The following is a 53,306-nucleotide window of genomic DNA, read 5'->3' on the forward strand; positions in this document are numbered from 1 at the left end:
GGCGCGCGCCGCCCGCGGCGAGCACGCCGCCAACCTGGGCGCGCCGCTCTCGCACGCGCTCGCGGCCGAGCACGGCTGCCCCGCCTTCGTGGTGGACCCGGTCTCGGTGGACGAGCTCGCGCCGGTGGCGCGCTACTCCGGGCTGGCCGGCATCGAGCGGACGAGCCTCTGCCACGCGCTCAACATGCGGGCGGTGGCGCGCCGGCACGCCGCGGCCGGCGGGCGGCGCCTCGAGGAGCTGCGGCTGGTGGTGGCGCACCTCGGCACCGGCGCCTCGCTCTGCGCGCTCGAGGGCGGGCGGATGGTGGACGTCGTGAACCCGATGGACGAGGGCCCGTTCTCGGGCGACCGCGCGGGCGGGCTCCCCGCCACCGCGCTCCTCGCGCTGGCCTCCGCGCCGGGCGCCGACCTGGCCGCGCTGCGGCGGCGGCTGTTCGGCGACGGCGGGCTCTTCTCCTACCTCGGCACGCGCGACGTGCGCGAGGCGGCGGCGCGCGCCGCGGCGGGCGACGCGCGGGCCGGGGAGGTGCTGGCGGCGATGGCCTACCAGCTCGCGAAGGCGATCGGCGAGATGGCGGTGGCGCTGGCGGGCCGGGTGGACGCGGTGCTGCTCACCGGCGGCGCGGCGCGCTGCGAGCCGCTCGTCGAGGCGGTGAGGGCGCGGGCGGCCTTCGTCGCGCCGGTGATCACCTACCCGGGCGAGGACGAGCTGCGCGCGCTGGCGGAGGCGGCGCGCCGCGCGCTCACCGGGGAGGAGCCGGCGCGGCGTTACGGCTGACCGCGCGCCCCCGCTGCCACTTCACCAGCACCACCACCGCCGCCGCGACGATCGCCCCCACCAGCACGAGCAGCTCCGCCTCGTGCACGCGCTTCTTCACCTCCTCGAGGTGCGCGGCGAAGAAGTAGCCGAGCGACACCACCAGCGGCACCGAGAGCAGGGCCGAGCAGGCGTCGGCGAGCACGAAGGTGCGCGGGCGGACGCCGTGCAGCGCGGCCAGCGCGTAGGCGGCGAGCCGCAGGCCCGAGAGGTGGCGGGCGACGACGATGGTGAGGAAGGCGTGCCGGTCGAAGTGCCGGTCGAGCACCGCGCGCCGCGCCGGGGTGAGCACCCGCGCCACCGCCCGCCGCTCGAGCAGCCGCGGCCCCTGCTGGCGGGCGAGGTGGAAGAAGAACGCGTCCCCGGCGACGATCCCGACGTACGCGGCCGCCATGGCGAACGGGAGCCAGAGCGGGCCCCGGCGCGCCAGGTAGCCGGCGGTGAGCTGGACGAGCTCCTCGGGGACCGGGAAGCCGAGCCCGCCCAGCGTGAGCAGGCCGGCGATGGCGAGGTAGCCGAAGTGGGTGAGGAGCCGGAGCAGCACCGCCGGAAGGATAGGCCTGCGCGTCCGCGGCGTCGCGGGTTCGATGGAGACAACCAGCGGGCGGCGGCGACCCGGCTCGTGGCCACCGCCGCCCGCTGACCCGAACCGTGCCCGGCTCGCAACCCGGCTCGTGGCCGCGAGGGGACAGCGCGAGCGATGCCCTCCGGGTTCGCAAGACGCGGGCCAGCGGGAGATCCACAGGGGCGGCGCGGCGGTAGGCGCCGGAGGGGGGCGCGCGCCGGGCTCCACCGCAAGGAACTTCGAGGCGGAGCGGGGTCGCTTTCTAAAGGAACCTGCCAGCGTACCTCGGCGGCCGTCAGTCCCAGCGCGACAGGTCGATGCCGTAGTCGGCGATCTTCTTCAGCACGGTCGGGTAGGAGACGCCCATCCAGCGGGCGACCTGGCTGCGGTTTCCCTTCGCTCGATCGAGGAGCCCCGCCAGGTAGGCGCGCTCCATCTCCTCGAGGGTGGGCGGCTCGCCGGCCTCGGGGGGCGCGGGGGCGTCCGGGCGCGGCCGCGCCTCGTCGCGCAGCAGCACCGCCTCCGGCGAGAGGGTGTCGCCGGTCTCGAGGATGACCCCGCGCTCCACCACGTTGCGCAGCTCGCGCACGTTGCCCGGGAACGGGTAGGCGAGCAGGCGGCGCTCGGTCTCGGGCGCGAGCCCGCGGATCTCCTTGCCGGCGCGCGACGCCAGCTCCGCGAGGAAGAAGCGCGCCAGCGGCAGCACGTCCTCCGGCCGCTCGCGGAGCGGCGGGATGTGGATGTGGAACACGTCGAGCCGGTGGAAGAGGTCGAGCCTGAACCCGCCGTCCGCCACCGCCGCCTGGAGGTCGCGGTGGGTGGCCGAGACGAAGCGGACGTCCGCGCCCAGGTCGCGCGTGCCGCCGAGGCGCCGGAACACCTGCGTCTCGAGCACCTTGAGCAGCTTCGCCTGGGTGGCGAGCGGCATGTCGCCCACCTCGTCGAGGAAGACGGTGCCGCCCTCCGCCTGCTCGAGCAGGCCCGGCTTGGCGCGCTTCGCGTCGGTGAAGGCGCCGCGCTCGTGCCCGAACAGCTCCGCCTCGAGCAGGGTCTCCGGGATGGCGGCGCAGTTGAGCTCGACGAAGGGCGCCTCGCTCCGCTGCGCCGTGCGCAGGTGGAGCAGGCGCGCCACGAGCTCCTTCCCGGTGCCGCTCTCGCCCTCGATGAGCACGGTGGTGTCGGGCGAGGCGGCCACCTTCTCCGCCAGCTCGACCACCCGCCGCATCGCGGCCGACTCGCCGAGGCACAGGCCGCGCTCCACCCGCCGCCGCGCCGTGCCGGAGAAGCCGTCCGCGCGGCGCCGAAGCCGCCGCGCCTCCAGCGCCCGCTTCACGGTGAGGACGAGCGCCGGGAGCTGGATGGGCTTCGTCAGGTAGTCGAAGGCGCCGAGCTTCACCGCCTGGACGGCGTTCTCGATCTCGCCGTAGGCGGTGGCCATCACCACCAGCGGCTCGTCGCCGTGCCCGTCGGCGCGCAGCCGCTCCAGCACGGCCAGCCCGTCGGCGTCGGGGAGGTTCCGGTCGAGGACCACCACCTCGGGCCGGAGCTCGCGCGCGAGCGCCAGCCCCTCGCCGGCCGAGGCGGCGCTGCGCGCCTCGAACCCCTCGGCGGCGAGCGCGGCCTGCGCCACCACCCGGAACGTCTTCTCGTCGTCGATGACGAGGATCTTGGCGGGAGGGCTCACGGCGGGCTCCAGGTGGCGGCGGACCGCCGGGCGAGGGGGAGGGTGCGCGTGAGCGGCAGCGCGACGCGCATCACCGTGCCGCCGCCCTCGCGGTCGGCCGCCTCCAGGCGGCCGCCGTGCGCCTCGACCACCCGGCGCGCGATGGCGAGCCCGAGGCCGGTGCCGGTGCGCTTCGTCGTCACGAACGGCTCGAAGAGGCGGGCGCGCACCTCGGCCGGCAGGCCCGGGCCGCGGTCGGCCACCTCGACCACCGCCTCGCGCCCGCGCTGCGAGAGCCCGAGCTCCAGCCGCCGCTCGCGGGCCGGCGCCGCCTCGCCGAGCGGCTCGCCGAAGGCGCCCGGGCCCATCGCCTCGAGCCCGTTCCGCACCAGGTTGGAGAGGGCGCCGAGGAGCTTCTGGGCGTCCCCCCGCACCTCCACCGGGCCCGGGCCGGAGGGCAGCGCGACCGCCACCTCGGCCCTGCAGTCGTGGGCGAGATCGGCGCTGAGCGCGGCGGCCCGCCGGCACAGGTCGGCGAGGTCCACCTCGCCGAGATCGAGCCGGGGCGGGGCGGCGAAGAGCGTGAGGTCGTCGGCGACGCCCTTGAGGCGCGCCAGCTCGGAGCGCGCCTGCGCGTGCACCTCCGTCACCGCGGCGGGCGGGGCGCGCCCCTGCGCGAGCAGGTCGAGCGCCACCGACAGCCCGTTGAGCGAGTTCTTCACCTCGTGGGCGATGGCGGCGGCGGTCTTGCCCATGGCGGCGAGCTCGCCCTGGCGGCCCAGCTCCACCTCGGCGCGCTCGAGCCGCCCGATGGCGACCGCCAGCGCCGCCCCCACCACCACCGCCAGGAGGAGCGCCCCCGCCACGATGGCGATGAGCGTCCGCAGGGACTCCCACACGGCGGCCTCGAGCCGCGAGGCGGGCTCCGCCAGGCGCAGCAGGAGCGGGCGGTCGCCGAGCGGCGCCTCGGTGACGAGCCAGCGGCTCCCGTCCTGCGCCTCCACCCAGCGCTGCCCGCCGCCCGCGGCGAGGTCGGGGCGGGCGGTGCCCGCCTGCGCCACCCGGACGGGCGCGCCGGCGCGCGAGCTCTCGACGAGCAGCGCGAAGCCGCCCCGCCGGACCGCCCGCAGGACGCCCTCGCCGAACAGGTCGCGGCTCTGCGTGCTCACCTGCCCGACGATGGCCCCGCGCCCGGCGATCGGCGCCGCGACCTGCAGCGCGCCTTCCCGGTAGGCGAGCACCGTGCCCCCCTCGCCCCGCGCCTCGCCGAGGAGCTTGGCGGCGGGTCCGGAGAGCGCCGCCCCCTGCGGCTCCGCCCAGAGCACCTCGCCGCGCTCGCCGAGGATGAAGATGGCGGCCGAGAAGAGGGTGGTGTCGCGCCGCGCGATCCGCAGCACGCGCTTCTCCGGCTCCAGGTTCTGGTCGGCGAGGTCCACCTCGGCCAGCTTGGAGAGGCGCTGCATCTCGGACACGAGCCGCCCCACCTCGTCGTCGAGGAGCCGCGCCTGCAGCGAGACGAGCAGCGCCTGGCGGTCGGCCAGGGCCGCCAGCGCGGCGGCGCGGTAGCGCGTGAGGAGGAGCCCGCCGGTCGCCCCCACCGCCACCGCCGCGAAGAGCGTCAGCGCGAGGACGAGGTAGCCGGGGCGGAGGCGGGGCACGCCCCCATTGTATCGGCCTGGTCGCGAGAGGCCGAGGGTTCGTCCTCGGCGGGGCGCCCCCTCTGGACGCCCTGGCGCGGGCGCCGGGCGTAGTAAGCGGGACCTCCATGAGCGACGGCGATCTGGAGCGGCGGCCTCTCTCCCCCTGGTGGCGCCACGGCGTCATCCTGGTCATGATCTTCGGCTTCTCCGGGCTGGGGGTCGTGACCGCCCTCACCTACCGCGACGCGCCGCCCATCCCCGGGCGCGTGGTCGATCCGGCCGGGGACCTGCTCTTCACCGGCGAGGAGGTGGAGCAGGGCCAGGAGATCTTCTTCAAGCACGGCCTCATGGAGCACGGGACGCTGTGGGGCCACGGCGCCTACCTCGGGCCGGACTACACGGCCGAGTACCTGCACCGGGAGGTGGAGATCGCGCGCGACGGCGTGGCGCGGAGCCGCTACGGCCAGCCCTTCGCCGCGCTCCCGGCCGACGCGCAGCTCCTCGTGAGCGGCGCGACGCAGGCGGAGCTCAAGGCGAACCGGTACGACCCCGCGACCGGCGCGCTCGTCTTCTCGCAGGGCGAGGCGGACGCCTTCCGGCAGCTCGAGGCCTACTGGGCCGACTACTTCTCCGCTCCCAACCGGGCGCCCGGGCTGCCGGCGAAGACCATCGCCGACGCGACCGAGCTGCGGCGCCTCAACGCCTTCTTCTCCTGGGCGACCTGGGCCACGGTGACGAACCGCCCGGGCAAGGCCTACACCTACACGAACAACTGGCCGTACGACCCGGAGGCGGGCAACCACCCCTCCACCGAGGCGTACGTGTGGAGCGCGCTCAGCCTGGTGTCGCTCCTCGGCGGGCTCGGGCTCGTGCTGCTCATCTTCGGCAAGTACCACTTCCTCGGCTGGCACGGCGAGGAGGCGGACGCGCCGCCCTCGCGGCCCGCGCGCGCCGCCGTGTTGCTCACGCCGAGCCAGCGCGCGGTCGGGAAGTACCTGGCGGTGGTGGCGGTGCTCTTCCTCCTGCAGACGCTGGTGGGCGGCGGGCTCGCGCACTACCGGGTCGAGCCGTTCTCGTTCTACGGCCTCGACGCGGTCGCCCGCCTCTTCCCCTACCACCTGCTCCGCACCTTCCACCTCCAGCTCGCCATCTTCTGGATCGCGACCGCGTGGGTGGCGGGCGGGCTCTTCCTCGCGCCCTGGGCCGGCGGCGGCGAGCCGCCCCGCCAGAAGCTCGGCGTGGACGTGCTCTTCTGGGCGCTCGTGGTCGTGGTCTTCGGCAGCCTCGGCGGCGAGGTCCTGAGCCTGGGCGGGCGGCTCGACCGCCTCTGGTTCTGGCTCGGCCACCAGGGCTCCGAGTACCTCGACCTGGGCCGCTTCTGGCAGCTCCTCCTGGCGGCGGGGCTCCTCTTCTGGCTCTTCCTCATGTTCCGGGCGCTCCGGCCCGCCATCCACAAGGAGGGCAAGGGCGAGATCTCGGCCCTCTTCCTCTACGCCGCCACCGCCATCCCGGTGTTCTACCTGCCGGCGCTCTTCTACGGGCCGCGCACCAACTTCGCGATCATCGACAACTGGCGCTTCTGGATCATCCACCTCTGGGTGGAGGGCTTCTTCGAGCTCTTCGCGACCGTGCTGGTCGCGATCATGTTCCGGCACATCGGGCTCGTCAGCACCCGCACCGCCACCCGGCTCGTCTACCTCGACGCCATCCTCTTCCTGGTGGGCGGCATCATGGGCACCGGGCACCACTGGTACTTCACCGGCCAGGGCACCCTCAACATGGGCCTCGCCGCCTGCTTCTCGGCGCTCGAGGTGGTGCCCCTCACGCTCCTCACGCTCGACGCCTCCGGCTTCATCCAGCTCGGCAAGGGCACTTCCCGGCAAGCGTCGAGCGATCCCGACAACCTGGCCGCGAAGCAGAAGTGGGCCATCTACTTCTTCATCGCGGTGGGCGTCTGGAACTTCATCGGCGCCGGCATCTTCGGCTTCCTCATCAACACCCCCATCGTGAGCTACTACGAGGTCGGGACGGTGCTCACCGCCAACCACGGGCACGGCGCCATGTTCGGCGTGTTCGGCATGCTCGGCCTCGGCGTGCTGGTGTTCTGCCTGCGGGCGCTGCAGGGGGACGCCGCCTGGCGGACCACCGAGAAGTTCGTGCGCGTGGGCTACTGGGGGCTCAACGCCGGCCTCGCCCTCATGATGCTGGTGGATCTCTTCCCGGCCGGCGTGCTCCAGCTCTGGGACGTCCTCCAGCACGGCTACTGGCACGCCCGCCGGCTCGACTACGCGATGCAGGGGCTCTTCCACCGGCTGGAGTGGGCGCGCGCCGCCGGCGACACCGTGTTCCTCGTCCTGGGGGTCCTCCCCATCGCCGCCGGCACGCTGCGCGCCACGATCCTGCGGCCGCGAGGCGGCGAGGGGGCCGGGGAGACGCTGGCGCCCGGCCCGGGGTAGCGGCCTCGGCGGGGCCTCGACCGGGCCCGAGGCGGCGGCGCCGGACGGCCCGCGCCGGATTCGGTTGCGCCCGCCTGCCGCGCTGCGCAAGATTGCGCTCGCGGGTGATTGATTCTGGAGTCAACGGAGGCGTGATGGCCCTCAAGATCCTGGTGACCGCGAAGCGCGTCGAGGACCCCGAGTCGAAGATCCGCGTCCGGCCGGACGGCGCCGGGATCGTGACGGAGGGCGTGAACTACAAGGTGAATCCCTTCGACGAGATCGCGGTCGAGGAGGCGCTGCGCCTCAAGGAGAAGCACGGCGGCGAGGTGGTGGTGGCCTCGATCGGCGGCGACAAGGCGATGACCGAGATCCGCGCCGCGCTGGCCATGGGCGCCGAGCGCGGGCTGCTCGTGCGGCACGACGGGCCGCTCGACCCGGTGATCGTCTCGGCCATGCTGGCGAAGCTGGTCGAGCGCGAGAAGCCCGACCTCGTCATCCTGGGCAAGCAGTCCATCGACGACGACCAGAACCAGACCGGCCAGTACCTGGCCGAGCGGCTCGGCTGGCCACAGGCCACCTTCGCCTCCAAGCACGACAGCCTGGAGAGCGAGGCGGAGCAGAAGAAGCAGCCCGGCCTCGCCCTCGCCGCCGACGGGAAGGCGCTCGCGGTGGTGCGCGAGGTGGACGGCGGCGTCGAGACGCTGGAGGTGGTGCTGCCGGCGGTGGTGACGACCGACCTGCGCCTCAACAAGCCGCGCTTCGCCTCGCTGCCCGGGATCATGAAGGCGAAGAAGAAGGAGGTGAAGGAGCTCCCGTCGGCCGAGCTGGGCGTGGACCTCGCGCCGAAGGTGGTGATCCGCAAGCTCTCCGAGCCCCCCAAGCGGCAGGGCGGGGTGAAGGTGGCGGACGTGAACGAGCTGTGGGCGAAGCTGCACGACGAGGCGAAGGTCCTCTAGCCGCGGCGCGAACGGAGATCACGACATGGCGAACGTCCTCATCGTGGCGGAGCAGCGCGGCGGCACCCTCAAGAAGGCCACCTACGCGGCGCTCGGCGCCGGCCAGGCGCTGGCGCGCCGCACGGGCGGCAAGCTCACCGCGCTCGTGCTGGGCCAGGGCGTCGGCGCGGCGGCGAAGGAGCTCCAGGCCTACGGCGACGTGCTCGTCGCCGACGGGCCGGCGCTGGAGCACGGTGTCGCCGACGCCTGCGCCCCGGTCATCGCCGAGGCGGCGAAGCAGGTGCAGGCGACCTTCGTCGGCGCGGCCGCCACCGCCTTCGGCAAGGACGTCCTGCCGCGCGCGGCGGCGCGGCTCGGCGCGGCCACGGCGACCGAGGTGCTCGGCTTCGGCGGCGACGGCGCGCAGGTCACCTTCCGCCGGCCGATGTGGGCCGGCAACGTGCTGGCCGAGGTGGAGCTGGCGACGCCGGTGAAGGCGTTCACCGTCCGCGCCACCGAGTTCCCCGCCGCCGAGCGGGCGGCCGCGCCCGGCCAGGTCACCGCCGTCGGCGCCGGGGCCGAGACCGGCCGCACCCGCTTCGTCTCCTTCGAGGAGGTGAAGAGCGCGCGCCCCGAGCTCACCGAGGCGCGGGTGGTGGTCTCGGGCGGGCGCGGCACCAAGGGCGACTTCAAGGAGGTCGAGGCGCTCGCCGACGAGCTGGGCGCGGCGGTCGGCGCGAGCCGCGCCGCGGTGGACGCCGGCTGGGTGCCGAACGACTGGCAGGTGGGGCAGACGGGCAAGGTGGTCGCGCCCGAGCTCTACGTGGCGGCCGGCATCTCCGGCGCCATCCAGCACCTCGCCGGCATGAAGGGCTCGAAGGTGATCGTCGCCGTCAACAAGGACCCGGAGGCGCCCATCTTCCAGCTCGCCGACTACGGGCTGGTCGCCGACCTCTTCAAGGCGCTGCCGGAGCTGCGCGCGAAGGTGAAGGCGGCGAAGTGAGCGCCGCCTCGTGACGGAGCGCGACCTCGCGCCGCTCGGCGTCCACCGCATCGCCGTCCCGGTCCCGTTCCCGCAGGCGGGCGGGCCGGTCAACGTCTACCTGGTGGAGGAGCCCGGCGGCGGGCTCCTCATGTTCGACTCCGGGCTGGGCTCGCCGGAGGGGCTGGCGGCGGTGGAGGAGGGCTTCGCGCGGCTGGGGCGGCGCCTCTCCGAGGTGAGCCGGATCGTCCTCTCGCACGGCCACGTCGACCACTACGGCGCGGCGCAGACGCTCATGGAGCGCGCCGGCCGCGCCATCCCGGTCTACGCCCACCCCGCCGACCTCCCCAAGGTGTCGGCCCGCGGCCCGCGCTGGAAGGAGCTCATGCCCTTCTACGGCGCGTACCTCGCGAAGCTGGGCGCGCCGGCCGAGACCCTGGCCGCCATCGCGGCCGAGGTGGGCGGGGGGTTCAAGCTGGCGCGGCGGATCGACGAGGTGCTGCCGCTCGCGCCGGGCGAGCTCCTCCAGGGCGCGCACGTGACGCTGGAGGTGCTCCACATGCCCGGCCACACGCCCGGGCTCTGCTGCCTGTACGACCGCCGCCGCGGCCTCTTCTTCGCCGCCGACCACCTGCTGGAGAAGGTCTCGCCGAACCCCATCATCGAGCTCGGGCCCGGGGGCGAGGAGGGGCGCTTCCACCCGCTCGTCGCCTACCTCGACTCGATCCGCCGGCTGCGCGCGCTGGAGGTGGAGCTGGTGCTGCCGGGGCACGGCGCGCCGTTCCAGGACCACCGGCGCGTCATCGACGGCCTCACCGGCTTCTACGAGAAGCGGCAGGGGAAGATCCTGGCGGCGCTGGCCGGGGGGCCGCTCACCGGCTACGAGGTCACCCGGGCGCTCTTCCCCTGGGCGCGACCGGGCGACCTCTTCCTGGTGATCTCGGAGTCGATCGCGAACCTCGAGGTCCTGGAGGCGCGCGGGGCGGTCCGCCGCGAGCTCGAGGGCGGCGTCTACCGGTTCCGGCCGGCGGCCTGACCGCGGCGCGCGGCTCGTACCCGCGCGACAGCCCGGGGCCCCGCGGGGTATGAAGCGCCCGTGGCCGACCTCGCGCTCCTCCTCCTCACCGCGCTGTGGGGGACGACCTTCCTCCTCGTCAAGAACGCGCTCGTCCAGGCGTCGACGGGCGTGTTCCTGCTCCTGCGCTTCGCGCTCGCCGCCGCGGCGGTGGCGCTCGTGGCGGTCGTGCGGCGCGATCGGCCGACGCCGGGGCTCCTGCGACAGGGGGTCCTCCTCGGCCTCGTCATGTTCGCCGGCTTCGCCCTGCAGACCCTGGGGCTGCGCTCGACCACCCCGGCCCGCTCCGGCTTCCTCACCGGGCTCTCGGTCCTCATCGTCCCGTTCCTGGCGCGCTTCCTCCTCCGCCGGCCGGTGCACGCGGCCGCCTGGGCGGGCGTCGTGCTGGCGGTGCTCGGGCTCGTCTGCCTCACCCGGCCCTTCGCGGGCGACCTCTCCTCGGAGGTGCGCGCGGGCGACCTCCTCACCGCCGGGTGCGCGCTCGCCTACGCCCTCCAGATCACCTTCATCTCGGAGTGGTCGTCGCGCCACCCGCTGGCGCTCTTCACGCTGGTGCAGGTGGGCACCACGGCGGCCTTGGCGCCGCTCCTCTTCGCGCTCGAGCCGGCGCGGCTCGAGCCCACCCCCGGCCTGTGGGGGACGGTCGCCTTCACCGGCCTCGCCATGACCGCCGGCGCCTTCTTCGTCATGAACTGGGCGCAGCGCCACACCACCGCGGTGCGCGCGGCGCTCATCTTCTCGCTCGAGCCGGTGGGCGCGGCGCTCTTCTCGCACTTCGTGGGCGGCGAGCCGCTCGCCCCGCTCGACTGGACGGGCGGCGGGCTCATCGTGCTGGGGGTGGTGGCGGGCGAGGTGGGGGGCGCGCTCGAGGGGCGCGCGCGGCAGGCGCGGGCCACCCGCGCGGCGAGCCCCGCCGCGGGGGCGTGATCGCTGTCGGTGCGCCGAGGTAAGAAGGTCGCCGATGAGGCGCCTGCCGATCGAGCTCTCGCAGGGCCAGCTCCGGGTCTCCGAGAGCGGGCTCTTCCTCGACGCCCACCGCAAGGCGGCCTGCGCCTTCGTCAGCCACGCCCACGGCGACCACATCGCCCGGCACGAGCGGACCATCGCCACCGCGCCGACCGTGGCGCTCATGCGCCACCGGCTGGGGTCGAAGGTGAAGGGCGACGCGCTGTCGGTGGGGTACCGCAAGCCGTTCGGCCTCGGCGACCTCACCCTGGAGCTCTTCCCGGCCGGCCACGTGCTCGGCTCGGCGCAGCTGCGGGTGACGCGCCACGGCGTCGCGCTCGGCTACTCGGGCGACCTGTGCCTCCAGCCGACGCTCACCGCCGAGCCGGCCGAGGTGGTCGAGTGCGACGTGCTCGTGCTCGAGTCCACCTTCGGGCTGCCGCGCTACGTCTTCCCGGACAAGGGCGAGGTGCTGGCGGAGATCCGCCGCTTCGTGGACGGCGCGCTCTCGGAGGGCGCGACCCCGGTCCTGCTCGGCTACGCGCTGGGGAAGGCGCAGGAGGTCCTCAAGTTCCTGGGCGAAGCCGGGTACCGCTGCCGCGCGCACCCGGTGGTCCACGCGGTGAACCGGGTCTACGAGGCGCAGGGGGTGCCCTTGCCCAACGTCGAGCTGCTCGGGCCGGAGGGGCCGCTCGCGGGCGAGGTGGTGGTGGCGCCGCCGCACCTCGCCCGCACCTCGCCCATCCTGCGCATCAAGGACCGGCGGACGGCGGTGCTCACCGGCTGGGCCGTCGACGGCCGCCGCGGCTTCCGCGGCGCCGACGCGGCCTTCCCGCTCTCCGACCACGCCGACTTCCCCTCGCTGGTGCGCTACGCCAAGGCCACCGGCGCGGCCCGCGTCCTCACCGTCCACGGCTACGCCCGCGAGCTCGCCTCGGCCCTGCGCCAGGAGGGGATCCGCGCCGAGCCGCTGGTGGAGCGGGAGCAGCTCGAGCTGCTGTAGGGCGCTCGCGGCTCGCGGCTCGCGGCTCGCGGCTCGCGGTCGGGTCGAGGTCGAGGTCGAGGTCGAGGTCGGGGTCGCCCGCAAGCGGGAGGAGGTCGGGGAGGCGCCTGGGCTCGGGCTCTCCTCGGTTCCCAGCAGGCTCGCGCCAGCCTGCGGCTGGCACTGCGCCTGCTCTGGTAGGTCGCCCTCGCAGGTGGGGCGTGGAGCGTTCATGGCGTCGGCCCCTTCCAGTGAGTGAAAGGGGCCGACGCCATGAACGACACGCTTCGTCCGGTTGCTTCTCTCCCGCATCGGACGCGAGCGCGGCCAGCGCCGCCGAGGTGGGGCGGCTCGCCTCGCGGGTGGTGGCGCTGCTCACGCCGCTCGTGCGGTGAGCGCGCGGAGCATCCGCTTCACGCGGACCGCGAGCGCCTGGGCCCGCCGCAGGGGTTCGGGCGCCAGCGCGCCGATGGCGTGCGCGAGGTCGAGGGCGCCGACCACCTCGTGCAGCGAGCCGTTGGCGAGCGCGAAGTGCTTGCGGCGCATGGGCCCGCTGTCGCTGGGGAGCCCTTCACAGAGATTGAGAAACACGGACTTCGCGGCCCGGGTGGCCTGGTCGCGCAATTCGGGGTCCGCGATGCTCGCGGCGTGCACCAGCGCCGCAAGCTCGCGAGCAGCGACGTAAACGTCGAGGGACTGAAACGCGAGCGCCTCGACCTCGACGGCGATTGGATGCTGAGCCATTTCCGCCTCCTCACCCGAAGGGGGAGGCGGAAATGGCGCGGGTCAGCGTGAGCCGTCGAGGTCGAGGTCGAGGTCGAGGTCGGGGTCGGGTCGGGGTCGAGGTCGAGGTCGGGGTCGAGGTCGGGGTCGGGGTCGGGGTCGGGGTCGGGGTCGAGGTCGAGGTCGGGGTCGAGGTCGAACTCAATGCATTCGCGCCCCCCCTCGTACCCGCGCGCCGCCCTCCGTAGTACAACCCCCCCCGTGCTCGAGATGAAGGTCAGCGCCGACGCCGCCGGGCAGCGGCTCGACAAGTTCCTGCGCCGCGCCCTGAAGGACGTCCCGCTCAGCCACATCTTCAAGCTCCTGCGCACGCGCAAGGTCCGCGTGAACGGCGCGCGCGGGAAGGCGGAGCAGGTGCTCGCCGAGGGCGAGGTGGTGGTCGTGCGCGGCGACGAGGAGAAGCTCCTCGCGCGCGGCGAGGAGGGCCCCGCGCCGCACGGCGGGGTGAAGCCCACCTTCCGCGTGCTCTACGAGGACGAGCACCTCCTCGCGGTGGACAAGCCGTCGGGGCTGGCGGCGCACCCGGGCACCGGGATCACCGGCGCCACCCTGGTGGAGGAGGCGCGCGCCTACCTGAAGGTGCCGGCGAACCTGCCCTCGACCGAGTTCAAGCCCTCGCCGGCGCACCGGCTCGACCGCGAGACCTCGGGCGTGGTGCTGGTCGCGAAGACGCGGCGCTGCATGGCGGCGCTCACCGAGATCTTCACCTCGGGCGACGTCCGGAAGACCTACCTCACGCTCGCCAAGGGGAAGCTGCCGCGCACCGAGGGCGTCATCGACCTGCCGCTCTCCGAGCACGAGCAGACCTCGCGCTCGAAGGCGCAGCGCGGGGTGAACTTCCAGGAGGCGCTGACCCGCTACCGCGTGCTCTCGTCCATGCGCGAGGCCTCGCTCCTCAGCGTGCGCATCGAGACCGGCCGCACCCACCAGATCCGGCGCCACCTGCAGTCCACCGGCCACCCGGTGGCGGGCGACGGCCGGTACGGCGACTTCCCCTTCAACCGGCTCGCCAAGACGCGCTGGGGCCTCAAGCGGATGTTCCTCCACGCCTGGAAGCTCGAGATCCCCCACCCCATGACGGAGCGCCCGCTGCGGGTGGAGGCGCCGGTGCCGGAGGACCTCCTGGCGGTGCTGCGGAAGATGAACCTGGCGCCGCCGCCCGGCGCGGCCGCAGCGGAGCGTTGATCCGCGCGCGGAGCCGGGCCTAGATTCGTGCCCCAGATGATCCCCCCCAAGGCCCCCGCCCCGAGAGAGCAGCCGCTCGGCGCGCCCGCTCCCCCTCCGCCGCCGCCCGCGCCTCCGGCGCGCCGCCGCTCGCTGCTCGGCCGGCTGCTGGCGGGGTTCCTCGTGCTGGTGCTCCTCGCGGCGGGCGCCGCGGCGCTGGTGGGCCTCGTCGCCTACCGCCGCTTCGCGAGCGGGCTGCCCGACATCCCGTCCCTCGCCGAGTACCGCCCGCCGGTGGTGACCGAGCTCGTGTCGGCCGACGGCCAGCTCGCCGGCGAGCTGTTCGACGAGCGCCGCAAGGTGGTGCCGTACGAGCGCATCCCGAAGCGGCTGGTCGAGGCGCTCCTCGCCTCCGAGGACAAGAACTTCTTCGAGCACGGCGGCGTCGACTGGCTCGGGACCCTGCGGGCGGCGGTGAACACCTACGTCCTGCGCCACAAGGTGCAGGGCGGCTCCACCATCACCCAGCAGACGGCGAAGTCGCTGCTCGTCTCGGCGGAGGGGTTCGAGGAGGGCACGAAGCGCAACCTGCGGCGCAAGCTGCGCGAGCTCATCCTGGCGCGGCGGCTGGAGGCCGCCTTCGACAAGCGCGAGATCCTCTGGCTGTACCTGAACGGCGTCTTCCTCGGCCACCACAGCTACGGGGTGCAGGCGGCGGCGGAGAACTACTTCCGCAAGAACGTGGAGGACCTCACGCTGGCCGAGGCGGCGCTCCTGGCCGGCCTGCCGCAGGCGCCGAGCAAGTACTCTCCGTTCATGCACCCGGACGCCGCCAAGGCGCGCCGCCGCTACGTGCTCCGCCGCATGTACGAGGAGCGCATGATCTCCGCCGAGGAGCGGGTGGCGGCGGAGGAGACCGAGGTGAGGGTCTACCCGGTCGACGACGTCTTCCGCGAGACGGCGCCCTTCTACGCCGAGCAGGCGCGGCGGCTGATCGTCGGCCGGTACGGGGACCAGCGGGTGCTGCACGACGGCCTGCGGGTCGAGCTGGCGATGGACCTCGAGCGGCAGCGCGGCGCCCAGGCGGCCATGCTGGCCGGGCTCATGGAGGTCGATCACCGGCAGGGGTTCCAGGGGCCGGTGGCGCACGTCGAGGGCCAGGAGCGCGACGCGCTGCGGGCGCGGCTCGCCAAGGTGTGGCCGGCGGGCGCGCTCGAGCCGGGCGACTACGCGGTGGGGGTGGTGGGCGAGGTGGACGACCGCGCGGCGCTGGCGCGGGTGTCGGTGGGCGCGACCCAGGGCCTCCTGCCCATCGCCGGGATGCGCTGGGCGCGCCGCCCGAACCCGGAGCAGAGCTACCCGGACGCGCTCATCTCCCGCCCCTCGACCGCGCTCCACGCCGGCGACGTGGTGCTGGTGCGCCGGGTGACGCGGGAGGAGCTCGTGAAGCGCGAGCCCCCCGAGCGGCAGAAGCTGGTGCCGGACGCGGAGGTCCTGTTCGCGCTGGAGCAGGAGCCGAAGCTGCAGGGCGCGCTCGTCTCCATCGAGCCCTTCACCGGCTACGTCTCGGCCATGGTGGGCGGCTACGACTTCGACGCCTCCGAGTTCAACCGCGCGTTCCAGGCCTGCCGCCAGCCCGGCTCCGCCTTCAAGCCCATCGTCTACTCGGGCGCCATCGAGAAGCTCAACTACACCCCCGCCACGCTGCTCACCGACGCGCCGGTGGTCTACCGCGACGAGAGCGCGGGCGTGTCGTGGAAGCCGGAGAACTACGGCGGCTCGTTCAAGGGCGAGGTGACGCTGCGCGACGCGCTCGTCCACTCCATGAACCTGCCGGCGGTGAAGGTGGCGGCGGCGCTGGGCGTGGACCAGCTCGTCTCCTGGGCGGCGGCGCTCGGCCTCGAGACGCCGGTGAAGCGCGAGCTCGGCAGCGCCATCGGCTCCTCCTGCACCACGCTGTGGAGCCTCGCCAACGTCTACGCCCTCCTCGACCGCTACGGCGAGAAGCGGCCCTCCACCTTCGTGAAGCGGGTGCTCGACCGCGACGGGCGGCTGCTCGAGGACCACAGCGCCCCCACCGACCCGTGGGTGCCGCTCTCGACGCGGCTCGCCGCCGCCGCCGCGCAGGTGACGACGCCGGTGGAGCGCGTCATGGACCCCCGCTCCGCCTACATCACCGTCTCCCTCCTGCACGAGGTGGCGACGGTGGGCACCGGCGCGCAGGCGGCCAAGCTCGGCAAGCCGGCCGCCGGCAAGACCGGCACCACCAACGACTCGTTCGACACCTGGTTCATGGGGATGACGCACGACCTCTTCGCCGGGGTCTGGCTCGGCTACGACCACAACGAGATGCCGCTCGGCCGCTTCGAGACCGGCGGCCGCGCCGCGCTGCCCATCTGGCTCTCGTACATGGAGTCGTCGCTGCGCGACCGGCCGCAGCCCGACTTCCCGCAGCCGGACGGCATCGAGCTCGTCCGCATCGACCCCACCACCGGCAAGCTCGCGCCCGAGGGCGGACGCGGCGTGCTCGAGCCGTTCAAGCTCGAGGCGAAGCCGGTCGAGAACCCGCCCGACCAGCCGCGGGTCGAGGTGCAGGACCTCTTCGGCCAGTGAGCGGTGGGCGCCCTCGCCTCGGCGCTGTCCCGAGGGGAGGGGACGCCGGCGGGGGGCCGCTTCCTTGATCGCCTGGGGGCGCTCGCGTATCGTCGGCCTGGCGCCGTAAGCCCCTGAAAAGGGAGCCTTTTTCCATACACCGGCGCCCGAGGCCCGCGCGACCATGCTCCAGCTCATCGACAAGCTCGGCCTGAAGCGCGCGCTCAACATCCTGTTCGTGGCCGCGCTGGTGCTCATGGTGGCCGGGACCGGCTTCGCGGTGAACCAGGTCGTCCGCCGCGAGCTCGAGGACGGCTGGCGCCACCGCGCCGAGGACGACGCGCGCCGGATGGCGACCTGGGTGGCGGCGCCGCTCACCGCCGGCTCGGACGACCTGGTGGCGGCGGTGGTGGAGGGCGCGCTCCACGAGAGCGGCGACGCCTACCTCATCGTCGAGCGCGCCGACCGCTCGGTCGCGGCGCGGGTGGTGAAGCCAGCCTACGCCGACCGCATCCAGGCGGTGCTGGCGCTGCAGGAGCGCCACCCCGAGACGACCTCGGTCTCCGCCGACGGGGTGTACGCGCTCTTCGTGCCGGTGCGCAGCGAGGGGAAGGCGGGGCCCCGGACCGCCGCCGCCGCCGGCGCGGCCGGCCCGGTGGTGGGGTACGTGGTGTACGGGCAGGACACGGGCCGCCTCGGCGACCAGCTGGCGCGGGTGCAGCTCGTCATCCTGGCGGTGCTGCTGGCGGGCGCGCTCCTCGTCTACGCGCTCCTCTGGTGGCTCACCCAGCGGCTCGTGATGCGGCCGCTCACCGCGATGAGCCGGGTGGCGGGGCGCGTCTCCGAGTGCGACCTCGCCGCGCGCGCCGAGCAGCTCTCCGACGACGAGCTGGGGCGGCTGGCGGGATCGCTGAACCTCATCGGCGAGAACCTCACCACCACCCTCTCCCGCGTGCGCGGCGTCTCGGAGGGCGTGGGGCAGGTGATCGAGCGCATCGCCCGGACCGGCGCCCAGGTGGCGGAGGGCACCGGCACCGTCTCCGCCCGCGTGGCCGAGACCGGCGCCTCGATGGGCGAGATGATCTCGTCGCTCAAGGGCATCGCCGACAACGTGGAGGTGCTGGCGCAGTCGGCGGACGAGTCCTCCTCCTCCATCCTGGAGATGGCCGCCACCAACAACGAGGTGGCGGAGAACATCCAGGCGCTGGCCGCCAGCGTCGAGGAGACCACCGCCGCCATCGAGCAGATGACCTACTCGATCAAGGAGGTGGCGAAGAACGTCGAGGACCTCTCCGCCACCGCCGAGGAGACGAGCTCGTCCATGAACGAGATGGACGTCTCCATCAGCCAGGTCGAGTCGAACGCCAACGAGACCGCCAAGCTCTCCGAGCAGGCCATGAAGGACGCCGAGCTCGGGACCGAGTCGCTCGGCCGCACCCTGGCCGGCATCGCGCGCATCAAGGAGTCCTCGAAGGAGGCGGCGGTCGTCATCGACTCGCTGGGGAAGAAGATCGGCACCATCGGCAACATCCTCAACGTGATCGACGAGGTGGCGGAGCAGACGAACCTCCTCGCGCTCAACGCCGCCATCCTGGCCGCCCAGTCGGGCGAGCACGGCAAGGGCTTCGCGGTGGTGGCGGACGAGATCAAGGACCTGGCCGAGCGCACCGGCGCCTCCACCAAGGAGATCTCCGAGCTCATCCGCTCGGTGCAGGACGAGAGCGCCAACGCCGTCTCCGCCATGGACCGCGGCGTGAAGAACGTCGAGGAGGGCGTGCGCCTGGGGCAGGAGGCGGAGAGCGCGCTCAAGAAGATCCAGGCCTCGAGCGTGAAGTCGACGCAGATGGTGAAGGCCATCGCCCGCGCCACCATCGAGCAGGCGCGCGGCTCGAAGCAGGTGACGATGGCCATCAACCGGATCGCCGAGACGGTGCAGCAGATCGCCACCGCCACCTCGGAGCAGGCGCGCGGCTCCGAGCAGATCATGAAGAGCGCGGAGAAGATGAAGGTCATCACCAAGCACGTCGAGCGCTCCAGCCAGGAGCAGGCGCGCGGCTCGAAGCAGATCACGAAGGCCATCGAGTCGATCAGCGAGATGGTGAACCACCTCAACCGGGCCCAGAAGGACCAGACCAAGGGCTCGGAGCTGGTCATGGGGGCGGTCGACCAGATCAAGCAGGTGGCCGAGGCGCAGACCTACTCGGTGAAGGACCTCGAGGCGTCGATCATCGACCTGGCGCGGCAGGCGGACGTGCTGCGCGGCGAGGTGAAGCGCTTCAAGATGTGATCCGCGGGACCGCCGGTCAGAGCCGGAGCACCCACCGGACCCCCGCCGCCCCGCCCGCCAGCGGCGCCAGCGTCCACGACCCCTCCCGCGGGCTGCGGTGGAGCAGGAGCGGGACCGCCATCCCCAGCGCGGTGCCCACGGCGGCGGAGGCCACGACGTCGGTGAGCCAGTGCTCGTCCGCCGCCATGCGGAGGTAGCCGACGGTGGCCGCGACGCCGAAGCCGACCGCGTAGACCGCCGGCCACGCCGGGTAGCCCCGCATCCGCGCCACGGTGCCGAACGCCGCCGCCGCGGCGAAGGCGGTGGCGGCGTGCCCCGAGAAGAACGCGCGGTCGTCCTCGGGACCGGTGCGCACTCCGGTCGCCCAGGTCGCGGGCCGCCTCCGGGCGACGGCGCTCTTCGCGAGCTGGGTGGCGGCGGCGGCGAGCGCGACCGCCTCCATCGCGACGAGCACGTCCTCGGAGGCGCGGCGCAGGTCCCGCCCCGCGGAGAAGAAGTCCGCGCCGGCCAGCGAGGCCGGGAGCGCGAACTCGAGGACGTCCGAGAGGAGCGCGGCCGCGCGCCGATCCGGCCAGACCACCGCCGCGCGCACGCGGCGGTCGAGCGCGGGGGGCGTGCACCAGCGGCAGGAGCTCGGGGTGAGCTCCCCCTTCGCCAGCTCCATCGCGCCCCACAGGGCCAGCCCCGCGCCGGTCACGGCGGCGGTGACCGGCACGTCGACCGCGAGCGGCGGCGCCTCCTCGGGCCAGGCGGGGAAGGCAGCGGCGACCAGCGCCGCGGCGACCGGAGCGCGCAGCACGAGCCCCACCTCACGCCGCCGCGATCAGAACCGCTCCTTGCGCCGCAGCCCGCCCGTCCGCGCGATGATGCCGGAGAGCTCGACCAGGTCCTGCCACTCGGCCGGCGAGAGCGGCACCACCGACAGCCGCCCCTGGCGGAGCAGCGCCGAGCCGGCGAAGGCGGGCTCGAGCTTGAGCGCCTCGAGCGGCACCGGCGCCGGCAGCGGCTCGGCGGCGCGCAGATCCACGCACACGAGCGGCTCGCCGCGGGCGCCGGGGTCGGGGTAGGCCGGCTTCACCACCTCGGCGACGCCGACCGCGCGGCGCTCGCCGGAGTGGTAGATGACGGCCCGATCCCCCGGCTGCATCGCCCGGAGGCTGGCCTGGGCCTGCGCGTTGCGGACGCCCGACCAGGCGGTCGTCCCCTCGCGCACGAGGTCCTCGAACGCGTAGTCGTCCGGCTCGGTCTTGAGCAGCCAGTAGGCCACCAGAGCACGTTACGGGTGCGCCGGAACGGACGCAACGTCAGAGGGGGGGCGCCCGCCGGCACAAAGGCGGGCCGGCGCGTGTTATATCCAGCGCATGTTCGGCCTCGGCATGGGCGAAGTCGTCATCATCCTGGTGCTCGCCCTCATCCTGCTCGGACCCCAGAAGCTCCCCGACGCCGCCAAGCAGCTCGGGAAGGGCCTGCGCGAGTTCCGCAAGGCGACCGACGACCTGAAGCAGCAGTTCGAGACCGAGCTCTACGCCGCCGACCCGACCAAGCCCCCCAAGCCCACGCTGGTGGAGCCGCCGCGGCCGCCGGCGGAGGGTGAGGCGCCGCCCGCGGTGCCGGCGGGCGGGGTCCCGGCCCAGGCGCAGGGTGAGGTCCCGGCCGCGACTGCCCAGAACGTGCCCGGCCTCGAGCTGGCCCTGGCCGAGCCGAAGCCGGCCGCACCCGCCCCGGCCGCGCCCCCGGTCGAGGCCGCCGCCCCGGTGGCGGAGGCCGCGCCGAAGGCGTCATGACCGAGCCCGCCACGAAGTCGCTCCCGCCGCCCGAGAAGCCGGCGGAGCCGGAGAGCGAGGTCAGGCTGAGCTTCTTCGAGCACCTGCAGGAGCTGCGCAAGCGGCTCATCCGGGCGCTGCTCGGCGTCGCCGTCGGCATGGCGCTCGTCGGCTCCTTCTGCGAGCGCATCTTCCGCTGGGTGATGCAGCCGGTGCTGAAGTCGCTGCCCGAGGGGCAGCAGTACCTGCACTACACGGGCTACATCGAGCCCTTCATGGTGTACCTGAAGGTGGCGCTCTACGGCGGCATCTTCGCGGCGGCGCCGTACGTCCTGTACCAGTTCTGGCAGTTCATCGCGCCCGGCCTCTACAAGAAGGAGCGGAAGATCGTCTTCCCGTTCCTCGCCTCGGCCACGCTCCTGTTCTACGGCGGCGCCGCCTTCTGCTACTTCCTCGTCATGCCGTACGCCTTCCCCGCGCTGGCGGCGATCGCGGGCGAGGACATGAAGCCCATCCTCACCATGACCGAGCAGCTCTCGCTGGTGCTCGCCATGCTGCTCGGCTTCGGCATCATCTTCGAGGTCCCGGTCATCATCGCGTTCCTGTCGATGATCGGGCTCGTCTCGGCCGACTTCCTCGCCAAGTACCGGCGCCACGCCATCGTGGCGAACGTGACCCTGGCCGCGATCATCACCCCCACCGGCGACCCGTTCAACCTGGCGCTCATGGCGGTGCCGATGATCCTCTTCTACGAGATCGGGATCGTGCTGGCGCGCATCCTCGGGAAGAAGAAGAGCGCCGCCGACGTCGCGGACGACGCGATGGCGAAGTAGGCTCCGGGGCGGAGCCCCGCCCCGGCCGCGCGGCCTCCCGCCCGCATGCGCACCTTCAACCTCCTCGTCGCGCTCTTCGCGGTGGTCCAGGCGCTCCGCTACGCGCGGCGGGCGCTCGTCTTCGTCGCCCCGGCGGTGCGGGTCACGGGCGAGCCGGGCGAGCCGCCCCGCTCCGCGCCCCGCCTGCGGCTCGGGGCCGAGCTGGAGCGGCTCGGCTTCGTGCCCCTGGGGCTCCTTCACGAGCGCGCCCCGCTCGGCGCCGTCGCGCGCGAGGTGGACGCCTACGCCGACGCCTCGCGCGGCACCTTCGCCGACGTCTGGCAGGAGCGGGGCGAGGCGGACGCGCCGCGGCTCGTCTTCTACACGCCCTTCCCCGACGGTGCGTACGTACTCACCGCCAACCACCCGCGCCGGGCGGTCGCGAGCGCGCGGGCCCAGGCGGGCGCGGTGGTGGGCGCGGCGCCGGAGGCGCAGCTGGCCGCGCACGAGATCGCGGTGGAGCGCTTCGCCGCCCGGCACGGGACGCCGGCGGTGGCGCTCGACCTCGGCGCCCGCCTCGCCGCCGCCCGCGCCTGGTACGCCGGCGAGGGCCGGCGCGAGCTCCGGCGCGGCGCCGCGCTCCCGTTCGGGATCGCGGCCTTCGCGCTCGTGCTGCTCGCGTCGGCCGTGAACCTCCTCCTGCACGGCGCTAGATAGCCCTCTGCCCCGCGGCCGCTCGCGTCCCCCGCCGCGGAGGAGGAGCCTCATGCGCGCCGCCACCCCCCACGACGTCGTCTTCCTCGCCGCCCGCAGGACCCCTTTCGGGACTTACGGCGGCTCGCTCAAGGACCTCTCCGCCACCGACCTCGGGGTGCACGCCGCCCAGGCGGCGCTGGCGCAGGCCGGCGTCTCGCCCGAGCGGGTCGACCACGTGGTGTTCGGGAACGTGGCGCAGACCTCCTCCGACGCCATCTACCTCGCCCGCCACGTCGGGCTCCGCGCCGGCGCGCCGGTCTCGACGCCTGCGCTCACCGTGAACCGCCTGTGCGGCTCAGGCTTCGAGGCGGTGGTGCAGGGGGCGCGGCTCCTCGCCGGCGGGGAGGCGGAGCTCGTCCTCGCCGGCGGCACGGAGTCCATGAGCCAGGCGCCGCTCGTCCTGCGCGGGACGCGGTGGGGCTTCCCCCTGGGCAAGCCTCCCCCGCTCGAGGACATGCTCTGGTCGGCCCTCACCGACAGCTGGGCGGGCATGCCGATGGCGCTCACCGCCGAGAAGCTCGCCGAGCAGTACCGGATCGGCCAGGACGAGGTGGACGCCTACAGCGTGCTCTCGCAGCGGCGCTTCGCGGCGGCGCAGGAGGCGGGGCGCCTCGCCGAGGAGCTCGCGCCGATCGAGCTCCCCACGCGGAAGGGCCCGGTGAAGTTCGCGCGCGACGAGCACCCGCGCCCCGACACCACCGTCGAGTCGCTGCGGAAGCTCCCCAAGGTGTTCAAGAAGGACGGGGTCATCCACGCGGGCGCGGCGAGCGGCGTCTCCGACGGCGCCGGGGCGCTCCTGCTCTCGACCCGCGCCTTCGCCGACGCGCACGGGATCCGGCCGCTGGGGCGCCTGCTCAACTGGGGGTTCGCGGGGGTCGACCCGACCATCATGGGCATCGGCCCGGTGGCGGCGTTCAAGAACGCGCTCGAGCGCGCCCAGGCGAAGCTCTCCGACTTCGACCTGTTCGAGGTGAACGAGGCCTTCGCGCCGCAGTACCTGGCGGTGGAGCAGGAGCTGGGGCTCCCGCGCGACCAGACCAACGTCGACGGCGGCGCCATCGCGGTGGGTCACCCGCTCGCGGCGAGCGGCGCCCGCATCACGATGCACCTCCTGTACGAGCTGCGCCGGCGCGGCGCGCGCTACGGGCTCGGGGGGGCGTGCATCGGCGGCGGGCAGGGCATCGCCGTGATCGTCGAGGCGCTCTAGCCGCGGCGACTTCCTTGCGGGGCGGCGCCCGGCCCGCTACCGTGGTCGCGTGGAACGGCCCATCCCGAGCTTCACCGGCGTCAAGGTCTTCTCCACCACGCTCGCCCGCGACCGCGAGGCGCTCTCGGAGCGCATCACCCAGTGGCTGCGCGAGAACGCGCAGCTCGAGATCGTGGACAAGGTCGTGACGCAGAGCTCCGACAAGGAGTTCCACTGCCTGAGCTTCACCTTCTTCTACCGGGAGCGCGCGCGCTGAGGCCGCGGCCCGCGGGCCGGGCGGCGGGGCGAGCGCTCCCGGGCGAGCCGTGGCGCAGCCCCCGGTGAGCCCTTATCTTGGTGCGACCTCGCATGCGCGGCGCGCGGAACTCCATCGGCGACGTCTTCACCTTCGGCGGGCGCGTCCCGTCGACCGTCGGCGCGCTCATCAGCGCCATCGTGGTGGCGAGCCTGCTCGGCGCGCTGGGCCGCGGCGTGGGCTTCGTGGACGCGGCGGCGCTGGTCCCGGCGCTCGTGTGGCAGGGCCAGCTGTGGCGGCTCGTCACCTGGGTCTTCTTCGAGACCGACCCGCTCTCGCTCCTCTTCGGCGCGCTGACCCTCTACTGGTTCGGCAAGGACCTCTGCTACGCGTGGGGCGCGCGCCGGTTCGTCGTCACGTTCTTCGGGTTCGCGGTGCTGGCGGGCGCGGTCACCTGCCTCGTCGGGCGGTTCGCCTGGCCGGCCGTGTACGTCTCCGGCTGGACCGGCTCGTGGCCGGTGCTCTCGGCGCTCATCATCGCCTGGGCCATGCTCTTCCCGGAGCGGCAGATCCTCTTCATGATGGCGCTGCCCATCTCGGGCCGCGCGCTCCTCTGGCTCACGCTCGGCGGCACGCTCCTGTACGGCGTCTTCGGGCGGCTCCACGCGTACGTGCCGCACCTGGCGGCGCAGCTCGGGATGCTGGCCTACGCGCGCGGCTGGTCCCTGCGCGGCTTCTGGCAGACGCTCCGCATCAAGCAGTACGAGCGCCGGGCCCGCCGCCGCGCGCGCGCGAGCCACCTCAAGGTCATCAAGAAGGAAGACCCGCCCCGCTGGATGAATTGAGGCGGCGCTGGTGGGAGGGGGCCCCGCGCGGCGAGGGAGGGGCGGAGCCCCGCTCTACGACACCGTCACCTGGCGTACGGATGCGCGGTAGACCCAGATCCGCGCGGTGTGCGTGCGGGTGTCGGCCGGCACCATGAAGAAGCCGACGCGCTCCGGCGCGTAGTCGGGGCTGAAGCCGGCCACCTGGCGCCCGTCGCGGAAGGTGACGCGCACCTTCTTCCCCTCGGGCGCGGGCGGCGGCTCGCCGGTCCCCAGCATGAAGAAGATGGCCTTCACCCGCTCCGCGGGCAGGGGCTCGGAGGCGCCGCCCGGCTGCGAGAGGAGCTCGAGCTGCGGGCCGTCGAGCGCGGCGTCGCGCAGGGTCCCGCGCTTCACCTGGCCGTCGGAGGTGTGGACGACCACCCGGTGCGCGCCGGCGATGAAGCACGTCGGCGCCGCCGGGGCGGCGGGGGGAGCGGGGGGCGGCGGGGCGGCGGCCGGCTCCTCGGCGGCAGGCTCGAAGAGCTCCGCGCCCGCGAGCGGCGCGGCCTCGGCCTGGGGTACGGCCGGGATGGGCGCGGGCGCAGCCGGCGGGGCGGCAGCCACGGGCGCGGCGGGCGCGGGGGCGACGGCGGCGATCGCGGGAGCCGGCGCGAAGAAGTCGAGCGGCTCGAACGCGACGGCCGCAGCCGCGGGCGGCGCGGGCGGCGCGGGCTCGTCGGCGGGGATCTCGACCACCTCCTCGCCGACCTCCAGGATGGCCTCACCCGGCGGTGGCGCCGGCGGCTCCTCGGGCGCGCCGAGGTCGAAGGGGCCGGCACCCGACTCCGGCACGAGGTCGAGCGGCGCGGCGGGCGGGGCGGCGAGGTCCCACGGGTCGGGCGCCGGCGCGCTGGCCGGCTCGGCGGCCGGCTCCTGGACCGGCTCCAGGAAGAGCGCACCGTCGAGCGGCTCTCCGAGGTCGCCGAGGTCCGGCGGCGTAGCCTGAGGCGTGGGGAGCGGGGCGGCGTCGCCGAGGAGCTCGCCGGGCGGCGCGAAGGAGGCCGGAGCGGCGGCAGACGACGGGCGGGTGGGGAGCCCCCACATCGCGGTGCCGTCCGGCGGCCGCTCGGACTGAGGCGCGGCGTCGAAGCTCGTGAGGTCGACGCCGTCGTCGCCGAGCGGCACGGCGTGCTCCGCCCAGGAGAGGTCGAGCTCGAGCGCCGGCTCCGGGGCGGCGGTAGGCGCGGCGGCGACCGGCGCGGCCTCGGGCGCCTCCAGGTCCAGATCGAAGGGCAGGGGCTCGGCGGGCGGGGCGGCGGCGGCCGGCGCGGGCGCAGGCGGCTCGTCCTCCACGAAGCCGAGGTCGATGGCGAGCTCGGGCTCGGGGGACGGCGCGCTCAGGTCGAGGGCGGGCAACGGGAGCGGGTCCGCCGCGGCGCTCGCCGGCGGCGGGGGGGCCGCGGCCGGCGCGTCGCCCGGCGCCTCCAGGTCGAGCGCGGGCAGCGCCCGGGAGAGGTCGTCGAGGGCGTCCGCGGCGGCGGACTCGGGCGCGGCCGCCAGATCGCCGATGGGCGCGGTCGGCTCGTCGAAGGACCCCCCGCTGGCGAGCTGGAAGTCGTCGAGGCGGCCGCGCTCGTCGCCGGACCAGACGGCGGGGGACTCGGGCGGCGGCGCCGGCTCGACGGCGGCGGGCGGGGGATCGGCCGGCAGGAGCTCCCAGATGGCGCTGCCGCCGTCCACCACGCCTGGCGTGAGATCGACCGGGACCGCGCCGGGGGCGGGCTCGTCGCCCGCCGAGACGGGCCCGAACGCCAGGTCGTCGAGCGGGGCGTCGTCGAACGTGAACGGATTCGCCTGCGCGGGCGCCGGCTGGGCGGGCGCCGTCGCCTCGCCCAGCTCGAGATCGAGCGCGAACGGGGGCGCGGCGAGGGCGGGCTCGGTGATGGCGGTGCGCTCGGGCTCCGGCGCCGCCGCCAGGTCGAGCTCCGGCGCGGGTACCGGCTCGGGCTCCGGCTCCGGCGCGAGGGGCGCGCCGTCGACCGCAGCCTCCGCCGCGGGGGCCTCGGCGGCTGGCTCCGCGGCGGCCGGCTCGGCCGCCTGCTGGGCCGCGAGCGCGGCCGGGTCGATCCCCTGCTCGGAGTAATAGGCGGCCCACGCCACGGCGTTCGCGTCGGCCGGATCCCAACCGTAGTCCGCCGCGGACCACGGCCCCGCGAGCGCCGGAGCTGCGGGCTCGAGCTCGGCGCGGACGCCGGCCGCGGCGGCGTTCACGTCGAAGCCGGGCGACGGTTGCGCCTCCGCGAGCGGGGCGGGCTCGTTGGCGGGGTTCACGGGATCGGACATGGGGGACTGGACCGGGAGGCGAGGAGAAGGCGAAAAGGGCAGCGACGGCGGCCGCTCCCGATGATACCCCGCCCGGAGCGGCGGCGCGAAACGCCCGCCTCGCCTGTTGATCCCCCGACGCGCCGCCAGCATGTAAGGAATCCGCCGTGAGCCACCGACCGACCGCGAGCACACCACCAGCCGCCCGCTTCCTCCCCACGACGCGGGAGGAGATGCGCGCGCGCGGCTGGGAGGAGCTGGACGTGCTCCTCGTGTCGGGCGACGCGTACGTGGACCACCCGAGCTTCGGGACGGCGGTGATCGGCCGCGTCCTGGAGGCGCAGGGGCTGAGGGTGGGGGTGGTGGCGCAGCCGGACTGGCGGTCGACCGCCGACATCGCGCGGCTGGGCCGGCCGCGGCTCTTCGCGGGGATCACCTCGGGCGCGATGGACTCGATGGTGAACCACTACACCGCCCACAAGCGGCGCCGCTCCGACGACGCCTACACGCCGGGCGGGGCCGCGGGGCGGCGGCCGGATCGCGCCACCGCCGTCTACGCCCGGCTGGCGCGCCAGGCGTTCGGCGACGCGTGCTGCCTGGTGGCGGGCGGGGTCGAGGCGTCGCTCCGGCGGCTCGCGCACTACGACTACTGGGACGACCGCGTGCTGCCGTCGCTCGCCGCCGCGAGCCAGGTGGACCTCGTCGTCTACGGCCAGGGGGAGCGGCCCATCCTCGAGATCGCGCGCCGGCTGGCGGCGGGGGAGGACCCGTGCGGCCTCACCGACGTGGCCGGCACCGCGCTCGTCCCGAAGGACCTGGCGCTGGCCGGCCTCGAGGCGCGCGAGCGGGGGGTGCTGGCGCTGCCGGCCTTCGAGGAGGTGGCGAAGGACAAGCGCGCCTTCGCGGACTTCTCGCGGCTCTACCACCTCGAGCACAACGGGGCGAACGCGCGGACCCTCACCCAGCGTCACGGGACGGGCGCGGCGGCCCGGACGGTGGTGGTGAACCCGCCGGCGGCGACGCTCACCACCGAGGAGCTCGACCGGATCGCCGAGCTGCCCTTCGCCCGCGACGCGCACCCGTCCTACGGCGGCGCGCACATCCCGGCGCTGGAGCAGATCCGCTGGTCGATCCAGATCCTGCGCGGCTGCAGCGCCGGGTGCTCCTTCTGCTGCATCACCGAGCACCAGGGGCGCGAGGTGACGAGCCGCTCCGAGGGGTCGGTGCTGCGCGAGATGCGGGAGATGGCGGCGCGGCCCGACTTCCGCGGCACGATCACCGACCTCGGCGGCGCCACCGCCAACATGTGGCAGATGTACTGCTCGTCCGAGGAGGCGCACGCCGTCTGCCGGCGACTCTCCTGCGTGTACCCGAAGATCTGCAAGTTCTGGAAGACCGACCACGCCCCCCTGGTGCAGCTGTACCGCAAGGCGCGCCAGGTGAAGGGCGTGAAGCACGTCTTCGTCGGCTCGGGCCTGCGCTACGACCTCGCGCACCACGACGCGGAGCACGGTCAGGAGTACCTGAAGGAGCTCATCGCCCACCACGTCTCCGGCCAGCTCAAGGTCGCGCCCGAGCACGCCGCGCCCGACGTCCTCCAGATCATGAAGAAGCCCGGGATCGAGGAGTTCGAGCGCTTCCGCGGCGAGTTCCAGCGGTACACGAAGGAGGCCGGGAAGGAGCAGTACCTCGTGCCGTACTTCATCTCCTCGCACCCAGGGTGCACGCTGGAGGACGGGGTGAAGCTGTACGAGTACCTGGAGAAGAATGGCTGGCGGCCGCAGCAGGTGCAGGACTTCACCCCCACCCCCATGACCCTCGCCTCCGACATGCACTGGTCGGGCTACCACCCGCTCACGATGAAGCCGGTGCACGTGGTGCGCGACCTGCACGAGAAGAAGATGCAGAAGGCGCTCCTGCGCTGGGGCGACCCCGAGCTGCGGCCGCTGGTGGAGGAGGCGCTGCGCCGCACCGGGCGGCTCAAGCCCGGCAAGCGGCTCGTGACGCGGGGGGTGCCGTGGAAGCGGAACGCCGGCTGGCGCCCCGCCCCCCGCGCCGGCCGCAAACCCTAGCGCCTCGACCGCACCCAGAGTACCGCGCTGCGGCCGGTGGGTCCGCGGTGCAGACGGCCGCTGCAGCGGCGCGTGCACGCGGACCAGGGGTTTTCGGGCGGCACATGCGTTGCCTTGCCCCGCCTCATGAAGGCGCCCCGGCAAGTCCTCCCCGGCACCACCTACCTCGTCACGCGCCGCTGCTCTCAGCGGCAGTTCCTCCTCCGCCCCTCGAAGACTACGAACGCCATCTTCCTCTACGTCCTAGCGGTCGCCACCCGCCGGTTCGGGATGAAGATTCACGCGTTCTGCGTGCTCTCCAACCACTTCCACCTCGTCCTCACCGACCCCTCGGCACGCCTGCCGGCCTTCGAGCAATATCTCGACTCGCTCGTCGCGCGCGCCATCAACGCCACGCTTGGCAGATGGGAGTCCTTCTGGGCGCCATCGAGCTACAGCGCCGTCGCGCTCGCCTCGCCCGCGGACATCGTCGACAAGACCGCCTATGTGCTGGCCAATCCGGTCGCCGCTGGGCTCGTCCGCCGCGCCCGCGATTGGCCGGGGCTCTGGTCCGCTCCGGCGCTCATCGGCGGCGCGAGCCTGCATGCCGTGCGGCCAGCCGCGTTCTTTCGCGATGACGGGAGCATGCCGCCAACCGCCGAGCTCCAGCTCGTGGCACCCGAGGGGTTCGAGTCACCCGTCGCGTTCCGCGACCAGGTCACCGGGGCGCTCGTCGCCGCGGAGGCTCGCGCCGGCAGCGCGGTCGAGCGCCGCGGCCGCGGCTTTCTCGGACGGGCGCGGGTCCTCTCGCAGAATCCACTGGCCCAGCCCGCCACTGGTGAACCTCGCCGTCAGCTCAACCCGCGGGTCGCCTCGCGGGACAAATGGAAACGGGTCGAGACGCTCGCGCGGCTCCTCGAGTTCGTGGAACGTTATCGAGCGGCAAGGCGCGCGAGGCGCGCCGGCCAGCGCGACGCGCTCTTCCCGCCGGGCACGTACCTCTTGCGCATCGCGCACGGCGTTGCCTGCGCGCCTGCCTGACGAGGCCGCCGCCCACGTTCAGCAGCTTGCTACGGTACGGCGCACGTGGCGTCGGATCGTTCGCTGACCTTGTCCGGTGAGGCCCGCGCTCAAGCGAGCCGGGCCCTTTTGCGCCCCGCTCCTGGGCGCGCCGGCCCGCCAGCGGTAATTCCGGCACCGAATGGGCACGCGCTGTCCTCCGAGGGGGGGGCGCGCGCCGCGTGGCGGAAGGACGGTACCTTTCGTTTCTGCCGCTACTCTGGGTCAGGCCTGAACGAACCGATACTCTCTGTTCGCCTAACTACTCTGGGTCGGCGTTCGGCAAGTACTCTGGGTCGGGCGAAAGAGCACCCTGGAAATGGAGAGGCCCGCCAGCGCGGACGCTGGCGGGCCTCGAGCTGCTTCGATCTACGTCGGGACTACTTCGGCAGCCCCGGCGAGTCGAGGTTGTTCACCATCGCGCTCAGCATCGCGTCGACGAACGGGATGTTGTGGACGCCCTTCGAGTTGTCGTTCTCGAGGAGCGCGTAGTCGTACATCGACTTGGCGACCTTGCCGTAGACCTTGTCCGTCCCGGACACCGTGTACAACACCGGGGTGCTGCCGGACATGATCTTGTCGATGTTGCAGCCCGCGACGACGTCGCCGTTCGAGAACGTGAAGTCGAGGGTCAGCGGACGGTCACCGCTGACGACGACCTTGGAGATGGTCACGCCAGCGGCCGGGGTGTAGTCCGCGGCGGTGGTGGCCGCGCCGAGCTTGCCGTTCACCACCGTGATGCCCGCACCCTTGAGCACGTTCGCCAGGCTCGTCAGGTACTGCGGCAGCATGCGGTTCATCACGATCTCACGCGACGCGATGTACGCCGTGCCCGTGCCGTGGCAACCGGCGCAGGTGCCCTCGTCCACGTTGAAGGTGTGGTTCGAGGGCGTGCCCTTCGTAGCGGTGCTGAGCCGCTTCACGTGGCACTCCGCGCAGGTGTCCGCGAAGTAGGTCGGGTTCTGGTGCGGATTCGGCGTGGTCGGCATGGGGCAAGCGCCCGAGGCCGAGCCGCTGTTGCAGAGCAGGTACCCGTTCCCCGCGAAGTACACGTCGGCCTGGGCCGCCGAGTGCGGGCCAGTCATGGTGAAGTTGGCGGACGTGAGCGGCGTCGCGTCGTTGTGCTGCATCGGCGTGCCAGCCACGGCGACGGTCCCCTTGTCGGAGATCGGGGACTTCGCGCCGACGATGCCGTTGCGGGAGTTGTGGCAGCTCGCGCACAGCGCGCCCGACCCGGCGTTGTAAATCTTGAAGCCACCGGCGAGGAGCATGCCGTTCGCGGTGTCGGCCGGCTTGATGCGGACCTCGAGCGAGTGCGGATCGTGGCAGGTCTGGCACGTGATGGCGTCGATGTTCTGCGCCGTCACGAGGCCCGTCGTCTGAGCCGTCGGGCAGGCGTCCTTGGTGCCGTCCGTCGTCCCCGGGGCGCACAGCAGCGGGGTGACGAGAGCGGTCGTCGGGGCCCCGACGGGCGCGGCGTTGCCGAGCTTGTCCGGGTTACCGCTCACGATCGCCTGCGAGTACATCATGTAGCCCTGGGCGAAGTGGCACCGGCCGCAGTGCGTCTGGTCGCGGCCGTGCAGCGGGCCCTCGTTCTGCGCGTCCGTCAGGTTGGCGTGGCCGTGCAGCGGGGCGGCCGTGGTGCCCGCCGTCGACGCCCACTGCTCGAACTGCGGGTCGTGGCCGTTGTGGCACGTGCCGCAGATCCTGGAGCTCATGGACGCGGTGTGGTTCGGGCTGTTCGGCGTCGGGCCGTGGCAGCTCGTGCACTGGACGTTGACGAGCGCGGCGGCGGGGGCGTTCTTCGCGGCCAGGTCGGCCAGGAAGAGCGTCGAGTCGCTGCCTTCGAAGAGGAAGTCGTTGGTGTACGTGCCGAGCGCGTCGGAGAAGCCCTTGTTGCCCACCGGCAGATTCGTGTCGTAGCCGGTCGTGTGGCAGCTGCCGCACGCCTGGAGCGTGAAGTGCGTGTTCGACGCGCCATCGACGATGGCCTTCGAGTGCTTGCTCTCCAGCCAGCCGGTGGTCGGCTCGGTGGGGCCGAGCTCGTAGCACGGCGTCACGCCGTCGTTCGGAGTATTCGGGCACACCGTCTTGTCGTAGGCGACCGGCTCACCGGGCGCGATGTGGCAGCCGGCGCAGCTCTCGATGGGGTTGCCCGCGCTGTCCTTCTGGCCGCGCTGATCCCAGCTACCCCAGATCTGCGGCTTCACCGGGATGTTCGGCGTCATGGTGGCGGCGATCTGGTCGCTCGTAAGGTAGAGCGTCTTGCCGACCGTCCAGTTGGCGAACACCCAGCCGGGGTGCGCGGTGAGCTGCGCGTTGGCGTTCGTGCTGTCGGTGTTGGTGCCGCAGGTGCCGCTGTAGATGTCGGACGCCCCGGTGCAGAACTTGAAGTTCGCGCCGGCGGGGCCGTCGAGGACGACGACGACGTTGGGCGGGATCTGGACGGCGTTGTGCGCGCGCCAGGTGCTGCCGTCGGGGTTCGTGCCCGGCGGGTACATGTTGGCGTTCTTGGTGTCGGCACCAGCCGCCCACAGCGGGCCGGTGACGCCGGGGAGGCCGTTCGCGGCGCCCTTGTAGGAGGCCATCTTGAACGGCTCGCCGCGGAGCGCTGTGGCGACGTTGGCGTTCACCGCCGCGACCATCGGGATCTTCACCGAGGTGGTCGCGCCGTTCAGCGCGCACTTCGCGGTGTAGGCGAGCGACCCCGCCTGCGTCTGGTTGATCGAGACGATGCCGGGGCGGCCCTCGGTGGTGGGGGCGAGCACGGCGGTGACGCTCGCGTCGCCGAGGGTGACCGTCGTGAAGGTGGAGTTGCCGTTCGCGTCGGGGACGGAGACGGAGGGCGAGCCGGGGCCGGTGACGGTCACCGTGCCGCCCACGCCGCAGCCGACGGTGACGGTCGCGCCGAAGCCGACCACGCCCGTCGGGCTGACCGTGACGGTCGGGGGAGCGACCGGCGCGACGTAGGTGCTCGCGCGCGCGACCGCGATGTCGGTCTGCCGCACGAGGCAGCCCGCGCCCATCTGGCCAGCGGTCGGAACCCAGTAGCCCTGCTTCGCGCCGCCGAGGAAGCAGGAGCCGGCGGGATCGGCCACGCCGTCCGGGACCGGGACGGTCACGGCGACGCCAGCCGCGGCCGCGTACTGCGTGTTCGCGACGGTCTGCAGGGTGTAGCTGCCCGGCGCGATCTCGAAGACATAGGCGCCGTTGGCGTTGGTCGTGGCGGAGAGCGAGCCGAGGGTCACCTTGACGCCCGCGGCGCCGGCGGTGCCGTCCTTCACATAGCCGTACACGCGGCCGACCGTGGTCGGCGGGAGCGGCTGGCTCTTGAAGGTGGCCGAGACCGAGTAGTCGGCGGTGCCGGCGAGGGTGCAGGTGGTGGTCGTCCCGGCGCAGTCGCCGCCCCAGGAGACGAAGGCGTAGCCGTCGGCGGGCTTCGCGGTCAGGACGACCGGCGTGGCCCAGGCAGTGAACTTCGTCTGGTGGTACGCGGCGTCGCCGCAGCCCGTGCCCGACGACTGGCAGTTGATGGAACCGTCACCCGACACGATGGTGCCGCCGGCCGCCGGCGCCACGGTGACGTAGAAGGACTCCCCGCTGACGCCCTTCGCGGGGCCAGCCGGGGGCTTGGAGCTGCTGCCCCCGCCGCATCCCACGGCGGCGATGGCGCAGACTGCGAGCGCCCATCCCAAAGACCAACGACGCATGTGTTGCCTCCTGGTCGCGCGCCTCGGCGCGCGCAGCAATGCCGATCGCTTCGTGAGCTCACTCGACAGCAGCTACCCCTCGAGGCGGATGCCTCGGCGGCGCACGCCGCCTGGAACGGACCGACTGACTCCGTGGCCGTGCGGAGCAACATCCGTACCCAGAGGGGCTGCTGGTACCCTCGCGGATTACGCGTAGTTACAGGCGAGGTGCGTTCACGGAGGTGCGCCAGATCCCCCAATAAATGCCCCCATTGGGTGAGTCATGGGGCACATGACACCCGGCCCCCGCCTCGGGGTTGGGAGGGGCGCCTCGCGGTTCAATTACTCTGGGTAGGGACGCGCAATTACTCTGGGTAGGGACGCGAGGGTAGGGACGCGAATTACTCTGGGTAAGGCACGCGCGCGGGGTGGCCTCCGCGATCGCGCGGCGCGGACCCGGCCAGCCCTAGAACGTGACCGTGACCCGCGCCTCGCCCTTGGCGCTCTTGCTCGCCGGCACGAGGTGCGCCTCCATCTTCCCCGACAGCGACGGCTTCAGCGCCTCGTGCCCGCCGGCGACGTTCGCGACCTGCGTGAGCGTGACGGTCACGTCGCCCCGCCGCTCCTTCTTCCCCTTCACCGCGCTGAAGGTCGCGTGGTGAGGCCCGGTGAGCAGCACCTGGGCGGACGCGAGCCGGTCGAACGGGTAGACCTGCGCCTGCACCGGCGCGGGCAGCTCGAACTCGCCCGGGAGCATCGCCTTCACGGTCTTCGGCAGCTTCTCCGGGGTGACGAGCACGCGCACCGCACCGTCGCCGCGGGCGAGGAACGAGATCCTGCACCGGAAGGACGCCTGGACCGCGCCGGTGATCGCGATGGAGCACGCCTGGTCCGCCGCGCGGGCGGGCGTGAGCGGGAGCGAGAGGGCGAGGGCGAGGAGCGCGCTGCGGACGGACATGGTGGAGGACTCCGGGGGAGAAGGTCGACTGGAGCCGGGGAGACTACTCCACCGCGCCGCCTCCGCGCAGCCGCCGCGGCGCGGCCCGCGGCGGGCCGCCCGCCCGAGCGCCCGCCGTGCCGGCCCGATGTCCGGAGTCGCCCCGGCCGCGCCGCCGGCCCGGGCCTAGATTCCCGGGGTGTCCCCCCTCCTCGCCGCCCTCGCGCTCGCCATGACCAGCTCCGCCGAAGCCCCCACCTACCTCGCCCTGGGCGACTCGACCGGCGTCGGGGTCGGCGCCGATCGCGGCGGGGGGTATCCGGCGCGGCTCGCCGTTCGCGCCGCGCGCGAGGGCGCCAGCGTGCGGCTCGTGAACCTCTGCGTCTCGGGGGCGCGGGTGGCGGACCTCGTGGCCGGGCAGCTCGCGCCGGGCCTGGCCGGAAAGCCCGACCTCGTCACCCTGGGCGTCGGCATCAACGACGTGACCTGGGGCACCGACCCGGAGGCGTTCGCGCGCGACTACGAGCGAGCTGCGGCGGCGCTCGCGCGCCTAGGGGTGCCGGTCGTGGCGGTGAACGTGCCGGACCTCACCCGCTCCCCGCTCGCCGCCGGAGAGGAGGCGAAGCGCACGCTCGGCGCCCGCATCGCGGCGGTGAACGCCCGCATCGCCGCGGCGGCGGCGCGGCACGGCTTCGCGCTGGTGGACCTCTTCTCCGCCACCTCCCACGAGCTGCCCTTCCACCCAGAGCTCCTGGCCGCGGATCGCTTCCACCCCTCCGACCTCGGCTACGAGCGCTGGGCCGACGCGATGCAGCCCGCCTTCGAGCAGGCGCTCGCCGCCGCCCGGAGGGCGCCGCGGCCGGCGGCGTTGTCCCGGGGCCGGACGCTGCGCTAGCGTCCGCCCACCATGACCGACGCCGAGCGCCTGGAGCGGCACCGCCGCCTGTGGACGTCCGACCACCAGCACCTGTGGCACCCGTTCACCCAGATGCAGGACTGGCTGGCCGAGGAGCCGCTCATCGTCGACGCCGCGGAGGGCGTCCACCTCGTCGACACGAAGGGGCGCCGCTACCTCGACGGCGTGTCCTCCCTGTGGTGCAACGTCCACGGGCACCGCGTGAAGGAGCTCGACGACGCCGTCCGCGCCCAGCTCGACCGCGTGGCGCACTCGACCCTGCTCGGGCTCGCCTCCACCGCCTCCATCGAGGCGGCGGAGGAGCTCCTCCGCTGGACGCCGAAGGGCCTCACCCGCGTCTTCTTCTCCGACGCCGGCGCGACCGCGGTCGAGGTGGCGCTCAAGATGGCCTACCAGCACCACCAGCTGCGCGGCGACACCGGCCGCAGCGAGTTCGTGGCGCTGCGCGGCGGCTACCACGGCGACACGCTCGGCTCGGTGGCGGTGGGCGGGATCGACCTCTTCCACCGCATCTTCAAGCCGCTCCTCTTCCCGGTGCACCACGCGCCGCAGCCCTACTGCTACCGCTGCCCGCTGGGGAAGGAGCGCGCGAGCTGTCACCTCGAGTGCGTGGACGCGGTGGAGCAGGTGTTCGCGGAGCGGCGGGGCAAGGTCGCGGCGCTCGTGCTGGAGCCCCTGGTGCAGGGGGCGGACGGCATGATCACGCAGCCGCCCGGCTACCTGAAGCGGCTGCGCGAGCTGTGCGACCGCGAGGGCGCGCTGCTCGTCTGCGACGAGGTCGCGACCGGCTTCGGCCGCACCGGCACGATGTTCGCCGTGGAGCAGGAGGGCGTCCTCCCGGACCTCATGACGGTGGCGAAGGGGATCACCGGCGGCTACCTGCCGCTCGCGGCGACGCTCGCCACCGAGCGGGTGTTCGAGTCGTTCCTGGGGCCGTACCCCGATCAGAAGACCTTCTTCCACGGCCACACCTACTGCGGGAACCCGCTCGCCTGTGCCGCGGCGGTGGCGAGCCTGAACCTCTTCCGCTCGCGGCGGATCCTGGAGGCGCTGCCGGGCCAGGTCGCGGCGCTCTCGCGCGCACTCGCGGCGGCCGCCGAGCACCCGCGCGTGGGCGAGGTGCGCCAGCGCGGGCTCATGGTGGGGATCGAGCTCGTGCGCGACCGCCGGACGAAGGAGCCGTACCCCTACGCCGCGCGCGCCGGCGACCGCGCCTGCCGCGAGGCGCGCGCGCTCGGCGCGGTGCTGCGCCCGCTCGGGAACGTGCTCGTGCTCATGCCGCCGCTGGCGATGACCGAGGCGCAGCTCGGGGAGCTGGCGGGGATCGCCCTCACGGCGCTCGACCGCGCCACCGGGGCGCTGGATCGGGAGCTGGCGGCGTGAGAGGCCTCTTCGTCACCGCGACCGACACCGGCGTCGGCAAGACCGAGGTCGCCTGCGGGCTCGTCCGCGGGCACCGCGCGCGCGGGCTCGACGTCGCCGCGATGAAGCCGGCGCAGTCCGGGCACGAGCCGGGCGAGGCCTCCGACGCGGAGCGGCTCCGGGCCGCCGCGGGAGACCTCGACCCGGCCGAGCTCGTCTGCCCGTACACCTTCGCCGCGCCGCTCGCGCCGGCGGTGGCGGCGCGGGTGGAGGGGAAGAGCGTCTCGCTGCCGCGCATCCTGGAGGCGGCCCGGGCGCTCGGCGCGCGCCACGCCGCCCTGGTGGTGGAGGGGGCGGGCGGGCTCATGACCCCCCTCACCGATCGTGAGACGTACGCCGACCTGGCGGTGGCGCTGGGCCTGCCGGTGCTGGTGGTCGCCCGGGCGGGGCTCGGCACGGTGAACCACGTCGCGCTCACCTGCGAGGCGCTCCGCGCGCGCGGCCTCGCCGTGTACGGGATCGTGCTCAACCGCGCGAGCGCGAGGGCCGATCCGTCCGAGCCGTACAACCCGGCCGAGATCGAGCGCCTCACCGGCTGCCGCGTGCTGGCCTCGCTCCCCTTCGTCCCGGACGCGGCGGAGCGCGCGCGACGGCTCTCATCCGATCTGGCGATCAAAGTCCAGTTCTAGGCCGATCGGCTCGAAAATGGATCGATCGCGCGATCGATCCTAGAGATCGCGCCGTGCACAACGTCGTCGATCTCGCCCTCTGCGCCGCGGCCCGGCGCGCCCTCCACCGCGTACTCGAGGACCGCGGCCTGGGCTTCTTCGTGAAGCCCGGCCGCGGCCGCGCCCCCCACCTCGATACCCGTCGCATCGCCTGGGTGGTGGAGGCCGCCCGCCGCCGCGCCCGCGGCCGCCACCGCGATCCCGACGCCGTCGCCCGCACCCGCCGCGTGGTGCGCCGCGAGCTCATCCGCTGCATGGCCGCGCGGATGGTGCACGCCGGGCTGTAGCGACGCCGCTCCGCGCCCCGGACGCTCGCCGGCCCCCTCGCCCGTGGCGCGAGCGCGCCGCCGGCCGGTCGCGATCGGTCGCGCCCCCGCGGAGGTCATCGACTCCGGCCGCGAGCGTCCGATGATGGGGCCCGGAGGATGAGGCGATGCCGGTCTACGAGTTCTACTGTCGGCGCTGTGAGCAGCCGTTCACGGCGGAGATGCACGTGGCGGAGCACGAGGCCTCCGTCGTGGAGTGCCCGGAGTGCCACCGGAAGGAGGACGTCGAGAAGCGGCTCTCGACGTTCACCGCGGTGACGAGCCACAAGTCGGCGCACCTCTGACGCGGAGGCCGCTAGCCCTTGCCGCTCGCCTTGGTGACGTAACGCAGGCGGAGATCGTCGAGGAGGTTGTCGAGGAAGCGCGCCTCCTCCTCGGTGAGGTTCCCCTTCGTCTTGTCCTGCAGCATGCCCAGGATGTCGATGGTCTGCTGCGCGAGGACCAGGTTCGCGTGCGCCTCGCCCGTCTCCGGGTGCGGCGCGTCGCCCATGTGCACGAAGGCGGACGAGCCGAGCGAGACGCAGAACGTGTAGAAGTCGATGGGCGCGGGCTTCTTCTCGTCGGCCATGCGGTCCCCTCCCTAGTCGAGATCGAACGCGATGCGCTCGGCGGCGTAGCCGCGCTGCACGAGCAGCACGAGCTGCCCGGAGCGGCGCGCCTTGGCGGCGAGCTTGCGGAACTCGGCCACGCTCGACACCTCGCGGCTGTTCACCTCGCGGATGACGTCGCCGGTGGCCATCCCCACCCGCGCCGCCGGGCTGCCGCGGCGGATCGCCTTGGCCACCACATAGCGTTGGCCCTGGGCGCGCGCCTCCCCGAGCTGGATCCCGGTGCGGCGCGCCACGAGCTCCTCGAGCCGCTCGGGGGAGAGCTCGACCGCCCGCAGCGCGAGCTCGAGCCGCTCCTTGCCGCGCAGGACCTCGACCCGGGCGGCGCCGCCGATGGGCAGCTCGCGCACGCGGAAGCGGTACTCCTCGGCGCTCTCCACCGGCTGGCCGTCCACCGCGTCGAGCACGTCGCCCTTGCGGAACCCGGCCTGCGCCGCCGGCGAGCCCGGCTCGACCGACGCCACCTGCACACCGCGCGGCCCCTTCTTCGGCGCGCCGTCGCCGGCGGCGGCGAGGTCCTGCACCTCGACGCCGGTGTACCCCTCGCGCACCTCGCCGTGCTGGATGAGGTCCTCCGCCACGCGGCGCGCGCGGTCGATGGGGATGGCGAAGCCGATGCCGGCGCTCCGCTCGCCCAGGATGGCGGTGTTCACGCCGATGAGCTGCCCCTCGATGTTGAGGAGCGGCCCGCCCGAGTTGCCCGGGTTGATCGAGGCGTCGGTCTGGACGAAGTCGAACAGCGTCCGGTCGCCCGCCTTGAAGTTGCGGTGCACCGCCGAGACCACGCCGGTGGTGACGGTGTTGGCGAGGCCGAAGGGGTTGCCGATGGCGATGACGGTCTCGCCGATGAGGAGGTCGTCCGAGCGGCCCGGCGCGACGAACGGCATCCGCTCCTTCGTCTCGAGCTTCAGCACCGCCAGGTCGGAGGAGGGATCGGTGCCGACCACCTTGGCGCCGAGCTCGCGCCCGTCGAGGAGCTGCACCCGGAAGCGCACCCCGCGCTCCACCACGTGGTTGTTGGTGAGGACGTACCCCTCAGGCGCGACGATCACGCCCGAGCCGAGCGAGGTCACCTGGTAGCCGCGGCGGTAGCGCGGCCGCTCGAAGAGGTCGCCGAAGAGCAGCTCCGCCATCGAGTCGCCGCCGCGCGACGGCTCGCGGATGCGGACCAGCTCCTCGGTGGCGACGTTGACGACGGCGCCGCGCACCTTCTCCACCGCCGCCACCACCGGCGTGCGCCGGTCGGCAAGGCGGGTGGGGCCGGCGGGGGGGAGCGCGGAGGCCGCGGCCGGTTCCGGCGCGGCCTGGAGCGCGGCGAGGAGGGCGAGGGCGAGCGACCGCGCGCGGGGGCGGCTCGCGGGCACGGCTAGACCTCCTTGGGACCCTCGCCGGACGATGAGCTGTCGCCCTCGTCCTCGAGGTCGTCGTCTTCGTCGTCGAGGTCGTCGCCGTCGAGGTCCGACTCGATCGGCATCGCCTGGGAGGCGAGGTCCGGCAGCGCCTTCAGGTGCTTCTCCCACTCCTTCTCGTCGAGGAGACCCTTGCGCACGTAGCGCTGGGCCACCCGCTTGTCGAGGTACTTCGTCTCGGTGTCGTCGGCCATGAGATCGCTTTCCAGAACGAGAACTGCGGGAGGGGGGGCGGGGAAAATATGCGCGCGCTCGCTCGGGCGTCAAGCGCGCCTCGTGCCGGGGCCCCGGGCCGGTTATCCTCCGCCCCCATGGAAGACGACCCGCGCCGCGCTCGCGCGGCCCGCCTGGCCCGCCTGCGCGGGCTCTACGCCATCGTCGGCGACGACGACCCGGCCGGCCGCGCCGCCGCGGCCGTGGCGGGCGGCGCGGCGGTGGTCCAGGTGAGGATGAAGCGCGCCCCGGCCGGCGAGGTGCTCGCGGCCACCCGCCGGATCGTGGCGCTCGCCGCCGGCCGCGCGCTGGTGCTCGTGAACGACCGCCCCGATCTGGCGCTCCTCTCCGGCGCCGACGGGGTGCACCTCGGCGAGGACGACCTGCCGGTGGCCGACGCGCGCCGGCTGCTCGGCGAGGCGCTCCTCGTCGGCCGCACCGCGCGCACCGTCGACGACGCGCGCGCCGCCCTCGCCGCCGGCGCCGACCACGTCGGCTACGGGCCCGTCTTCCCCAGCCTGACGAAGCCGCTCGACGTGGCGCCGCGCGGCCTCGAGGCGCTCGCCGCCACCTGCGCGGCGGTGCCAGCCCCGGTGGTCGCCATCAGCGGCATCACGCTCGAGAACGTGGCGGCGGTGGCGCGCGCCGGCGCGGCCGCGGCGGCCGTGATCGGCGACCTCTTCGACCGCGGCGAGCCGCGCGCGCGGGCGGAGGCGCTGGCCGCGGCCTTCGCGCGTGGGGCGCGGGGGGCGGTCCGGTGAGGCGCCCCCGCATCGGCGTCACGCTCGACCTCGACGAGGCGCGCGGCGAGTACCGGCTCGGGCGCGCCTACGCCGACGCGGTGCTGCGGGCGGGCGGGCTGCCCGTGCCGCTCCCGTACGGCGAGGAGGCCGGCGGCGCCTACCTGGCCCTGTGCGAGGGGCTCGTCGTGACGGGCGGCGCCTTCGACATCCCCCCGGAGCGGTACGGCGAGGCGCGGCGGCCGGGCTGCGGGCCCGAGAAGCCGGAGCGGACCGCCTGCGAGTGGGCGCTGTGCGAGGCGGCGCTGGCCGGCCGCATCCCGCTCCTCGGCATCTGCGGGGGGATGCAGCTCCTCGACGTGGTGCGCGGCGGCGCGCTCCACCAGGACCTCGTGCAGGACGCCGGGCTCGGCGGCCACGAGCAGCCGCCGCCGCGCGACGTGCCGCACCACCGCGTGGCGATCGCGCCCGGGACCCTGCTCGCCCGGCTGGCCGGCCCGGAGCCGCTGTCCGTGAACTCGAGCCACCACCAGGCGGTACGCACCCCCGGCGCCGGCGTGCTCGTCTCGGCGCGGGCGGACGACGGGGTGGTGGAGGCGATCGAGCTGCCCGATCTGCCCTTCGCGCTGGGCGTGCAGTGGCACCCGGAGCGGCTCGCCGCCTCCGACCCGCGCCAGGCGGCGATCTTCCGCGGGCTGGTCCAGGCGGCCGAGGACCTCCGCCGGTGAGGCGCGGCGGCGCGGCCGCGCGCGTGCTGGTGCTGGCCGGCCTCGACCCGAGCGGCGGCGCCGGGCTCGCCGCCGACGTCGAGGCGCTGCTGGCGGTGGGGGCACGGGCGCTGCCGTGCGCGACCGCGCTCACCGTGCAGGGCGCGGGCGGGGCGTACGGGGCCGAGGCGGTGCCTGCGCCGCTGGTGCGGGCGCAGGTGGAGGGGCTCCTCGCCGGCCGCGGCGTGCCGGTGAAGGCGGTGAAGACCGGCATGCTCGCCACCGCCGAGATCGCCGCCGCGGTGGCGGAGCTGCTCGCGACCGGCCGGCTCGCCCGCGCGCCCCTGGTGGTGGACCCGGTGCTGGCCGCCTCCTCCGGCCTGGCCCTCTTCGACGCGGGGGGTGCCTCGCCGGCGGAGGCGCTCGCGCCGCTCCTCCGGCGCGCGGCGGTGGTGACGCCGAACTGGCCGGAGCTGGAGGCGCTGTGCGGAGCCGCGCTCGACGGCGACGACGCGGCGGTGGAGGCGGCGCGCGGGCTCGGCGCGCGCGCGGTGCTGGTGAAGGGCGGCCACCGCCCGGGCCCGCCGGTCGACCTGCTGGTGACGCAGCGTGCGGTGCTGCGCCTCGCCGGGCGCCGCCGCCCCGGCACCGCCCGCGGGACCGGCTGCCGCCTCGCCTCGGCGCTGGCGGGCCTGCTCGCGCAGGGCGCCTCGCTGCCGGAGGCGGCGCGCGGCGCGAAGCGGGTGGTGGAGCGGTACCTCGATCGGGTGCGGTAGCCTGGCGCGGGGTCGGGGTCCCTCGTGACCCTGAGTCTGGGTGGCGCTGCGGCGAGGTGTAGCAGCGCCACCCCGGCGCTGGGTCATTCCGCGCCCTTGTCTATTCACCCACCGTGGCATGTCCCATGCTCGACCCGGCAGGGTTGCCGCCCGTCTTGTTCACGGTACGTGAGGCCCACATGTTCGCGCAGACCAGGATCTCCACCCGGATCGTGAGCGCGCTGGCGCTGGTCTTCGGCCTCGTGATCGCGCTCGCCGCGGTGAGCCAGGTGAACACCACTGCCCTGAGCGCCATCGTCGACAACTACGGCGGCCGCAAGCTGCCCGGGACGAGCGCCCTCTGGTCGATTCGCCAGGCCGAGACCGCCGTCCGGGCCAACCTGGCCCTCCTCGTGCTCCCAGGCGTGAGGGACGAGGTGCGCGCGGACGCCGAGAAGCGCGTCGCGACCGCCCTGGCGCGCATCGCGAAGGGCGAGCAGGACTACCAGGCGCTGCCGCACGGCGCCAAGACGTCGGCGCTCTGGCGCGAGTACCAGCCGCTCGCCGCCGCCTGGCGGCGCGACTGCGCCGCGGCGCGCGGCGTCGTCGAGCGCCAGCGGGCGGGAGGCGCGGCGCAGGCGGCGGACACCGCGGTGCTCCAGGCCTACGAGAAGCTCATCGCCTCCTCGGCGCCGCTCCAGGACGTGGTGAACGAGCTCATCGAGCAGACCGCCGTGGACGCGGCGGCGCTCCACGCGGAGTCCGAGCGGGCCGAGCGCGCCATCGCCCTCGCGCTGTGGGGCACCTCGGCGTTGATCGCGGCGCTCTTCGCGGCCATCGCGGTGTGGCTCGTCCGGTCGATCGCTGGCGCCATCCGCCGGGTGCTGGCGGAGGCGCGGACGCTGGAGGAGGCGGTGCAGGCCGGCGCGCTCGACGTCCGGGGCGAGCCCGCCGCCGTCGGCCCCGAGTTCCGGCCGGTCGTGGTCGGGATCAACGGCATCCTGGACGCCTTCGCGAGGCCGCTGCGGCTCACCGCCGAGTACGTGGACCGGATCTCGAAGGGCGACCTCCCGCCTCCGATCGCCGAGCCTCAGCGGGGCGAGTTCGAGTTGATGAAGGAGAACCTCAACGCCTGCATCGCCGCGGTGAAGGCGCTGGTGCAGGACGTGGACGGGCTCGCGCAGGGCGCCATCGCCGGGGAGCTGTCGAGGCGCGCCGACCCCGCGCGGCACCGCGGCGACTTCCGCAAGGTCGTGGAGGGCGTGAACGGCACGCTCGACGCGGTGACGAAGCCGCTCGACGAGGCCGCCGGGACGCTGCAGCGCCTGGCGCACCGCGACCTCGAGGCGCGCGTGACCGGCGCGTATCGCGGCGAGCACGCCCGGATCGCCGAGGCGCTGAACGCCACCGCCCAGGCGCTGCACGACGCGCTGGCGCAGGTGGCGGGGGCCGTGAGCCACGTCTCCTCGGCCTCCGCCCAGATCGCCTCCACGAGCGAGGCGCTGGCGAGCGGCGCCTCCGAGCAGGCGAGCTCGATCGAGGAGTCCACCGCCGGCCTCGAGTCGATGTCGAGCACGATGAAGCAGGTCGCCGACGGCGCCCAGCAGGCGTCGGCGCTCGCGGCCACCGCGAAGGGCGCCGCCGGCGAAGGCACCGCCGCCATGGAGCAGATGGGTGGCGCGATGCTGAAGATCAAGGCGGCGGCCGAGGGCACCGCTCAGATCATCAAGGACATCAACGAGATCGCCTTCCAGACCAACCTGCTCGCGCTCAACGCCGCGGTCGAGGCGGCGCGCGCGGGTGACGCCGGCCGCGGCTTCGCGGTGGTCGCCGAGGAGGTGCGCTCCCTGGCGCTCCGCTCCAAGCAGGCCGCGAGCAAGACGGACGAGCTCATCGGGCAGTCCGTGAAGGAGGCGGCGCACGGGGAGACCACGGCGCGCCAGGTCGGCGACAAGCTCGGCGAGATCCTCGCCACCGTCGAGCAGGTCACCGAGCTCACGGCCGCGCTGGCCGCCGCGCTCCAGGAGCAGACCGCGGGGGTCGATCAGATCAACCGGGCGATGGGCCAGATGAGCACCATCGTCCAGCAGAACGCCGCCAGCTCCGAGGAGTCGTCCTCGGCGGCGGCCGAGCTGTCCGGTCAGGCGGAGGAGCTCGCCGCGCTGGTGGCCACCTTCCGGCTGGAGGCGCCTGCGGCGATCCCCGCGGCGGGAGGCGCCGCCGCGGGCCGGCGCGCGCGCCCGGCGCCGGCGGCCCGCGCCTGAGCGCCGCGGGCCGCCGCGCGGTTCACCCGCCGCGCTGCTTCTCGGCGAAGTAGGTGTTCGTCTTGAAGAAGACGAGCTCCACCACGCCGGTCGGGCCCTGGCGCTGCTTCGCGATGTGCAGCTCGATCTCCTGCACGTCGGCCTTGGCCGGCCCGGCGCCGTCCTGGTCCTTCTCGTCGCCGGGGCGGTGCAGGAACATGACCACGTCGGCGTCCTGCTCGATGGCGCCCGACTCGCGCAGGTCGGAGAGCATGGGCGGCTCGCCCTTGCGCTTCTCGACGCCGCGGTTGAGCTGGGAGAGCGCCAGGATGGGCACCTCCAGCTCCTTCGCCAGGCTCTTCAGCGAGCGGCTGATGATGGCGATCTCCTGCTCGCGCGACTGCGCGCCCGAGACGTTCATGAGCTGGAGGTAGTCGACGATGACGAGGTCGAGGCCGCCCTCGCGCTTGATCTTGCGGCACTTGGCGCGCAGCTCGACCGGCGAGAGGACGAAGTTGTCGTCGAGCCAGATGCGCGAGCCGCCGATGCGGTCGCCGTGCTGCATGATGCGGTCCCAGTCGCTCTGCTGCAGCAGGCCCTGCGTCATGCGCCAGAAGTCGAGCTTCGCCTCGGCGGCCAGGATGCGCATGGCGAGCTGCTCGGACGGCATCTCGAGCGAGAAGATGGCGACCCGCTTCTGCGCCTTGGTCGCGGCGTAGGTGCCGATGTTGAGCGCGAAGGCGGTCTTGCCGACCGAGGGGCGGGCGGCGAGCACGATGAGCGCGCCCTTCTGCAGCCCGAGCAGCTTCTGGTCGAGCGCCTGGATGCCGGTGGGGACGCCGGTGAGCGTGCTCTCGCCGGCGCGCACCCGCGCCTGGGTGGCGTCGATGGTCTCGATCGCCTTGACGAGCGGCTCCTGGATGAGCCGCAGGGTCTCGGTGGTGCCGCCCTGGGCGGCGGCGAAGATCTCCTGCTGCGAGGTCTCGAGGAACTCCTGGACGTTCGCGCCCGCCTCGTAGCCGCGCGCGAGCACCGCCTGCGCCACGAGCTGCACCCGGCGCACCCGCGCCAGCTCCGCCACGATGGCGGCGTAGTGCCGGACGTTGACGGCGGTGCCGAGCCCCTTCGCCAGCGCGAAGGGCAGGTCGCGCGGGACGGCCGCCCCGAGCAGCCCCTTCGCCTCGAGCCGCTGGTGCAGCAGCACCGGGTCGATGGCCTGCTTCTCCTGCGCGAGCTCGGCGCAGGTCTGGAAGGCGAGCTGGTGCGCCTGGAGGTAGAAGTCCTCGGGCTTCAGCCGGTCGGCGACGAGGTCGAAGGCGGTCTCCTCGATGAGGAGCGCCCCCAGCACCGCCTGCTCGGCCTCGAGGTTGTGAGGGAGATCGCGCGAGGGGCGGAGCTGCAACGCGGGCGCGGCGCCGCCGCGTCGCAGGGGCTCGGAGTCGTTCATCGGCGGGCGGATGGTACTCCCGAGGTCTGATGCCCGGCGGTGGACGGCGCTGTGGAGAACGTCGGAAAGGCTTGGGGAAGGCCGTGTGGGTGGGGCCCCGGGAATCCTTGTGGATCGGCTGTGAAGAATGTGAATGGATCGGCCAAGTCCCGGGAGGGAGGCCTCCATGACGCGCTTCCGGCCGTGTCTGTTCCTCGCTGCCCTCGCCGCGGTCGCGCTGGGGTCGCTCGGGTGCCGTGGACAGGGCGAGAGCGCGGCGGGAGCGGGTCCGCATGCGGTCGGCGCGAGCGCGTTCGAGTCGCCGCCGCCCGGGAGCGCGCGGTTCGGCGGGACCGCGACGGCGGGAGCGCCCGGGCCCGCCGCCGCGCCCCAGGGCGGCGCGGCCGCCGCGCGCGCCGTGGAGGAGGCGGACGTCTACGCGCGGGCCGGGACGACGCTCTACGTCCTGAACGCGTTCCGCGGCCTGCAGGCGATCGACCTCGCGGACCCCGCCGCGCCGATCCTCCTCGCGCGGCTCCCGCTGCTGGGCACGCCGGTCGACCTCTACCTGCGCGGGAGCGCGGCGCTGGTGGCGGTGAGCGACGTCCTCTCCTTCCGCGAGGCGGCCGGCGCGACGCAGCCCGAGCGCGGGTCGCGCCTGTTCGCGGTCGACGTCTCCGACCCGGCGCACCCCGCGGTCGCGACCGAGCTCCCCGTCGACGGCGAGCTCGTCCAGACGCGGCTCGTCGGCGACGTCCTCTACGTGGTCTCGCGGCAGTCGCCCTGGTACGGCTGGCCGGGGATCGCGACCGGCGTCGCCTCGGGCGGTTCGGGCGGCGCGGGCGCCGTCTCCGGCGCGGTCGCCGGGGCGGGGTGGGAGACCGTCACGGTGGCGAGCTTCGACGTGCGGGACCCCGCTCACCCGGCGGAGGTGGCGCACCTCCAGCTCCCCGCCGGCGGCTGGGACGCGCACGCGCACGTCACCGCCGAGCGCGTCACGCTGGCGTTCTCGGGGTGGTCGGCCGACGCGAGCGGCCCGGTCACGCGCTTCCGCGCCGTCGACATCTCCGATCCGGGCGGGGCCTTGGTGGCCGGCGTCGAGGTCACCTGCCCCGGCGCGGTGCGCGACCGCTGGTCGATGGACTTCGACGCCGCGACCGGGCTCTTCCGCGCCGTCGCGGCGACCGGCTGGAACGCCGGCGCCCTCCTGCAGATCTGGGCGAGCCCGACGCCGGAGGCCGCGACGCCGGTCTCCCAGCTCGCGATCGACGTGGCCGAGTCGCTCACCGCGGCGCGCTTCGACGGCGCGCGGGTCTACCTCGTGACGGCGCGCATCACCGATCCGCTCTGGGTGGTGGACGCGACCGTCCCGGCCCAGCCCAGCGTCGCCGGCGCGCTCTCCATGCCGGGGCAGCTCGACTTCATCGAGCCGCGGGGCGATCGCCTGCTCGCCCTCGGCCACACGAGCGAGGCCGGGACGCCCTCGCAGCTTGCGGTCTCGCTCCTCGACGTGAGCGACCTCGCGGCGCCGCGGCTCCTCGACCGCGCCACCTTCGGCACGAGCTTCGGCTGGGTGCCGGTCTCCCCCGACGACCTGCGCAAGGCCTTCATCGTGCTCGACCCGCCCGCCACGGGGCCCGGGCTCGTCCTCGTCCCGGTGCAGGGCTGGGACGCGGCGAGCTTCCGCTACCAGGGCGGCACGCAGCTCCTCGACTGGACGCGCGACGCGCTCACGCTGCGCGGCTTCCTCCACCACCCCGGCGCGGTGAAGCGCTCGTTCCCGCTCGACCAGGTGGCGTCGTGCCTCGCCGCCCTCTCCGACGCCGCGCTGCAGACCGTGGACGCGACCGACCGCGCCGCGCCGCGCGAGCTGGCGCGCCTCGACCTGGCCCGCTCCGTGACGACGCTGGCCCTCCTCGGCGACCACGCCGTCGAGCTCTCGGGCGACTGGTACCGCGGCGACCTGGAGCTCGCCGTCACGCCAGCGCTCGATCCGGACGCCGCGGCGCCGCTCGCGCGCGTCGCGGTGACGGCGCCCCAGGCGAGCCTGTACCAGGACGGCGCCCTCGTCTGGCTGCTGGCGGTGGACTGGGCGAGCGGGAGGGCGTGGCTCGAGGGGCACGACCTCACCGATCCCGCCCAGCCGCGCGCGCGGGGGAGGATCGACCTGCCGGCGGACGCGCTCGGCGGCGGCGTCCCGGGCCTCGGGATGGGCCTCCCGACGCCGGTGGGGGCGGGGTTGACGCGGCCCTGGGGCTTCGCCGCCGACGCGGCGCTGGTGGGCCACGCGCTCGTCGTGCACCGCTCCGGCTGGCCCTGCGCCGGGACGTGCCCGGCCGGCGCGGCGGGCCAGCTCCGCGTCTACGACCTCTCCGATCCGGACCAGCCGCGCCTCGCCTCGACGGTCGACCTCGCCGACGGCTGGTCGTGGGGCCTGCGCGTCGTCGACCGGTTCGCGTGGCTGACGCGGTTCGCGTGGGACGGGATCGCCGCGCGCGGCCGCTACTTCCTCGACCGCGTCGACCTCGGTGATCCGGCGCGCCCGCTCCTGCTCGCGGGGGTGAACGTGCCGGGCGTGCTCTACGGCGCCTCGGAGGACGGCCGCCGCGTCTTCACGCTCGAGAGCTGGTGGACGGACGCGAGCACCCCGGTCACCTGGGCGCACGGCCTCACGCTCACGGACGGCGGCGCGCGGCTCGACGGGAGCGTCAAGCTCCAGGGAGACGCCTGGCAAGGGGAGGCGGCGGGCGGCGTCGGCTGGGTACCCGCCACGACCTGGGCGAGCGACGGCGCGACCGTGCGCCTGTACGCGCTGGACCTCGGCGCGATGGCCGTCGCGAGCGAGCAGCGGGTGCGCGGGGGAGGCGCCTGGCTCCGCCGCGCGGCGGCCGGGAAGCTCTTCCTCATGGCGAGCTGGGCCGACCCCGGACTGCTCGTGTACGACCTCTCCGACCCGCGCCAGCCCGCCTTCGAGCGCTTCTTCCGCACCGAGGCGTACCCGTGGGACGTGGTGGTGGGCGGCGGCTACGCCTACCTGCCCTCCGGGGCCTACGGCGTGCCGATGGTGAAGCTCGCGCCCTGACTTGGCGCCCGCGCGCAGGGGCTGATAGGAGTGGCGGCCCATGCGCCTCCATCGCCTCGCCCTCGCCGCCGCGCTCGCCCTCTCGCTCACGGGGTGCGCGTTCCTGCAGCGCCTCGCCGGCGCCGGGTTCGAGGCGCCGCGGCTCACCTACCAGTCCTGGTCGGCCGACCAGCTCGACCTCGAGGGCGTCACCGTCGCGCTCCAGTACCGCCTCGACAACCCCAACGCCTTCGGGCTCGATCTGCGCCGCCTCGCCTACAAGCTGGAGGTGGAGGGGCGCCAGGTGGGGGAGGGGACCTTGCCCGCCGGCGTGCAGATCCCGGCGCGCGGCTCGACCGCGCTCGCGATCCCGGTGCGGCTGCGCTGGCGCGACGTCCCGAACTTCGTCGAGACGCTGCTCACGCGCGCCGAGGTCGGCTACCGGATCAGCGGGAGCGCCGGCGTCGGCTCGGCGCTCGGGACCATCGACCTGCCGTTCGACCACCAGGGCCGGGTGGCGGTGCCGCGCCCGCCCGCGATCGGCATCGAGGGGATCTCCGTCAAGGAGGCCTCGCTCGCCCACCTCGCGCTCGACGTGAAGGTCCGGATCGAGAACGGGAACGCCTTCCCGCTGCCGGTGGGGGCGCTCACCTATGGGCTGCGCGTCGGCGAGCAGGACCTCCTCTCCGGCGGCGCCCACCCGCTCGCGGCGGTGCCGCCGCGCGGGCACGCGGTGGTGACGCTGCCGGTGCGGCTCTCGACCGTCGGCGCCGCGGAGGGCATCGCCGACCTCCTGCGCGGGGCCGCGCTCAGGCTGCAGGGGCTGGCCGGCTTCGGCGACCTGCAGGTGCCGGTGGACGCGCAGGGGTCCGTGCGGCGGTAGCCGGGTCGCCGGCCGCTCGCGCGCCGATGGTAAGGTGCGCGGCCATGTCCCCGAACCGCCGCGCCGTCGCCGCCGCGCTCGCCGCCATCGCGCTGTGGGGGACCCTGGCCGCGCTCGGCATCTCGCTGCGGAGGGTGCCGCCCTTCCTGCTCGTCGGCGCCGCGCTCCTCCTCGGCGGGCTGTGCGGCGCCCGGCGCCTGTCCCTGCGCGGGCTCTCGCCGAAGGTGCTCCTGCTCGGGGTGTACGGGCTCTTCGCCTACCACTTCTGCCTCTTCCTCGCCCTGCGCCTCGCGCCGGCGGTGGAGGCGAACCTCCTCAACTACCTCTGGCCGCTCCTCATCGTGGTGCTCTCGCCGCTCCTCGTCCCGGGCACCGCGCTGCGCCCGCGCCACCTCCTCGGCGCCCTGCTCGGCTTCGGGGGGGCGGCGCTGCTCGTCACCGGCGGCCGGCTGGGCTTCGCGCGGGAGGGGCTCCTCGGCTACGCCCTGGCGGTGGCGGCGGCGGTCATCTGGGCCACCTTCTCGCTCGTGACGCGCCGGCTGGGCGGCTTCGCCACCTCGGCGGTGAGCGCCTTCTGCCTCGTGTCGGGGGCCCTGGCGCTCCTCTGCCACGCGCTCTTCGAGCCGCGCTACCACTTTGCCGCGCGCGACGCGCTCCCGCTCCTCGCCATCGGCGTCGGCCCGATGGGCGCCGCCTTCTACCTGTGGGACCGCGCGCTGCGCGACGGCGACCCCCGCGTGGTCGGCACGCTCGCCTACCTGACGCCGCTCCTCTCGACGCTCCTCATCGCGCTGTCCGGCCAGGGCCGCCTCGGGCCCACCGCCGCCGCGGCGATGGCGCTCATCGTCGGCGGAGCGGTGGTGGGGACCTGGACACCGCGGCCCGCCGCCCGGTGAGCGCGGCAGCCGGGCCGCGCGCCGGCCCCCACCCGCCAGGTCCCGCGTTCGGGTTTGCAGCCGCTCCTCCAGGGCGCCAGAATCCGGGCTTCACCCGGAGGCAGCATGATCGAGCTCGCGGCGACGGTGGAGCGGACCCGGTTCGTGGACCCGGCCGGCCAGCCGGTGGAGCAGGTGATCGAGCACCGCACGGACCCGTTCACCGGAACCGTCGCGTCGATCAACGCCGCGCTCGGCGAGAAGGCGCGCGCCTTCCTCGGCTCGACCGACCCGGCGCTGCTCCGCGAGCTCGAGGAGCGCTCGCGGGCTGGCTGCCCGTTCTGCGCCGCCGCCGAGAAGGCGACGCGCTTCGACCCGGCGCTGGTGCCGGAGGGCCAGCTCAGGGTGGGGCGCTCGATCGCCTTCCCGAACCTCTTCTCCAAGGCGAGCCTCGACGCGGTGGTGGTGCTCGACCCCGGCGCGCACGCGCTCTTCCCGTCGCGGCTCGCGGCCGACGCGCTCGGCACCGCGCTCGCCGCCGCGGCCGAGCTGGGGCGGCGCGCGCGGGCGCGCGACCCGGCGCTCGTCCACCACGTGGCGGGCATGAACTTCCTCGCCCCCGGCGGCTCGTCGGTGCCGCACCCGCACCTCCAGGTCCAGGTCCGGAGCGCGCCGTACTCGGGCGTCGCCCGGCTGCTCCGGGCCGGCCGCGACGCCGCCGCGCGGCTCGGCGCGAACGCCTGGGAGGCGCTGCTGGCGCAGGAGCGCGGCGGGCCGCGCGCCGTCGGGGCGAGCGGGCCGGTGCAGTGGCTCGCCGCCTGGGCGCCCGCGCACCAGAAGGAGCTGTGGGGCCTCTTGCCGGGGAAGAGCAGCCTCGTCGAGCTGGACCCGGCCGAGGCGGCCGCCTTCGGCGCGGGCCTCGCGAAGGCGGTCGCCTTCTACGAGGAGCAGGGCCAGCACGCGTTCACGCTGGCGTTCCTGTCCGCCCCCGAGCCCGACCCGCGCCACACGCTCCAGGTGAGGCTCTGCGCGCGCCCCGCCTTCCGCGCCTCCTACGCGAACTACGACACCTGGTTCGCGCCGCTCCTCGCCGGCGACGACGCGCACACCGAGGCGCCGGAGGCCTACGCCGCCCGGCTGCGGGCGAGGTGGGGCGGACCGTGACGCGAGGCCGCGCTCAGGCGCGCTCGGCGGCGGAAACGCCGGCGGCGGTTCCGAGCGGGCGGCGGGGTGGCCCTCCTGCGTCGCTCCGGACGACCTCCCGGATAGGTACGACGGCCGGAGCAGAAACGCTGGCGGGGGTTCCGAGCGGGCGGCGGGGTGGCCCTCCCGCGTCGCTCCGGACGACCTACCGGATAGGTACGGCGGCCGGTTCAGAAACGCGCGAACGCCGGGCAACGCAACGTGCCGCGCCGACACGGCGCACGAGGTCCGCGCGCCGGCGCGGCACCGGCGTTGCTGGCGGCAGTAGGGCGAGCGCGGTCTCACGCAGGTCGACCTCCGCTCCTTCGGAGGGCCACCCCGCCGCCCGCTGGCGGGCGTTGCCGTCCGCAGGTCGGGGTCGCTGTCGCGGTCGCAGTCGCGGTCGAGGTCGCAGTAGCGGTCGCGGTCGCGGTCGCAGTCGCGGTCGAGGTCGGGCCCTGCTCCCCTCGCCCCGCGGACTCACGCCGCCGAAATCTCCACCCCTTCGCCGGACCGCCTCGCGGGCTCCGGCCCGCTCCACGCCTTCCCGCCCAGGAACCACCGCAGCGCCTCAGGCGCCCGCCCCACCACGCGCAGGTGGCCGGCGTGGATGCAGCGGAGGTGGTGGAACGCGCAGAGGCCGAGCTGGTTGTCGAGCTCGTCCCCGCCGCCTTGCGAGCGGAAGAGGACGTGGTGCGCGTGCGTCGCGCGGCGGCTGCAGCCGGGGACCTGGCAATGGCCCTCGTCCCGCTCCCGGACCTTCCGCGAGCGGGTCCGGGCGCGCTTCCCGCCCTTCCAGGTGTCGAGGAAGTGCTGCGCGAGCACGGCGAGGCAGGTCCCGAGCGGCAGCGGCCTCCCGGTCCGGTCGCGGACGGCTTGCACCGCGGCGGCGAGGACCGCCGCCATCCGGAGCGCCAGCGGGACGGCCAGCCTCCCCTGCGCACGCATCCGCCGCTCGGCCTCGCCCTCGAGCTCGCGCCGGAGCGCGACGCAGGTGAGGCCCTTCGCCCGCGCGGCCCAGCGGGCGATCTCCGGCTCGGGCAGCTTCGAGAGGAGCCGCAGCTTCTCGAACGGCAGCCCCTCGCGCTTCGCCTCCTGGAGCGCCGGCGAGGCCCAGCGCCGCTCCTCGACCTTGGCCCGCTCCTCGATCGAGCGCGCCGCGAGCCCCAGCCGCTCCTCGCAGTACTGGCGGAAGCTCGCGAACCCGAGGAGCCGGTACAGCTGGCTCTTCCGGACCGCCAGGGCGCAGTAGCCGACGAGGTCCTCCCACTCCGCCCGCAGGGCGGCGAGCTCCCGCAGTCGGCCGTCCACCTCCTGGGCGGTGGCGGTCTCGTAGAAGCGGACGTCCGGGGCCGCGATGTCCGGCA

Annotated in this window: 45 protein-coding genes (1 of these 45 running past the window's edge); 31 read left to right on the plus strand and 14 right to left on the minus strand. The window is 74.5% G+C overall.

Annotation, left to right across the window (positions count from 1 at the left end):
- On the plus strand, positions 1 to 778 hold the 3' portion of the coding sequence (buk, locus tag HWY08_RS12780) for a butyrate kinase (protein WP_176065701.1). It extends 305 nt beyond the left edge of the window; 778 of the gene's 1,083 nt are visible here — the last part of the coding sequence; its start codon lies beyond the left edge, outside the window; the stop codon is at positions 776 to 778.
- Here the strand turns inward: buk and HWY08_RS12785 are convergent.
- From HWY08_RS12785 to HWY08_RS12795, 3 genes are all read right to left on the minus strand, one after another.
- The gene (locus tag HWY08_RS12785; RefSeq protein WP_176065703.1) at positions 744 to 1,361 is read right to left on the minus strand and encodes a DedA family protein; all 618 of its coding nucleotides are present in this window, start codon (positions 1,359 to 1,361) and stop codon (positions 744 to 746) included. The two genes, buk and HWY08_RS12785, sit on opposite strands and share 35 nt — an antisense overlap.
- Positions 1,362 to 1,677: 316 nt before the next feature.
- The gene (locus tag HWY08_RS12790) at positions 1,678 to 3,066 is read right to left on the minus strand and encodes a sigma-54-dependent transcriptional regulator (RefSeq protein ID WP_176065705.1); all 1,389 of its coding nucleotides are present in this window, start codon (positions 3,064 to 3,066) and stop codon (positions 1,678 to 1,680) included.
- Positions 3,063 to 4,703, minus strand: coding sequence for a sensor histidine kinase (locus HWY08_RS12795; RefSeq protein WP_176065707.1), 1,641 nt, complete (start codon positions 4,701 to 4,703; stop codon positions 3,063 to 3,065). The genes HWY08_RS12790 and HWY08_RS12795 overlap by 4 nt, the downstream gene beginning before the upstream one ends.
- 107 nt (positions 4,704 to 4,810) lie before the next feature.
- Between HWY08_RS12795 and HWY08_RS12800 the strand changes: the two genes are divergently transcribed.
- From HWY08_RS12800 to HWY08_RS12825, 6 genes are all read left to right on the plus strand, one after another.
- Positions 4,811 to 7,141, plus strand: coding sequence for a nitric-oxide reductase large subunit (locus tag HWY08_RS12800; protein WP_209005153.1), 2,331 nt, complete (start codon positions 4,811 to 4,813; stop codon positions 7,139 to 7,141).
- Between the two features lie 134 nt (positions 7,142 to 7,275).
- Positions 7,276 to 8,079, plus strand: coding sequence for an electron transfer flavoprotein subunit beta/FixA family protein (locus HWY08_RS12805; protein ID WP_176065709.1), 804 nt, complete (start codon positions 7,276 to 7,278; stop codon positions 8,077 to 8,079).
- A gap of 25 nt (positions 8,080 to 8,104) precedes the next feature.
- The gene (locus HWY08_RS12810; protein ID WP_176065711.1) at positions 8,105 to 9,061 is read left to right on the plus strand and encodes an electron transfer flavoprotein subunit alpha/FixB family protein; all 957 of its coding nucleotides are present in this window, start codon (positions 8,105 to 8,107) and stop codon (positions 9,059 to 9,061) included.
- A gap of 10 nt (positions 9,062 to 9,071) precedes the next feature.
- A complete protein-coding gene (locus tag HWY08_RS12815; protein WP_176065714.1) occupies positions 9,072 to 10,076 on the plus strand; it encodes an MBL fold metallo-hydrolase in 1,005 nt (334 codons plus the stop codon).
- Between the two features lie 60 nt (positions 10,077 to 10,136).
- Positions 10,137 to 11,042: a DMT family transporter gene (locus tag HWY08_RS12820; RefSeq protein ID WP_176065716.1), complete on the plus strand. Its 906-nt coding sequence runs from the start codon at positions 10,137 to 10,139 to the stop codon at positions 11,040 to 11,042.
- Positions 11,043 to 11,076: 34 nt separating this feature from the next.
- The gene (locus tag HWY08_RS12825; RefSeq protein WP_176065718.1) at positions 11,077 to 12,063 is read left to right on the plus strand and encodes an MBL fold metallo-hydrolase; all 987 of its coding nucleotides are present in this window, start codon (positions 11,077 to 11,079) and stop codon (positions 12,061 to 12,063) included.
- A gap of 354 nt (positions 12,064 to 12,417) precedes the next feature.
- Here the strand turns inward: HWY08_RS12825 and HWY08_RS12830 are convergent, their stop codons facing one another.
- Complete coding sequence (locus tag HWY08_RS12830; RefSeq protein WP_176065720.1) at positions 12,418 to 12,786, minus strand: four helix bundle protein; 369 nt, start codon at positions 12,784 to 12,786, stop codon at positions 12,418 to 12,420.
- 240 nt (positions 12,787 to 13,026) lie between these two features.
- Between HWY08_RS12830 and HWY08_RS12835 the strand changes: the two genes are divergently transcribed.
- The 3 genes from HWY08_RS12835 (at position 13,027) to HWY08_RS12845 (ending at position 18,868) form a co-directional block, all read left to right on the plus strand.
- Complete coding sequence (locus tag HWY08_RS12835) at positions 13,027 to 14,010, plus strand: RluA family pseudouridine synthase (protein WP_176065722.1); 984 nt, start codon at positions 13,027 to 13,029, stop codon at positions 14,008 to 14,010.
- 36 nt (positions 14,011 to 14,046) lie between these two features.
- Positions 14,047 to 16,602, plus strand: a complete 2,556-nt coding sequence (locus tag HWY08_RS12840) for a penicillin-binding protein 1A (protein ID WP_176065724.1) — start codon at positions 14,047 to 14,049, stop codon at positions 16,600 to 16,602.
- A 235-nt stretch (positions 16,603 to 16,837) separates the two neighbouring features.
- Positions 16,838 to 18,868: a methyl-accepting chemotaxis protein gene (locus HWY08_RS12845; protein WP_176065836.1), complete on the plus strand. Its 2,031-nt coding sequence runs from the start codon at positions 16,838 to 16,840 to the stop codon at positions 18,866 to 18,868.
- A 16-nt stretch (positions 18,869 to 18,884) separates the two neighbouring features.
- Here HWY08_RS12845 and HWY08_RS12850 read toward each other — a convergent pair whose 3' ends face one another.
- Positions 18,885 to 19,667 carry a phosphatase PAP2 family protein gene (locus HWY08_RS12850; RefSeq protein WP_176065726.1) on the minus strand — a complete coding sequence of 261 codons (783 nt, stop codon included), beginning with the start codon at positions 19,665 to 19,667 and terminating at the stop codon, positions 18,885 to 18,887.
- 24 nt (positions 19,668 to 19,691) lie between these two features.
- Positions 19,692 to 20,135, minus strand: coding sequence for an EVE domain-containing protein (locus tag HWY08_RS12855; protein ID WP_176065728.1), 444 nt, complete (start codon positions 20,133 to 20,135; stop codon positions 19,692 to 19,694).
- Positions 20,136 to 20,229: 94 nt separating this feature from the next.
- Between HWY08_RS12855 and HWY08_RS12860 the strand changes: the two genes are divergently transcribed.
- The 6 genes from HWY08_RS12860 (at position 20,230) to HWY08_RS12885 (ending at position 24,486) form a co-directional block, all read left to right on the plus strand.
- Complete coding sequence (locus HWY08_RS12860; protein ID WP_176065730.1) at positions 20,230 to 20,652, plus strand: twin-arginine translocase TatA/TatE family subunit; 423 nt, start codon at positions 20,230 to 20,232, stop codon at positions 20,650 to 20,652.
- Entirely contained in the window at positions 20,649 to 21,464 is an 816-nt protein-coding gene (gene tatC, locus HWY08_RS12865) for a twin-arginine translocase subunit TatC (RefSeq protein ID WP_176065733.1), read from the plus strand. The genes HWY08_RS12860 and tatC overlap by 4 nt, the downstream gene beginning before the upstream one ends.
- A 45-nt stretch (positions 21,465 to 21,509) precedes the next feature.
- Complete coding sequence (locus HWY08_RS12870) at positions 21,510 to 22,160, plus strand: hypothetical protein (RefSeq protein WP_176065735.1); 651 nt, start codon at positions 21,510 to 21,512, stop codon at positions 22,158 to 22,160.
- Positions 22,161 to 22,209: 49 nt separating this feature from the next.
- Positions 22,210 to 23,406: an acetyl-CoA C-acyltransferase gene (locus HWY08_RS12875; protein WP_176065737.1), complete on the plus strand. Its 1,197-nt coding sequence runs from the start codon at positions 22,210 to 22,212 to the stop codon at positions 23,404 to 23,406.
- 61 nt (positions 23,407 to 23,467) lie between these two features.
- A complete protein-coding gene (locus HWY08_RS12880; RefSeq protein WP_176065838.1) occupies positions 23,468 to 23,662 on the plus strand; it encodes a hypothetical protein in 195 nt (64 codons plus the stop codon).
- 92 nt (positions 23,663 to 23,754) lie between these two features.
- Positions 23,755 to 24,486 carry a rhomboid family intramembrane serine protease gene (locus HWY08_RS12885; RefSeq protein WP_176065740.1) on the plus strand — a complete coding sequence of 244 codons (732 nt, stop codon included), beginning with the start codon at positions 23,755 to 23,757 and terminating at the stop codon, positions 24,484 to 24,486.
- Between the two features lie 54 nt (positions 24,487 to 24,540).
- Here HWY08_RS12885 and HWY08_RS12890 read toward each other — a convergent pair whose 3' ends face one another.
- Positions 24,541 to 26,790 (minus strand): DUF6982 domain-containing protein, encoded by a 2,250-nt coding sequence (locus HWY08_RS12890; RefSeq protein ID WP_176065742.1) that lies wholly within the window; start codon positions 26,788 to 26,790, stop codon positions 24,541 to 24,543.
- Between the two features lie 146 nt (positions 26,791 to 26,936).
- Between HWY08_RS12890 and HWY08_RS12895 the strand changes: the two genes are divergently transcribed.
- Both HWY08_RS12895 and HWY08_RS12900 read left to right on the plus strand, forming a co-directional pair.
- The gene (locus tag HWY08_RS12895; RefSeq protein WP_235969608.1) at positions 26,937 to 28,841 is read left to right on the plus strand and encodes a YgiQ family radical SAM protein; all 1,905 of its coding nucleotides are present in this window, start codon (positions 26,937 to 26,939) and stop codon (positions 28,839 to 28,841) included.
- A 126-nt stretch (positions 28,842 to 28,967) separates the two neighbouring features.
- Positions 28,968 to 29,861, plus strand: a complete 894-nt coding sequence (locus tag HWY08_RS12900) for a transposase (protein ID WP_176065842.1) — start codon at positions 28,968 to 28,970, stop codon at positions 29,859 to 29,861.
- 398 nt (positions 29,862 to 30,259) lie between these two features.
- Here HWY08_RS12900 and HWY08_RS12905 read toward each other — a convergent pair whose 3' ends face one another.
- Both HWY08_RS12905 and HWY08_RS12910 read right to left on the minus strand, forming a co-directional pair.
- Complete coding sequence (locus tag HWY08_RS12905) at positions 30,260 to 33,589, minus strand: InlB B-repeat-containing protein (protein ID WP_176065745.1); 3,330 nt, start codon at positions 33,587 to 33,589, stop codon at positions 30,260 to 30,262.
- A gap of 445 nt (positions 33,590 to 34,034) precedes the next feature.
- Positions 34,035 to 34,526: a hypothetical protein gene (locus HWY08_RS12910; RefSeq protein WP_176065746.1), complete on the minus strand. Its 492-nt coding sequence runs from the start codon at positions 34,524 to 34,526 to the stop codon at positions 34,035 to 34,037.
- A gap of 178 nt (positions 34,527 to 34,704) precedes the next feature.
- On the opposite strand from HWY08_RS12910, the gene HWY08_RS12915 reads away from it, so the two are divergent.
- The 5 genes from HWY08_RS12915 to HWY08_RS12935 all read left to right on the plus strand — a co-directional run bounded on the left by HWY08_RS12915 (position 34,705) and on the right by HWY08_RS12935 (position 38,121).
- On the plus strand, positions 34,705 to 35,400 hold the full coding sequence (locus HWY08_RS12915; RefSeq protein ID WP_176065748.1) for an SGNH/GDSL hydrolase family protein: 696 nt from the start codon (positions 34,705 to 34,707) through the stop codon (positions 35,398 to 35,400).
- Between the two features lie 12 nt (positions 35,401 to 35,412).
- Positions 35,413 to 36,804: an adenosylmethionine--8-amino-7-oxononanoate transaminase gene (gene bioA / locus HWY08_RS12920; protein ID WP_176065750.1), complete on the plus strand. Its 1,392-nt coding sequence runs from the start codon at positions 35,413 to 35,415 to the stop codon at positions 36,802 to 36,804.
- A complete protein-coding gene (bioD, locus tag HWY08_RS12925) occupies positions 36,801 to 37,472 on the plus strand; it encodes a dethiobiotin synthase (RefSeq protein ID WP_176065752.1) in 672 nt (223 codons plus the stop codon). Before bioA ends, bioD begins: the two co-directional genes overlap by 4 nt.
- 53 nt (positions 37,473 to 37,525) lie before the next feature.
- Entirely contained in the window at positions 37,526 to 37,798 is a 273-nt protein-coding gene (locus HWY08_RS12930) for a hypothetical protein (RefSeq protein WP_176065754.1), read from the plus strand.
- Between the two features lie 146 nt (positions 37,799 to 37,944).
- Positions 37,945 to 38,121, plus strand: a complete 177-nt coding sequence (locus HWY08_RS12935; RefSeq protein WP_176065756.1) for an FmdB family zinc ribbon protein — start codon at positions 37,945 to 37,947, stop codon at positions 38,119 to 38,121.
- Positions 38,122 to 38,132: 11 nt separating this feature from the next.
- Here HWY08_RS12935 and HWY08_RS12940 read toward each other — a convergent pair whose 3' ends face one another.
- The 3 genes from HWY08_RS12940 to HWY08_RS12950 are packed head-to-tail and all read right to left on the minus strand — an operon-like array spanning position 38,133 to position 40,048.
- Positions 38,133 to 38,405 carry a DUF1844 domain-containing protein gene (locus HWY08_RS12940; protein ID WP_176065758.1) on the minus strand — a complete coding sequence of 91 codons (273 nt, stop codon included), beginning with the start codon at positions 38,403 to 38,405 and terminating at the stop codon, positions 38,133 to 38,135.
- 12 nt (positions 38,406 to 38,417) lie between these two features.
- Positions 38,418 to 39,809, minus strand: a complete 1,392-nt coding sequence (locus HWY08_RS12945) for a trypsin-like peptidase domain-containing protein (RefSeq protein WP_235969609.1) — start codon at positions 39,807 to 39,809, stop codon at positions 38,418 to 38,420.
- A 2-nt stretch (positions 39,810 to 39,811) separates the two neighbouring features.
- Complete coding sequence (locus HWY08_RS12950; protein WP_176065760.1) at positions 39,812 to 40,048, minus strand: hypothetical protein; 237 nt, start codon at positions 40,046 to 40,048, stop codon at positions 39,812 to 39,814.
- Positions 40,049 to 40,165: 117 nt separating this feature from the next.
- On the opposite strand from HWY08_RS12950, the gene HWY08_RS12955 reads away from it, so the two are divergent.
- The 4 genes from HWY08_RS12955 to HWY08_RS12970 all read left to right on the plus strand — a co-directional run bounded on the left by HWY08_RS12955 (position 40,166) and on the right by HWY08_RS12970 (position 44,533).
- Entirely contained in the window at positions 40,166 to 40,828 is a 663-nt protein-coding gene (locus HWY08_RS12955; RefSeq protein ID WP_176065762.1) for a thiamine phosphate synthase, read from the plus strand.
- Positions 40,825 to 41,535, plus strand: coding sequence for a gamma-glutamyl-gamma-aminobutyrate hydrolase family protein (locus HWY08_RS12960; protein ID WP_176065764.1), 711 nt, complete (start codon positions 40,825 to 40,827; stop codon positions 41,533 to 41,535). Before HWY08_RS12955 ends, HWY08_RS12960 begins: the two co-directional genes overlap by 4 nt.
- A complete protein-coding gene (locus tag HWY08_RS12965) occupies positions 41,532 to 42,290 on the plus strand; it encodes a bifunctional hydroxymethylpyrimidine kinase/phosphomethylpyrimidine kinase (protein ID WP_176065766.1) in 759 nt (252 codons plus the stop codon). The genes HWY08_RS12960 and HWY08_RS12965 overlap by 4 nt, the downstream gene beginning before the upstream one ends.
- 179 nt (positions 42,291 to 42,469) lie before the next feature.
- Complete coding sequence (locus tag HWY08_RS12970) at positions 42,470 to 44,533, plus strand: methyl-accepting chemotaxis protein (protein WP_176065768.1); 2,064 nt, start codon at positions 42,470 to 42,472, stop codon at positions 44,531 to 44,533.
- Positions 44,534 to 44,555: 22 nt separating this feature from the next.
- Here the strand turns inward: HWY08_RS12970 and dnaB are convergent, their stop codons facing one another.
- The gene (gene dnaB, locus HWY08_RS12975) at positions 44,556 to 45,959 is read right to left on the minus strand and encodes a replicative DNA helicase (RefSeq protein ID WP_176065770.1); all 1,404 of its coding nucleotides are present in this window, start codon (positions 45,957 to 45,959) and stop codon (positions 44,556 to 44,558) included.
- Between the two features lie 166 nt (positions 45,960 to 46,125).
- On the opposite strand from dnaB, the gene HWY08_RS12980 reads away from it, so the two are divergent.
- From HWY08_RS12980 to HWY08_RS12995, 4 genes are all read left to right on the plus strand, one after another.
- Complete coding sequence (locus tag HWY08_RS12980; protein WP_176065772.1) at positions 46,126 to 49,020, plus strand: beta-propeller domain-containing protein; 2,895 nt, start codon at positions 46,126 to 46,128, stop codon at positions 49,018 to 49,020.
- A gap of 40 nt (positions 49,021 to 49,060) precedes the next feature.
- Positions 49,061 to 49,882, plus strand: coding sequence for an LEA/WHy family protein (locus HWY08_RS12985; RefSeq protein WP_176065774.1), 822 nt, complete (start codon positions 49,061 to 49,063; stop codon positions 49,880 to 49,882).
- Positions 49,883 to 49,926: 44 nt separating this feature from the next.
- Positions 49,927 to 50,778: a DMT family transporter gene (locus HWY08_RS12990; protein WP_176065776.1), complete on the plus strand. Its 852-nt coding sequence runs from the start codon at positions 49,927 to 49,929 to the stop codon at positions 50,776 to 50,778.
- A gap of 105 nt (positions 50,779 to 50,883) precedes the next feature.
- Positions 50,884 to 51,921, plus strand: coding sequence for a hypothetical protein (locus HWY08_RS12995; RefSeq protein WP_176065778.1), 1,038 nt, complete (start codon positions 50,884 to 50,886; stop codon positions 51,919 to 51,921).
- 498 nt (positions 51,922 to 52,419) lie between these two features.
- On the opposite strand, the gene HWY08_RS13000 is transcribed toward HWY08_RS12995, so the two are convergent.
- On the minus strand, positions 52,420 to 53,306 hold an 887-nt coding region (locus tag HWY08_RS13000; RefSeq protein ID WP_176065780.1), incomplete at its 5' end, for an HNH endonuclease.

The organism is Anaeromyxobacter diazotrophicus (assembly GCF_013340205.1).
GTDB classification, from domain to species: Bacteria; Myxococcota; Myxococcia; order Myxococcales; family Anaeromyxobacteraceae; genus Anaeromyxobacter_A; species Anaeromyxobacter_A diazotrophicus.

Bases quoted from the DNA above. Each gene is read 5' to 3' on its own strand.
- HWY08_RS12800 (WP_209005153.1), top strand. From the start codon at position 4,811: ATGAGCGACGGCGATCTGGAGCGGCGGCCTCTCTCCCCCTGGTGGCGC.
- HWY08_RS12805 (WP_176065709.1), top strand. From the start codon at position 7,276: ATGGCCCTCAAGATCCTGGTGACCGCGAAGCGCGTCGAGGACCCCGAG.
- HWY08_RS12810 (WP_176065711.1), top strand. From the start codon at position 8,105: ATGGCGAACGTCCTCATCGTGGCGGAGCAGCGCGGCGGCACCCTCAAG.
- HWY08_RS12825 (WP_176065718.1), top strand. From the start codon at position 11,077: ATGAGGCGCCTGCCGATCGAGCTCTCGCAGGGCCAGCTCCGGGTCTCC.
- HWY08_RS12830 (WP_176065720.1), bottom strand. From the start codon at position 12,786: ATGGCTCAGCATCCAATCGCCGTCGAGGTCGAGGCGCTCGCGTTTCAG.
- HWY08_RS12840 (WP_176065724.1), top strand. From the start codon at position 14,047: ATGATCCCCCCCAAGGCCCCCGCCCCGAGAGAGCAGCCGCTCGGCGCG.
- HWY08_RS12845 (WP_176065836.1), top strand. From the start codon at position 16,838: ATGGTGGCCGGGACCGGCTTCGCGGTGAACCAGGTCGTCCGCCGCGAG.
- HWY08_RS12860 (WP_176065730.1), top strand. From the start codon at position 20,230: ATGTTCGGCCTCGGCATGGGCGAAGTCGTCATCATCCTGGTGCTCGCC.
- tatC (WP_176065733.1), top strand. From the start codon at position 20,649: ATGACCGAGCCCGCCACGAAGTCGCTCCCGCCGCCCGAGAAGCCGGCG.
- HWY08_RS12870 (WP_176065735.1), top strand. From the start codon at position 21,510: ATGCGCACCTTCAACCTCCTCGTCGCGCTCTTCGCGGTGGTCCAGGCG.
- HWY08_RS12875 (WP_176065737.1), top strand. From the start codon at position 22,210: ATGCGCGCCGCCACCCCCCACGACGTCGTCTTCCTCGCCGCCCGCAGG.
- HWY08_RS12885 (WP_176065740.1), top strand. From the start codon at position 23,755: ATGCGCGGCGCGCGGAACTCCATCGGCGACGTCTTCACCTTCGGCGGG.
- HWY08_RS12890 (WP_176065742.1), bottom strand. From the start codon at position 26,790: ATGTCCGATCCCGTGAACCCCGCCAACGAGCCCGCCCCGCTCGCGGAG.
- HWY08_RS12900 (WP_176065842.1), top strand. From the start codon at position 28,968: ATGAAGGCGCCCCGGCAAGTCCTCCCCGGCACCACCTACCTCGTCACG.
- HWY08_RS12905 (WP_176065745.1), bottom strand. From the start codon at position 33,589: ATGCGTCGTTGGTCTTTGGGATGGGCGCTCGCAGTCTGCGCCATCGCC.
- HWY08_RS12910 (WP_176065746.1), bottom strand. From the start codon at position 34,526: ATGTCCGTCCGCAGCGCGCTCCTCGCCCTCGCCCTCTCGCTCCCGCTC.
- bioA (WP_176065750.1), top strand. From the start codon at position 35,413: ATGACCGACGCCGAGCGCCTGGAGCGGCACCGCCGCCTGTGGACGTCC.
- HWY08_RS12935 (WP_176065756.1), top strand. From the start codon at position 37,945: ATGCCGGTCTACGAGTTCTACTGTCGGCGCTGTGAGCAGCCGTTCACG.
- HWY08_RS12940 (WP_176065758.1), bottom strand. From the start codon at position 38,405: ATGGCCGACGAGAAGAAGCCCGCGCCCATCGACTTCTACACGTTCTGC.
- HWY08_RS12950 (WP_176065760.1), bottom strand. From the start codon at position 40,048: ATGGCCGACGACACCGAGACGAAGTACCTCGACAAGCGGGTGGCCCAG.
- HWY08_RS12955 (WP_176065762.1), top strand. From the start codon at position 40,166: ATGGAAGACGACCCGCGCCGCGCTCGCGCGGCCCGCCTGGCCCGCCTG.
- HWY08_RS12970 (WP_176065768.1), top strand. From the start codon at position 42,470: ATGTTCGCGCAGACCAGGATCTCCACCCGGATCGTGAGCGCGCTGGCG.
- dnaB (WP_176065770.1), bottom strand. From the start codon at position 45,959: ATGAACGACTCCGAGCCCCTGCGACGCGGCGGCGCCGCGCCCGCGTTG.
- HWY08_RS12980 (WP_176065772.1), top strand. From the start codon at position 46,126: ATGACGCGCTTCCGGCCGTGTCTGTTCCTCGCTGCCCTCGCCGCGGTC.
- HWY08_RS12985 (WP_176065774.1), top strand. From the start codon at position 49,061: ATGCGCCTCCATCGCCTCGCCCTCGCCGCCGCGCTCGCCCTCTCGCTC.
- HWY08_RS12990 (WP_176065776.1), top strand. From the start codon at position 49,927: ATGTCCCCGAACCGCCGCGCCGTCGCCGCCGCGCTCGCCGCCATCGCG.
- HWY08_RS12995 (WP_176065778.1), top strand. From the start codon at position 50,884: ATGATCGAGCTCGCGGCGACGGTGGAGCGGACCCGGTTCGTGGACCCG.